The organism is Streptomyces sp. NPDC001634 (genome assembly GCF_040298185.1).
In the GTDB taxonomy this organism is placed as follows: Bacteria; Actinomycetota; Actinomycetes; order Streptomycetales; family Streptomycetaceae; genus Streptomyces.
Window position 1 is genome coordinate 1 of record NZ_JBEOZU010000044.1, and the last position, 47,358, is coordinate 47,358.

43 protein-coding genes are annotated in these 47,358 nt (G+C 71.2%); 22 read left to right on the forward strand and 21 right to left on the reverse strand.

The annotated features are described in order from the left end of the window. Nucleotides 1-745: 745 nt before the first annotated feature. Nucleotides 746-1,810 (reverse strand): SGNH/GDSL hydrolase family protein, encoded by a 1,065-nt coding sequence (locus tag ABT186_RS27005; RefSeq protein WP_351223443.1) that lies wholly within the window; start codon nucleotides 1,808-1,810, stop codon nucleotides 746-748. Between the two features lie 179 nt (nucleotides 1,811-1,989). On the opposite strand from ABT186_RS27005, the gene ABT186_RS27010 reads away from it, so the two are divergent. Beyond that, the gene (locus tag ABT186_RS27010; RefSeq protein WP_351223441.1) at nucleotides 1,990-3,381 is read left to right on the forward strand and encodes a cystathionine beta-synthase; all 1,392 of its coding nucleotides are present in this window, start codon (nucleotides 1,990-1,992) and stop codon (nucleotides 3,379-3,381) included. A gap of 377 nt (nucleotides 3,382-3,758) precedes the next feature. On the opposite strand, the gene ABT186_RS27015 is transcribed toward ABT186_RS27010, so the two are convergent. From ABT186_RS27015 to ABT186_RS27045, 7 genes are all read right to left on the reverse strand, one after another. Next, nucleotides 3,759-4,187 (reverse strand): hypothetical protein, encoded by a 429-nt coding sequence (locus ABT186_RS27015; protein ID WP_351223502.1) that lies wholly within the window; start codon nucleotides 4,185-4,187, stop codon nucleotides 3,759-3,761. A gap of 19 nt (nucleotides 4,188-4,206) precedes the next feature. Further along, nucleotides 4,207-5,817, reverse strand: coding sequence for a SulP family inorganic anion transporter (locus ABT186_RS27020; protein WP_351927249.1), 1,611 nt, complete (start codon nucleotides 5,815-5,817; stop codon nucleotides 4,207-4,209). Nucleotides 5,818-5,977: 160 nt separating this feature from the next. Next, nucleotides 5,978-6,661, reverse strand: coding sequence for a carbonic anhydrase (locus tag ABT186_RS27025; RefSeq protein ID WP_351223437.1), 684 nt, complete (start codon nucleotides 6,659-6,661; stop codon nucleotides 5,978-5,980). A 243-nt stretch (nucleotides 6,662-6,904) separates the two neighbouring features. Further along, nucleotides 6,905-7,837, reverse strand: a complete 933-nt coding sequence (locus tag ABT186_RS27030; RefSeq protein WP_351927251.1) for an ABC transporter substrate-binding protein — start codon at nucleotides 7,835-7,837, stop codon at nucleotides 6,905-6,907. An 11-nt stretch (nucleotides 7,838-7,848) separates the two neighbouring features. Continuing rightward, the gene (locus tag ABT186_RS27035; protein ID WP_351927253.1) at nucleotides 7,849-8,511 is read right to left on the reverse strand and encodes an ABC transporter permease; all 663 of its coding nucleotides are present in this window, start codon (nucleotides 8,509-8,511) and stop codon (nucleotides 7,849-7,851) included. A gap of 1 nt (nucleotide 8,512) precedes the next feature. Next, nucleotides 8,513-9,154: an ABC transporter permease gene (locus ABT186_RS27040; RefSeq protein ID WP_351927255.1), complete on the reverse strand. Its 642-nt coding sequence runs from the start codon at nucleotides 9,152-9,154 to the stop codon at nucleotides 8,513-8,515. Further along, the gene (locus ABT186_RS27045; RefSeq protein WP_351927257.1) at nucleotides 9,151-10,197 is read right to left on the reverse strand and encodes an ABC transporter ATP-binding protein; all 1,047 of its coding nucleotides are present in this window, start codon (nucleotides 10,195-10,197) and stop codon (nucleotides 9,151-9,153) included. Before ABT186_RS27045 ends, ABT186_RS27040 begins: the two co-directional genes overlap by 4 nt. Before the next feature lie 141 nt (nucleotides 10,198-10,338). On the opposite strand from ABT186_RS27045, the gene ABT186_RS27050 reads away from it, so the two are divergent. From ABT186_RS27050 to ABT186_RS27060, 3 genes are all read left to right on the forward strand, one after another. After that, on the forward strand, nucleotides 10,339-11,847 hold the full coding sequence (locus ABT186_RS27050; protein WP_351927259.1) for an aromatic amino acid ammonia-lyase: 1,509 nt from the start codon (nucleotides 10,339-10,341) through the stop codon (nucleotides 11,845-11,847). After that, nucleotides 11,844-12,686 carry a MurR/RpiR family transcriptional regulator gene (locus ABT186_RS27055; protein ID WP_351223425.1) on the forward strand — a complete coding sequence of 281 codons (843 nt, stop codon included), beginning with the start codon at nucleotides 11,844-11,846 and terminating at the stop codon, nucleotides 12,684-12,686. Before ABT186_RS27050 ends, ABT186_RS27055 begins: the two co-directional genes overlap by 4 nt. 108 nt (nucleotides 12,687-12,794) lie before the next feature. After that, entirely contained in the window at nucleotides 12,795-13,388 is a 594-nt protein-coding gene (locus ABT186_RS27060) for a hypothetical protein (RefSeq protein ID WP_351223423.1), read from the forward strand. A 25-nt stretch (nucleotides 13,389-13,413) separates the two neighbouring features. On the opposite strand, the gene ABT186_RS27065 is transcribed toward ABT186_RS27060, so the two are convergent. The 5 genes from ABT186_RS27065 to ABT186_RS27085 form a co-directional block, all read right to left on the reverse strand. After that, entirely contained in the window at nucleotides 13,414-13,788 is a 375-nt protein-coding gene (locus tag ABT186_RS27065) for a roadblock/LC7 domain-containing protein (protein WP_351223421.1), read from the reverse strand. Nucleotides 13,789-13,804: 16 nt separating this feature from the next. After that, nucleotides 13,805-14,317: a roadblock/LC7 domain-containing protein gene (locus ABT186_RS27070; protein WP_351223419.1), complete on the reverse strand. Its 513-nt coding sequence runs from the start codon at nucleotides 14,315-14,317 to the stop codon at nucleotides 13,805-13,807. Between the two features lie 40 nt (nucleotides 14,318-14,357). Beyond that, nucleotides 14,358-15,224: a transcriptional regulator gene (locus ABT186_RS27075; RefSeq protein WP_351927261.1), complete on the reverse strand. Its 867-nt coding sequence runs from the start codon at nucleotides 15,222-15,224 to the stop codon at nucleotides 14,358-14,360. Then, a complete protein-coding gene (locus ABT186_RS27080; RefSeq protein ID WP_351223415.1) occupies nucleotides 15,221-15,619 on the reverse strand; it encodes a hypothetical protein in 399 nt (132 codons plus the stop codon). The genes ABT186_RS27075 and ABT186_RS27080 overlap by 4 nt, the downstream gene beginning before the upstream one ends. A 233-nt stretch (nucleotides 15,620-15,852) precedes the next feature. Beyond that, nucleotides 15,853-17,238: a type III PLP-dependent enzyme domain-containing protein gene (locus ABT186_RS27085; RefSeq protein ID WP_351927300.1), complete on the reverse strand. Its 1,386-nt coding sequence runs from the start codon at nucleotides 17,236-17,238 to the stop codon at nucleotides 15,853-15,855. A gap of 179 nt (nucleotides 17,239-17,417) precedes the next feature. Here ABT186_RS27085 and hutU point away from each other — a divergent pair, with 179 nt between their 5' ends. From hutU to ABT186_RS27110, 5 genes are all read left to right on the forward strand, one after another. Further along, nucleotides 17,418-19,082: a urocanate hydratase gene (hutU, locus tag ABT186_RS27090; protein WP_351223413.1), complete on the forward strand. Its 1,665-nt coding sequence runs from the start codon at nucleotides 17,418-17,420 to the stop codon at nucleotides 19,080-19,082. Continuing rightward, nucleotides 19,079-20,302 (forward strand): allantoate amidohydrolase, encoded by a 1,224-nt coding sequence (locus ABT186_RS27095; protein ID WP_351927262.1) that lies wholly within the window; start codon nucleotides 19,079-19,081, stop codon nucleotides 20,300-20,302. Before hutU ends, ABT186_RS27095 begins: the two co-directional genes overlap by 4 nt. Then, nucleotides 20,293-21,633: a formimidoylglutamate deiminase gene (locus ABT186_RS27100; RefSeq protein ID WP_351223409.1), complete on the forward strand. Its 1,341-nt coding sequence runs from the start codon at nucleotides 20,293-20,295 to the stop codon at nucleotides 21,631-21,633. The genes ABT186_RS27095 and ABT186_RS27100 overlap by 10 nt, the downstream gene beginning before the upstream one ends. 35 nt (nucleotides 21,634-21,668) lie before the next feature. After that, on the forward strand, nucleotides 21,669-22,841 hold the full coding sequence (gene hutI / locus ABT186_RS27105) for an imidazolonepropionase (RefSeq protein WP_351223407.1): 1,173 nt from the start codon (nucleotides 21,669-21,671) through the stop codon (nucleotides 22,839-22,841). Nucleotides 22,842-22,989: 148 nt separating this feature from the next. Next, nucleotides 22,990-24,468 (forward strand): LamG domain-containing protein, encoded by a 1,479-nt coding sequence (locus ABT186_RS27110; protein WP_351927264.1) that lies wholly within the window; start codon nucleotides 22,990-22,992, stop codon nucleotides 24,466-24,468. Between the two features lie 24 nt (nucleotides 24,469-24,492). Here the strand turns inward: ABT186_RS27110 and ABT186_RS27115 are convergent, their stop codons facing one another. Further along, on the reverse strand, nucleotides 24,493-26,052 hold the full coding sequence (locus ABT186_RS27115; protein ID WP_351927266.1) for an RICIN domain-containing protein: 1,560 nt from the start codon (nucleotides 26,050-26,052) through the stop codon (nucleotides 24,493-24,495). Between the two features lie 305 nt (nucleotides 26,053-26,357). Then, nucleotides 26,358-27,263, reverse strand: a complete 906-nt coding sequence (locus ABT186_RS27120; RefSeq protein WP_351223401.1) for an RNA polymerase sigma factor SigF — start codon at nucleotides 27,261-27,263, stop codon at nucleotides 26,358-26,360. A gap of 249 nt (nucleotides 27,264-27,512) precedes the next feature. Here ABT186_RS27120 and ABT186_RS27125 point away from each other — a divergent pair, with 249 nt between their 5' ends. The 6 genes from ABT186_RS27125 (at nucleotide 27,513) to ABT186_RS27150 (ending at nucleotide 33,042) form a co-directional block, all read left to right on the forward strand. Beyond that, nucleotides 27,513-27,881 carry an STAS domain-containing protein gene (locus ABT186_RS27125; protein WP_351223399.1) on the forward strand — a complete coding sequence of 123 codons (369 nt, stop codon included), beginning with the start codon at nucleotides 27,513-27,515 and terminating at the stop codon, nucleotides 27,879-27,881. A gap of 258 nt (nucleotides 27,882-28,139) precedes the next feature. Continuing rightward, nucleotides 28,140-28,682 carry an ATP-binding protein gene (locus ABT186_RS27130; RefSeq protein ID WP_351223397.1) on the forward strand — a complete coding sequence of 181 codons (543 nt, stop codon included), beginning with the start codon at nucleotides 28,140-28,142 and terminating at the stop codon, nucleotides 28,680-28,682. Nucleotides 28,683-28,855: 173 nt separating this feature from the next. Then, nucleotides 28,856-29,539, forward strand: coding sequence for an LPXTG cell wall anchor domain-containing protein (locus ABT186_RS27135; RefSeq protein ID WP_351927268.1), 684 nt, complete (start codon nucleotides 28,856-28,858; stop codon nucleotides 29,537-29,539). 49 nt (nucleotides 29,540-29,588) lie between these two features. After that, the gene (locus ABT186_RS27140; RefSeq protein ID WP_351927270.1) at nucleotides 29,589-30,611 is read left to right on the forward strand and encodes a COG1470 family protein; all 1,023 of its coding nucleotides are present in this window, start codon (nucleotides 29,589-29,591) and stop codon (nucleotides 30,609-30,611) included. Beyond that, nucleotides 30,608-31,684 carry a hypothetical protein gene (locus ABT186_RS27145; protein WP_351927272.1) on the forward strand — a complete coding sequence of 359 codons (1,077 nt, stop codon included), beginning with the start codon at nucleotides 30,608-30,610 and terminating at the stop codon, nucleotides 31,682-31,684. The genes ABT186_RS27140 and ABT186_RS27145 overlap by 4 nt, the downstream gene beginning before the upstream one ends. A 98-nt stretch (nucleotides 31,685-31,782) precedes the next feature. After that, the gene (locus tag ABT186_RS27150; protein WP_351223389.1) at nucleotides 31,783-33,042 is read left to right on the forward strand and encodes a hypothetical protein; all 1,260 of its coding nucleotides are present in this window, start codon (nucleotides 31,783-31,785) and stop codon (nucleotides 33,040-33,042) included. Nucleotides 33,043-33,112: 70 nt separating this feature from the next. Here the strand turns inward: ABT186_RS27150 and ABT186_RS27155 are convergent, their stop codons facing one another. Beyond that, on the reverse strand, nucleotides 33,113-34,609 hold the full coding sequence (locus ABT186_RS27155) for an oligopeptide:H+ symporter (protein ID WP_351235541.1): 1,497 nt from the start codon (nucleotides 34,607-34,609) through the stop codon (nucleotides 33,113-33,115). A gap of 597 nt (nucleotides 34,610-35,206) precedes the next feature. Here ABT186_RS27155 and ABT186_RS27160 point away from each other — a divergent pair. Together ABT186_RS27160 and ABT186_RS27165 are read left to right on the forward strand one after the other, a co-directional pair. Next, on the forward strand, nucleotides 35,207-35,884 hold the full coding sequence (locus ABT186_RS27160) for a response regulator transcription factor (protein ID WP_351235539.1): 678 nt from the start codon (nucleotides 35,207-35,209) through the stop codon (nucleotides 35,882-35,884). A 236-nt stretch (nucleotides 35,885-36,120) separates the two neighbouring features. Then, entirely contained in the window at nucleotides 36,121-37,398 is a 1,278-nt protein-coding gene (locus tag ABT186_RS27165) for a sensor histidine kinase (RefSeq protein ID WP_351927274.1), read from the forward strand. A 454-nt stretch (nucleotides 37,399-37,852) separates the two neighbouring features. Here the strand turns inward: ABT186_RS27165 and ABT186_RS27170 are convergent, their stop codons facing one another. Next, nucleotides 37,853-38,395, reverse strand: a complete 543-nt coding sequence (locus tag ABT186_RS27170) for a GtrA family protein (protein ID WP_351235535.1) — start codon at nucleotides 38,393-38,395, stop codon at nucleotides 37,853-37,855. Between the two features lie 220 nt (nucleotides 38,396-38,615). On the opposite strand from ABT186_RS27170, the gene ABT186_RS27175 reads away from it, so the two are divergent. The 3 genes from ABT186_RS27175 to ABT186_RS27185 are packed head-to-tail and all read left to right on the forward strand — an operon-like array spanning nucleotide 38,616 to nucleotide 41,526. Beyond that, nucleotides 38,616-39,809, forward strand: coding sequence for a 5-(carboxyamino)imidazole ribonucleotide synthase (locus ABT186_RS27175; protein ID WP_351235533.1), 1,194 nt, complete (start codon nucleotides 38,616-38,618; stop codon nucleotides 39,807-39,809). Beyond that, nucleotides 39,806-40,336 (forward strand): 5-(carboxyamino)imidazole ribonucleotide mutase, encoded by a 531-nt coding sequence (gene purE, locus ABT186_RS27180; protein ID WP_351235531.1) that lies wholly within the window; start codon nucleotides 39,806-39,808, stop codon nucleotides 40,334-40,336. The genes ABT186_RS27175 and purE overlap by 4 nt, the downstream gene beginning before the upstream one ends. A gap of 5 nt (nucleotides 40,337-40,341) precedes the next feature. After that, nucleotides 40,342-41,526 (forward strand): dipeptidase, encoded by a 1,185-nt coding sequence (locus tag ABT186_RS27185; protein WP_351927276.1) that lies wholly within the window; start codon nucleotides 40,342-40,344, stop codon nucleotides 41,524-41,526. Nucleotides 41,527-41,569: 43 nt separating this feature from the next. Here the strand turns inward: ABT186_RS27185 and ABT186_RS27190 are convergent, their stop codons facing one another. Together ABT186_RS27190 and ABT186_RS27195 are read right to left on the reverse strand one after the other, a co-directional pair. Continuing rightward, entirely contained in the window at nucleotides 41,570-42,088 is a 519-nt protein-coding gene (locus ABT186_RS27190) for a CbrC family protein (RefSeq protein WP_351235527.1), read from the reverse strand. Between the two features lie 83 nt (nucleotides 42,089-42,171). After that, nucleotides 42,172-43,329 (reverse strand): acyl-CoA dehydrogenase, encoded by a 1,158-nt coding sequence (locus ABT186_RS27195; RefSeq protein ID WP_351927278.1) that lies wholly within the window; start codon nucleotides 43,327-43,329, stop codon nucleotides 42,172-42,174. 178 nt (nucleotides 43,330-43,507) lie between these two features. Between ABT186_RS27195 and ABT186_RS27200 the strand changes: the two genes are divergently transcribed. Beyond that, nucleotides 43,508-44,851 carry a UDP-glucose dehydrogenase family protein gene (locus ABT186_RS27200; RefSeq protein WP_351927280.1) on the forward strand — a complete coding sequence of 448 codons (1,344 nt, stop codon included), beginning with the start codon at nucleotides 43,508-43,510 and terminating at the stop codon, nucleotides 44,849-44,851. A 144-nt stretch (nucleotides 44,852-44,995) separates the two neighbouring features. On the opposite strand, the gene ABT186_RS27205 is transcribed toward ABT186_RS27200, so the two are convergent. Further along, nucleotides 44,996-45,496, reverse strand: a complete 501-nt coding sequence (locus tag ABT186_RS27205) for a CGNR zinc finger domain-containing protein (protein ID WP_351235521.1) — start codon at nucleotides 45,494-45,496, stop codon at nucleotides 44,996-44,998. Nucleotides 45,497-45,667: 171 nt separating this feature from the next. On the opposite strand from ABT186_RS27205, the gene ABT186_RS27210 reads away from it, so the two are divergent. Beyond that, nucleotides 45,668-46,027 (forward strand): VOC family protein, encoded by a 360-nt coding sequence (locus tag ABT186_RS27210; protein ID WP_351235520.1) that lies wholly within the window; start codon nucleotides 45,668-45,670, stop codon nucleotides 46,025-46,027. 46 nt (nucleotides 46,028-46,073) lie between these two features. On the opposite strand, the gene ABT186_RS27215 is transcribed toward ABT186_RS27210, so the two are convergent. Then, nucleotides 46,074-46,382, reverse strand: coding sequence for an antibiotic biosynthesis monooxygenase family protein (locus tag ABT186_RS27215; RefSeq protein WP_351235518.1), 309 nt, complete (start codon nucleotides 46,380-46,382; stop codon nucleotides 46,074-46,076). Nucleotides 46,383-47,358 lie beyond the last annotated feature (976 nt).

The following is a 47,358-nucleotide window of genomic DNA, read 5'->3' on the forward strand; positions in this document are numbered from 1 at the left end:
TACCGGGGGCTGTGCCCCCAGACCCACGGTTGGCCTGGGTGGCTTCGTCGTCAAGCGGTGGACGGGGTGGGTGGGGCTGATCGGGCTGGGAGGCTACCGGGGGCTGTGCCCCCAGACCCACGGTTGGCCTGGGTGGCTTCGTCGTCAAGCGGTGGACGGGTTGCGGGTGGGGCTGATCGGGCTGGGAGGCTACCGGGGGCTGTGCCCCCAGACCCACGGTTGGCCTGGGTGGCTTCGTCGTCAAGCGGTGGACGGGTTGCGGGTGGGGCTGATCGGGCTGGGAGGTTGTCGGGGGCTGTGCCCCAGGCCCACGGTTGGCCTGGGTGGCTTCGTCGTCAAGCGGTGGACGGGTTGGGTGGGGCTGATTGGGCTGGGGGCCACCGGGAGCTGTGCCCCGCCGGGGGCTGCGGTGGAGCCCCGAGAGGGGTGCAGGGGACGCAGTTCCCGCCAGGGTTGGGGTCGCCCCGGCTTGGGGTCCTCGGTCGGGGCGGGGACCGGGGGCGGAGTCCCGAGAGGGGTGTGGGGGACGTAGTCCTCGCCAGGATTGGGGTCGCCCCGGCTTGGGGTCCTCGGTCGGGGCGTGGACCGGGGGCGGAGCCCTGAGCGGGGTGTGGGGGACGTAGTCCTCGCCACGGTCGGGGCGGTCCCGCCTGTGGGGGCTGGGGACGCAGTCCGCGTCGTGGCCCTGCCCCCGGAGTGTGGGGGTGGAGCCCCGATGGGGCCGCGGGGCGAGGGAGACCCGGGATCAGGCCGTGGGCTCCGGGGCCGGGGTCGGTGTGGTGTCCGGGGTGGGGAGGCGACGGCGGCGCCTGCGCTTGAGGAGGGCCCATGGGCCCCGCGGGCCCGTCGGCATGGCGGCCGTGACCTCCGTGCCTGCCTCCGAGGCCGCCTCGGCCGCCGCACGGGCCACCGGCAGGAAGCCCTCGCGGCGGGACACGTCCGGACGCTCCTCCTCCGCCGGCCACAGGCCCAGCGCCGCGCACACCGTCGGCAGGACCGCCATCGCCGCCGTGGCGTAGCCCTCCGCCGAGGGGTGGTAGTTGTCGGGGCCGAACAGCTCGCGCGGGTTCGCCTCGAACTCCGGGCCGAGCAGGTCGCCCAGCGACACCGTACGGCCGCCCTGTTCGACGGCCCCGATCGTCTGGGCCGCGGCCAGCTGACGGGAGGCCCGGCGCGCCAGCCAGCGCAGCGGCTGCTGCACCGGCTCGATCGTGCCCAGGTCCGGGCATGTGCCCACCACGACCTCGGCCCCGGCCGTGCGCAGCCGTCGTACCGCCGCCGACAAGTGGCGTACCGAGCGCGTGGGCGGCATCCGGTGCGTCACGTCGTTCGCGCCGATCATGATCACGCAGATGTCGGGGACCCGGTCCTGGTCATCGAGGGCCAGGGCGACCTGGCGGTCCAGGTCGTCCGACTGCGCCCCCGGGAGCGCCACGATGCGCAGTTCCACCGGGCGTTCCGCCACCGCCGCCAGACCCGACGCCAGCAGTGCGCCCGGCGTCTGGCGTGATCGGTGCACCCCCTGCCCCGCGGCCGTGGAGTCGCCGAGCATCGTCAGCCTCAGCGGCGGATCGTCGAGGACGGCGTACCCCTTCCCGCTTCCGGCTGCGCCCGAGCTGGGGGACCCGTACAGGCCGTCCGGGCTCGGCGGGTGCGGGCTGTGCCCGTTGCCCACATGGCGCTTGGCCATCTGCACCTCGGCCAGCAGCACTCCGACGGCGGCCGCACCGACCAGGCCGATTCCGCCGCCGCCATATGCCGCGCCCGCCGCGATGCGCCGGGCCACCCTCGCCCTCGACATGCTCGACATGCGTCGCCGCCACCTCCTCGAAGCCGTACATCCAGTGCTTGCCCCGTACGCCCCGTCGCCCAATCTCAACAGGGCGTGAACAGCCGGGACGGCCCGCGTTTGCAGACCGCCCGGCCGCGGGACCGCTTACGCTGGCGGCACCATCACGACCACATCTTTTGCAGCAACCGGAGACAACGGTGCAATTCCACGACTCGATGATCAGCCTGGTCGGCAACACCCCGCTGGTGAGGCTCAACCGCGTGACCGCCGGCATTCAGGCGACCGTCCTCGCGAAGGTCGAGTACTTCAACCCCGGCGGTTCCGTGAAGGACCGCATCGCCCTGCGCATGATCGAGGCGGCCGAGCAGAGCGGCGAGCTCAAGCCCGGAGGCACGATCGTGGAGCCGACCAGCGGGAACACCGGGGTGGGCCTTGCGATCGTGGCCCAGCAGAAGGGCTACAAGTGCATTTTCGTGTGCCCCGACAAGGTCTCCACCGACAAGATCAATGTGCTGCGGGCCTACGGGGCCGAAGTCGTCGTGTGCCCGACGGCCGTGGCTCCCGAGCACCCGGACTCGTACTACAACGTGTCGGACCGGCTTGTGCGGGAAACCCCCGGTGCCTGGAAGCCCGACCAGTACTCCAACCCCAACAACCCTCTTTCGCACTATCACTCGACCGGCCCCGAGCTGTGGGAGCAGACGGAGGGGAAGATCACCCACTTCGTCGCCGGCGTCGGCACCGGCGGGACCATCTCCGGCACCGGCCGCTATCTGAAGGACGTCAGCGACGGGCGCGTCAAGGTCGTCGGCGCCGACCCCGAGGGGTCCGTGTACTCGGGCGGGTCCGGGCGGCCGTACCTCGTCGAGGGCGTCGGTGAGGACTTCTGGCCGACCGCGTACGACCGGACCGTCGCCGACGAGATCGTCGCCGTGTCCGACAAGGACTCCTTCCAGATGACCCGGCGGCTGGCCAGGGAAGAGGGGCTGCTGGTCGGCGGCTCGTGCGGCATGGCCGTCGTCGCCGCGCTGCGGGTCGCCGAGCGGCTCGGGCCGGACGACGTCGTGGTCGTGCTGCTGCCCGACAGCGGCCGTGGCTACCTCAGCAAGATCTTCAACGACGAGTGGATGGCCGACTACGGCTTCCTGGAGGACACCGGCCCGAGCGCCCGTGTCGCCGACGTGCTCAACGACAAGGAGGGCGGCTCCATCCCCTCCCTCGTCCACATGCACCCCGACGAGACGGTCGGTCAGGCCATCGAGGTGCTGCGCGAGTACGGCGTCTCCCAGATGCCGATCGTCAAGCCGGGCGCGGGCCACCCGGACGTGATGGCCGCCGAGGTCGTGGGGTCCGTCGTCGAGCGTGAGCTGCTGGACGCCCTGTTCACCAAGCGCGCCTCGCTCGACGACCCGCTGGAGAAGCACATGTCCGCGCCGCTTCCGCAGGTCGGCTCCGGCGAGCCGGTCGGGGACCTGATGTCCGTGCTGGGTACGGCCGACGCGGCGATCGTCCTCGTCGAGGGCAAGCCGACCGGTGTGGTCAGCCGGCAGGACCTGCTGGCCTTCCTGGCCAAGGGGGAAAAGCAGTAGCGAACGTCCGGTGAACCGGCCGTGTACCAGGGGAACCTACGGTGACGCACCGGGGCAGGGCTTCTCAGAAGTGGTACGAGCGTGTCACGTTCACGCAGCACCCGCTTAACACGGGTCCGGCACATTAGTGGATGTCGGCAGGGCGGGAGCGGCTCCCCGCCCCGGCCGGCAACCGAAACGGCGCCAAGGACCTCCGGAGCGGCTCCCGGACCTCCATGGACGCCATGGACGCGCAAGCCCGGCCCTGACCCGGCCCGCGTCCTTCGCGGGGACCGCCGTCGTCCCGCCCCCCGGTAACGGGGGTGCGGCGGTCCCCGCGCATTTTTTTTCGGGCGGCAGATCGGTCGGAGTGCCGCAGGCCGGAGGCCCGCGGGCGCTCAGTCCTCCCGGTCACCGTCCCGGGAGGTCCCGGGGCGGCGACCACCGAAGATGCCGGGGTTGATGCGCGCGGCCTGGGCCACATTGACGCCGACGATGCCGACCCAGGCGGCCACGAGGCCGGGCACGCCCCCGATACCGCCTGCGATCGCGGACAGCGGGACCGCCAGGACCAGCGATACGACGCCGAAACCGAAGCGCTCGCCCCACGAATCGGTGGCCCTCGGCGACCGTGAACCCCGCGCCACCACCATCTGCTGCTCGGCCATCTGCCGCCGCACCCGGCGGTCGATCGCGCCGTCGATACGCTGGTCGACCTTCTCCATGAAGGAATCGACCAGCGCCGACTCGTACTCCTCGCCCAGTTCCCTGCGGGCCTGCAGGGTGGCGTTGAGTTCCTTCTTGAGGTCGGCGTCGTGCGCGCCCATTCCGGTCATGCCCCTCAGGTTAGGGAGCCGGGACCCCCGCCGCACTGGGGATAGCCCCCCTGTTCCGGCTGGGGCCTGCCGGGAGTACGCCGAGGGACTCCAGCACCCTGCGGTGCCCCTGCCCGACTCCCGAGATGCGCACCTCGATGCCCCGGCCCGCCAGTTCGCCGACCGCGTCCTTCAGCGCCAGCGCGCCCGTCGCGTCGACCGCCGTCAGCCCCGACATACGCAGATCCACGGCCGAGACCCCCTGCACGTCCGCCAGGCCCCGGCGGAAGCGGTGCGCCGCCGCGAACAGCAGCGGCCCGTCGAAGCGGTACGTCACCGTGCCCGCGCCGCCGGGCAGTTCGTCCGAGGCGGCGGGGGTGAGCCGGGTGCCGCGTACCGCCGCGCGCAGGGCCAGGAGGACGGAGACGCCGAGGCCCAGCAGCACCGCCCGCACCAGGTCCAGCGCCAGGGTCGCGCACGCCGTGAGCAGGAGCACCAGTGCGTCGCCGTGCGTGGCCCGCGCCATCGCCCGTACCGCGTCCGTCTCGACCATTCGTACGGCCGTCGCGAGCAGGACGCCCGCGAGCGCCGTCAGCGGGATGCGGCCCACCAGCGGGGCGGCCACCGCCACGATCCCGGCGAGGATCACGGCGTGCGTCAGGGCGGCCAGACGGGAGGCGGCGCCCGTACGGACGTTGACGGCCGTCCGCGCGATCGCGCCCGTGGCCGGTACGCCTCCGAACAGCGGGGCCGCGAGATTGGCGATGCCCTGGCCGAACAGCTCCTTGCCGGGGTCGTGATGCTCGCCCGGGCGCATGCCGTCCGCGACGGAGGCGGACAGCAGGGACTCCAGCGCGGCGAGGGCGGCGACCGCGGCGGCGGGGGCGAGGAGGGACGGGATGCGGGAGACGTCCAGGAACGCCAGGGACGGCACCGGGAGGGAGGCGGGGAGCGTGCCGATGCGGGTGACGTGCAGATGCAGCACCTCGGCGGCGACGGTCGCGCCGGCCACGGCCACGAGCGAGAAGGGCACGCGGGGCTTCCACCGCGCCCCGGCGAGCATCAGCGCGGCGGCCCCGAGGGACAGGAACAGCGCGGGCCAGTGCGGAGTGTGCCCGAATTCCTCCGCCGCCCGTGCCGCCACGACCGCGACCTGCTCGCCGTGCGGCGTCGGCACACCGAGCGCCGCGGGCATCTGCTGCAGTGCGATGACGGACGCGATGCCGATGGTGAACCCGGCGATCACGGGCGCGGGTACGTAGGCCATCGCCGCCCCCGCCCGGGCGAAGGCGAGCGCCAGCAGCATGACACCGGCGATCAGGCCGACGGTGAGGACGCCGTCGGCGCCGTACCGGTGGACGATCGGCACGAGGACGACGGTCATCGCGCCCGTCGGTCCGCTGACCTGGCGTGCGGAGCCGCCGAAGAGCGCGGCGAGCGATCCGGCGACGATCGCGGTGGCGAGTCCCGCCGCGGCACCGAGCCCGGAGGTCACGCCGAAGCCGAGGGCGAGCGGGAGGGCCACGACGGCGACGGTGAGACCGCACAGCAGGTCGCGCCGCGGGGCCCGGGTCATGGTGCGGAGGTCGGAGAGGGAGGGCAGGACGGACAGGGCCCGGTGGAGGGCAGGGGAGTGCTTCATGGGACTTCTTCGTGTGCGGGAGTTCGTGTACGAGAGTTCGTGTACGAGAGTTGGTGAGAGTCACGTACGGGAGCCGCGTGCGGGAGCCGCTTGCAGGGATTCGTGTACGAGAGCCACGTGCGGGAGCTTCGTGTGCGGGAGTTCGTCTGTGAGCGGGTGTTCAGGGCAGCAGGGAGACCAGGCCCGTATCGAGGTCGAACCGCGCCGCCGCCACATGGGCCGGTCTGAAGGCCGGATCCGCGCGGATCGCGTCCCGTACCCAGACCGCGTGCGCCCGGACCGTGTGGTCCAGCCAGTCGCCGGGCAGGTCCTGGGTGCGGCGTGCGGCCGGGGCGATCTCGTCCACCAGCAGCCGCAGATGACCGGGCACCCGCTTCCCCGTGCGGAGGTGGTCGAGCGTCGCCGCCACCGCTCCGCACCGCCCGTGACCCAGCACGAGCACCAGCGGGACGCGCAACTCCTCGACGCCGTACTGGATGGATCCGAGGACCGCCTCGTCCAGCACCTGGCCGGCCGTCCTTATGCAGAGCAGGTCCCCGAGCCCCTGGTCGAAGACCAGCTCGGGCGGCACCCGGGAGTCGATGCAGCCGACGACGAATGCGAACGGGTGCTGACCGGCGACCAGTAGATGCCGCCGGGCGCGTTCCTCGTGCGGATGGAGGGGGCGGCCGCCGGCATAGCGCCTGTTGCCGGCGAGCAACTCGGCGAGGGCGTCCTGGCCGGTGACCGGCGGACGGAGACGGGTGATGGGGGCGGATACGGGGGCTGCCGCCGTTGCGGTGGGGGTGCCGGCCAGTGCGCCGACGGCCGTGGCCGTCAGAAAGGCCCTGCGGTTCGAGGCCATGACGCTTCCTCAGGAGTCGTACGGGTCCTCGGTCGAGGCGAGGAGAAGCGCCGCGCTCACCGGGAGCGTTGACCGCGACGCCTGTTCACCGTACGCACTTCTGTGGTGACACTACGTATCCGTTTAACGACCTTTGGTGGATTCGTCGTCAGATCATCGCCGCCTCGATACCGCGCCTTGATCGTCAACCGGCGTGTGCGCCGTGCGTTCCGGGGCGCGCGCCGTGGAGCGCCATCTGACCGGCTACTTCACCAGGCCGTGCTGCTTGGCGTACGCGCCGGCCACGTCCTCCGGGTCTTTCTTGTCGTTGTCGACCTGGCTGTTGAGCTGGGTGAGCTGGTCGGTGGTGAGGACGTTGCCGAGCCGGGCGAGGGCCTTGCGGACCGTGCTGTCGGCCTTGCGGTCGGCGATGAGGGGAACGATGTGCTGGCTGGGGATCAGGTTCAGGGGGTCGGTCAGCACCACCCAGTCGTTGGCCTTGATGTCGGTGTCGGTGGTGAAGAGGTTCGCCACGTCCACGTCGCCCTTCTTCAGGGCGCCCTTGACCAACGGGCCGTCGGAGTCCAGGGACTTGAACTCCTTGAACTCGATGCCGTACACGTCCTTCAGGCCGACCGCGCCGACCTGGCGCTTCTTCACCTCGGGCGCGGCGCCGATGACCAGCCTGCCGTTCTGCTTCTTCAGGTCGGCGAGGGAGGTCAGGCCGTACTTCTGCGCGGTCGCCCGGGTGACGACGAAGGCGTCGGAGTCGGCGGCCATGCCGTACGGCAGGACCTGGAGGCCGCTGGGCAGCGCCAGGGTGAGGGCGTTCTGCATGGCGCCCGGCTCCGCGGAGGTGTCCTTCGGGGCGAGGTAGTTGAGGAGGGCGCCCTGGTATTCGGGCAGGAGGTCGATGTCGCCGGCCTTGAGGGCGGGGATCACGATCTCCCGGGTGCCGAGGTTGGGACGGACCTTCACCTTCACGCCGGCCGCCTTCAGGACGGCCGCGTAGAGGTAGCCCAGCACCTGGTTCTCGGTGAAGTTGGCGGTGCCGATGGTGACGCCGCCCTTGCTGGAGCCGCCGCCACCGGAGCCGCTGCCCTGGCTGTCGAGGGAGGTGATGCCGCTCGCGCAGGCGGAGAGGGCGGGGACGGAGGCAGCCGCGAACAGGCCGCCGAGGACAGTACGACGATTCATGCGGGGGTTCCCTAGGCAGTGCGGTGGCGGAAGAGGAAGCGCTGGAGGCCGCTCAGGAGCAGATCGAGGGCTACGGCCAGCACGGCGACCAGTACCGCGCCGCCGAGCACCTGCACGAGGTCGCGCTGGGCGAGACCGTCGAAGACATAGCGGCCCAGGCCGCCGAAGGAGACGTACGCGGCGATCGTGGCCGTCGCGACCACCTGGATCAGCGCCAGGCGCAGGCCCGTCATGATCAGGGGGAGGGCGAGCGGCAGCTCCACCTGGAAGAGGACCTGGTGGCCGCGCATGCCCTGCCCGCGGGCAGCGTCCTTCACGTCCGGGTCGACGGCGGTCATGCCCGCGTAGGTGTTGGTGACGATCGCCGGGACCGCGAGGGCGACCAGGGCGACGTACACCGGCAGCATCGACAGGCCGCCGGCCAGGAAGACCAGGACCACCAGGCCGACGGTCGGCAGGGCGCGGCCGAAGGACGCGAGGTTGATCGCGATGAACGCGCCCTTGCCGGTGTGTCCGATCAGCAGGCCGAGGGGCAGACCGATGGCGGCCGCGATGAGGGTGGCGAGCAGCGAGTACTGGAGGTGTTCGGCGAGGCGGTGGGCGATGCCGTCGGAGCCGGACCACTGGGCGCCGCTGACGAGCCACTTGCCGAGGTTCTTGAAGAGTTCGTACATGTCAGGCTCGCCGCCTCGTCCATGGGGTGAGTGCGTACTGGACGGCGACCAGCAGCGCGTCCGCGATCAGCGCCAGCAGGATCGTGAGGGCCACTCCGGCGATCACGGGGGTCGGGAAGTTGCGCTGGAAGCCGTCGGTGAAGAGCTGGCCGAGGCCGCCGTCGCCGATGTAGGTCGCGACCGACACCAGCGAGATCGACATGACCGTCGCGATCCGGATGCCCGCCATGATCACGGGGAGCGCGAGGGGGAGTTCGACGGTGAGGAGGGCGCGCAGGGGGCGCGTGCCCATCGCCTTCGCGGCCTCCTTCGTCTTCGCGGGGACGGAGTCCAGGCCCTCGACCGTGTTCCGGAGCAGGACGACCAGCGTGTAGACCGTCAGGCCGATGACGGTGGTGGTGCGGGTCAGTCCGGAGACCGGGAGCAGAAGCACGAAGATCGCGATCGACGGGATGGTGAACAGGACGTTCGAGACGCCGAGGAGGAAGCCGCGCAGGGGGCGGATCCGGTGGGCGACCACGGCGAGGGGGAGCGAGATCAGCACCCCGAAGAAGACGGCGGTCAGGGCCGCCTGAAGGTGGGAGAGCGTGAGGGTGGTGAGGTCGCCGGTGTGGCCGGAGATCCAGGACCAGTCGATGGTCATGCGGCGGCGCTCTCTTCCGTGAGTGCCTCCACGTGTGCCCGGCCCGCGTGCTCGTGGATGTCGTCGCGGGAGGAGACACCGGTGAGGGCGCCGTCGGCATCGACGCGGGCGACGAGACCGGTGGGGGAGGCGACCGACTCGTTCAGCGCCGACAGCAGGGAGTCGGTGTCCTGCAGGGGACGTACGGGGAGTTCGGCGTCCTTCGAGGTCCAGTGCAGCGGCTTGCGGGCCGCGTCGAGGACGAGGGTCCAGGTGCCGCCCTCGGGAGCCGGGCCCTGCGGGACGTTCCCGAGGGGCGTCAGCGAGAGCAGCTTCAGGCCGCGCTCGGCGCCGAGGAAGTCCGCCACGAAGTCGTCGGCCGGGCGGGCGAGCAGCTCGGCGGGCGGGGCGCACTGCACCAGGTGGCCACCGGTGCGGAAGATCGCGATCCGGTCGCCGAGCCGGACGGCTTCGTCGATGTCGTGCGTGACGAAGACGATGGTCTTGTTCAACTCCTTCTGCAGACGCAGGAGTTCGTCCTGCAGCTGGGTGCGCACGACGGGGTCGACCGCGCCGAACGGCTCGTCCATGAGGAGCACCGGCGGGTCCGCGGCGAGCGCGCGGGCGACGCCCACACGCTGCTGCTGGCCGCCGGAGAGTTGGTGCGGATACCGCTTGCCGGCATCGGCGGCAAGCCCGACGGTCTCCAGGAGCTCGGCCGCGCGGGCCCGGGCCTTGCGGCGGCCCCAGCCGAGCAGGAGCGGCACGGTCGCGATGTTGTCGAGCACCGTGCGGTGCGGGAAGAGGCCCGACTGCTGGATGACGTAGCCGATGGAGCGGCGCAGCTCGGCGGCGTCCTGCTCCAGGACGTCCCGGCCGCCCACGCGGATGGTCCCGGAAGTCGGATCGACCATCCGGTTGATCATCCGCAGGGTGGTCGTCTTGCCGCAACCGGAGGATCCGACCAGGACGGTCACGCCGCCCTCCGGCATCTCCAGGGAGAGGTCGTGGACTGCTGTCGTGCCGTTCGGGAAGCGCTTGTGGACCGCATCGAACTGGATCATGAGATGTCCCTTGCCCGGCTGTATAACGTCATGCAGAGTTCTTGGTGTCTGAATAGGTTGTCAATGCTCCGGCGTTAATCCGCGGTAACGGATGACCGAGGGGCAAGATCCAATGTCCCGTTCGATGGGGGTTTGGGCTTTATGTCGTCTCGGATTGTGGACGCACCGGATCCTGTGCAGTCCGGCCTGGTGGTCCTCGACGGGTGTGGGCTCGGTGTCGACGACGTCGTACGCCTTGCCGACGGTGCCGCGCGGCCGGTTCCCGGGACCGATGCGATGAAGCGTGCCGAGGAGTCCTGGGACGCCGCCCGCCGTATCGCCGCGACCGGCCGCGTCTACGGCCGCTCCACGGGCGTGGGCGCCAACCGGAACGAGGACGTGCCCACCGAGGCCGCCGCCGGACACGGCCTGCGACTGCTGCGCAGCCACGCGGGAGCCATCGGCGAGGAGCTGTCGGCGCGGCAGGTCCGGGCGATGCTGGCGGTCCGGGCCAATCAGCTGCTGGCGGGAGGCGCAGGGCTCCGTCCCACCGTGATCACGGCCCTGTGCGAGGCCCTGGAGAGCGGGGCGTACCCGGTCGTCAACGAATTCGGGTCGGTCGGTACCGGGGACATCGCGGCGCTGGCGCAGGTCGGTCTCGCGCTCGCCGGTGAACACCCGTGGCGGGGGGCGGGAGCGCCCGCGTCCCAGCCCCTGGACAACAACGACGCGCTGGCGCTGATCAGCAGCAACGCCCTCACCCTCGGCCAGTCCGCGCTCGCGCTGCACGAACTGCGCGGGCTGATCGGCGCCACCCAGGTCGTCGCCGCTCTCTCACTGCTTGCGGTGGACGGCTCGCACGAGGCGTACGCCGCCCCCGTGCACGCCGCCCGGCCGCACCGCGGCTCCGCCGAGGTCGCCCGCCGTATGCGGGAACTGATCGGCGCCGCCGACCGTCCGACGCCGCCACTGGGCCGTATCCAGGATCCGTACGGCTTCCGCTGTCTGCCCCAGATCCACGGCCCCGCGCACGACGCGGCCGACGCGCTGGAGAACGTCCTCACCGTCGAGATCAACGCGGCCGCCGAGAACCCGCTCATCTCCCCCGAGGACATGGCCGCCTACCATCACGGCGGCTTCTACCTGGCCCAACTCGCCCTCGCCCTCGACCATTTCAGACTCGCGGTGATGCAGGTGGCACGCCTGTCCACCTCGCGCCTGTCGAGCCTCAACGAACCCGCCTACACCCGTCTGCGCCCCTTCCTCGCCGATGCCGAGCCCGCCTCCTCCGGCGTGATGATCCTTGAGTACGCCGCCGGGGCCGCCCTCGGTGATCTGCGGGCACTCTCCGTACCCGCGTCGCTCGGACACGCTGTACTCTCCCGGGGCGTCGAGGAGCAGGCCAGTTTCGCTTCGCTCGCCGCGCGTCAAACGCTGCGCGCCTGCGCTGCGTACCGTCTGGTGGCCGGCTGCGAACTGGTCGCCGCCGTACGGGCGCTGCGCCTGCGCGACGTGCGGCCCGATCCGGAGCTTCCGGTGGGCCGGGCGCTGGAACTCGCCGAGTCGGTGCTCGACGACGATCCGGCCGACCGGCCGCTCACGGGCGACGTGACCGCGGCGGCCCGGCTGCTCGACCGGTTCACGGACATCTGGAGGGGGAGCACGTCATGAACGTGACCGACAGCCCTGCCGCACGGCTGCAGGCGCTCTTCGAGGGGCACCGGCTCACGCCGACCCAGCGGCGCATCGCGCACAGCATGGTGCGGCGGGCCGCCGACGTGCCGTTCCTGTCGAGTGTGGAGCTGGCCGAACTCGCCGGGGTCAGCCAGCCGTCCGTCACCCGCTTCGCGGTGGCCCTCGGCTTCGACGGCTACCCTGCGCTGCGCAAGCACCTGCGCGAGGTCGCGCCCGCCGAACAGACGGCGGCCTCGGGTGCGTACAACGAGTACCAGCAGGCCGTCGAGGCCGAGATCGAGAATCTGAGGCACCTGGCGGAGTTGCTGGCCGATCCACGGCCCGTGCAGCAGGCGGGACGGCTCCTCGCCGCTTCACGCCCCCTGCCCGTGCTCGGCCTGCGGGCCGCCGCCTCCCAGGCGTACGGCTTCACCTACTTCGCGGCGAAGGTCCATCCGGACGTGCGGCTGCTCAACGAGGGCGGCACGATGATCCACGACCGTATCGACGCGGCCCTCCGGGCGGGCGCGAGCGCCCTGCTGTGCTTCGCGCTGCCCCGGCATCCGCGTGAGGTCGTGGACGCCCTCGCGTACGCCAAGGAGGCCGGCCTGACGGTCGTCACGGTCGCGGACTCGGCGTTCGCGCCGGTGGCGAAGGTCTCGGACCTGCTGCTGCCGGCCGCCGTCGGCACGGGGCTCGCCTTCGACACGGCCTGTGCGCCGATGCTGCTCGGCCGGGTCCTCCTCGAGGCGATGTGCGACGACCTGCCCGACGCCCAGGCCCGGCTGGAGGAGTTCGACACGCGGGCGGTGGCCCGGGGCCTGTTCGTCGAGTAGCACCGCTTGTTCTCGGCTCGCCGGGGGCCGCCTTTTCAGACTCGTCTCACATTCCCTCGTTAGCCTCCACGGACTGGGGCGCTTCACAGGAGTGACGGGAGGCAGAACGTGGCGCGCGGAGGACATGGAGGACAGGGTCTGGCCCGGGTGGCCGTCGTCATACGGGCCGGGGCCGCACCGCTGTGGTGGCTCGGGGTGTTCGCGGCGGGTATCGGCGTGCTCGTACCGGGAGTGACCGGACGCCGGATCGGTGTCATGGCCGGGGCCGCGCTGTTCGTCGTCGCGACCGCCGTCGTCGCGTCTGCGCGTCGCAAGCGGTACACCGCCCTCGCCCGCGGCGCCGCCCGGGCCGGCAAGTACGACGTGCTCCAGGACCGCGCGGTCACCCTGCGCACCTGGCGGCGCGGGCACCGTTGGTGGCTGCTCGCCGCCTTCGTCGCCGCGCTCGCCGGCTCCTTCGCGGTGCCCGCCGCCGGTGGCATGCTGCTCGCCGGGACCGGCGCCGGACTGCGGCTGAAGGCCGCCTGGCTCGGCCGCCGCGAACGCGCCGACGACGCCCTGCTGTGGGTGCGCGTCGACTGGCTCGGCCGCCGTGGCGGCGCGCCCGCGGGCAAGCCGGTCAGGGGTTACCGCACCACCGGCATCGCGGCCGGTGACGCGGCCCCGGGCGGGGCGCGCCGCCGTACCGCCGAGCTCGTGTAGCGCGGGGAGCGGGCGCCCCGGAGGGTCAGACCTCCAGATCCTCCTCGATCTTCTTCAGCTGGTGGCGGGCCATCGCCAGGTTGGCGCGCTTGGAGTCAAGAACGAGATAGAGGAAGAGGCCGTTGCCGCCGCGGCCGGTGATCAGCCGGATCAGGTGGTACTGGTCGGTCAGCGTGATCAGGATGTCCTCGATCTGCCCCTTGAGCCCGAGGTGTTCCATGGTCCGCAGCTTGGCCCGTACGACATCGGTGTTGCCCGCGGCCGCGACGGTGAGGTCGAAGCTCTTGCTGCCGCCCATCGTGCCGAGCGCCATGCCGCTGGTGTAGTCGACGAGGGCGGCTCCGGTCGCGCCCTCGACGGAGGCGAGCGCCTCTTTCAGCGCGGTTTCGGTGTTGGCCATTTCGGGGTGTGTCCTTTCAACTTTCGGTGGTGGTGGTGCGCGCGTTCGCGGCCGGACGAGGGCTCGCGGGGGTGCGCGCGGTGCGCGTCCGTGTGGGCACGGACCTGGTGGCGGTCTTCGGGGTGGTGCGGGACTGCGGCGGTGGCTCGGCCCGGGCGTAGGCCGCGTCCACCAGCTCGCCGATACGGGTGCTCGCGCGGCGGCCCTCCAGGTGCAGCCGGCCGACGTTGACGCGGTCCTGGGCGAGCAGCGTCAGGACGGCGCTGCGGCCCGCCGCGTAGGTGGCCACGTAGCCGTGGACGCCGCGGACCAGCAGTTCGCGGAAGTCGCCCTGGCCCGTCGCGTCCGTCATCCGTACGGCGACGCCCAGCGCGGCGGCGGTGAGGGCGGCGACGCCCTCCGCCTCGACGCCGGGGGTGTCCTGGGCGAGGACGAGTCCGTCGACGCTGGCGGCGAGGGCACCGGTCAGCTGGGGGATGCGGGCTCTCAGGCGGCGGAGTTCGTCGAGGACCTCGTCCTCCGCGTCCATCAGGGGTCTCCTCTCGGCAGGACGTTGCCGTTCGAGCCGGTCAAAGGGCCTCCAGCGCATCCCTCAGCCTCTTCAGCAACGTGATGTGGGGGTCGACGAAAGGCGGCAACTGGTCGATGGGGGCCGGTGTCTCGACGCCGGATACGGGCACGGGCACGGGTACGGGTACGGGTACCGGAGCAGGTGCGGGTGCGGCCGTACGGGCCGATACGACGCCCGCCGCCGCCAGGCGCCGTACGTCCACCAGCGTGTGGAACGCCGGGCGGCCCAGCGCTCGTGAGATGTCCGCTGCCGTGCGTACTCCGTCCACTCGGTCGAGCACCGCACCCTGGCGGGGCGTGACCGTGGATCCGGTCGGGCGGTCCGCGCGCACGAGCGGGCCTTCGTCCGTGGCCGGGTCGGGCCAGATGCTGTGGAGCAACTCGCGGCGGCGCACCGTCTCGCGTTCCACGGCGGACACCGGTACCGGGTGCACGGGGCCCAGCCAGTGGGCCTCCCCGTACCGGAAGCGGGCGGGTGCGCTGCTCGGGCCGAGGACGAAGTACGCCGCGTCGTACAGCGCCCCCAGATGACACAGCTCCAGCGCGCCCTCGCCGATCCGGCCGCTGTCGACCAGGAACCGTCCCACCAGCCTGCGCGCCCCCGCCTGCGCGACCGCCTCCCGCCAGCCGTCCTCGTCGAGGGCGCCGCGCGCGGTGAGCAGGACGTCGAGGCCCGGGGTCGCCGGGCTCTCGGCGTACACCACCTGGCCGTCGGACAGGTAGAGCACGCCTCCCTCGCGCATCAGCACGCCCGTGGCCCGTTCCTCGGCGAGCCGGCTGAGCATGGGGGAGAGACCGCCGCTCGGGATCTGTGTCCGCTGCCGTACGGGCAGCGGGGGCGGCGGAGGTGTCCTGACCGTCGTCATCCGAGCACCAGCCGTCCGGCCATCTCACCGAGCCGGATGCGGGCGAGGGCGAGGTTGCCCTCCGTGCGGGCCAGCCACAGGTGCAGAAAGACACTGCTGTCGAAGGTCGTCGGGACGAACCGCAGCAGGTGGTAGCTGTCCCGGTTGGCGATGATCAGGTCCTCGACCGGGCACACGTCGTCGGACCAGTCGGCGTCGTCCTCCGGGGCGAACGCACGGTGTTCGGCGGCCAGCCGGGCCAGTTCGGCCGCCTCCGCCGCGGTCGTCTCGTGGTCACCGCCGGGTGAGTCCCCGACCGTGCCCAGCGCGAGCCCGCTGGTCCAGTCGACCACCGCGGCGCCCCTGGCACCGGGCAGTCGCATGGCTTCCAGCAGGCACTCGTCGATTCCGGGCACCGTGGCTCCCCTCCCGCCTCGGGTACGGCTGAGTGACGCCGACGCTACGCAACGTGTGCGCGAGGGGTGAGGGATCCGGCATTTTCCGGTGGAACATGCGCCGGACCGCTAGGGTGGGTCAACTTGCCCTGTTTACCAGGGCGTTGGGGGCGGATGAGACGTCTCCCGGCTGACCTGTGGGTATGCGGGCAGCGTGCATCCGAGGGGGCGCCCGGGAGGGGCGCGCGGTTTCCTCAGAGCTCCGTCAGCGCGTCTGGGCGCCCCCCGCCCGACTCCGCCACGATCTCCTCGACGGTCTGCGGCTCGCGCACGACCGCGAACCGGATCCCGCCGTCCGCGCCCGGGGCGTAGCCGTACACCCCCGGGCGGGCCAGGGAGTTGTACGCGTAGTGGTGTGCGAAGTAGTACGCCCCGGTGTCCAGCGCCGCCGCGTAGTCGCCCTGCTCCAGGAGCGGCAGCGCCCGCCCCTCGGCCAGCAGGTCGCCCGCGAAGCACGCCGGTCCCGCCACGTCCTGCACCACCTGGGGCCCCTCCTTGGGGCGCCCCTTCGCGTCGTACGCGCCGATCCTCAGCGGCCACGACGCCGGCGCGTACACCGTGCGCACCGCGACCTGCACCCCCGCGTGGGTGACCGCCACGGCCCGGCCGCCGGCGCTCTTCGTGTACTCGACGCGCGCGACCACCGTCCCGTGCTTGGCCAGCAGCGATCGCCCGAACTCCGTGACCAGCCCGTACCGCCCGTCGAACAGCCCCGGTACCGCCTCCGCGAGGAGCCGTGCGTACTGCGCATACGTCGGCGTCGTGATGTCGGAGCCGAAGTTCACATGCAGCCCGCCGCCGATGTCGATCGTGTCGATCTGCCGGCGTCCGGCGTGCCGGTTGATCTCCTCGGCCAGCGCGTAGGTCTCCGCGACACCCCGTGCCATCAGCGACAGCGGCACGCCCTGTGAACCGGAGTGCGCGTGCAGCCGCGTCAGCCACGGCCGCTCGGCAAAGGCGCGCACCACCCACTCGCGCGCCCCCTCGTCCTGCAACGCCACCCCGAACTTGGAGGTCGCCGTCGCCGTCGACAGCGCCTCGATCGCACCGCCCCCGATCTGCGGATTCACCCGGATCCCCAGGGGGGAGTCCGTCCGGGTCGTACCCACCAGGCCATCGAGCCGCGCCAGCTCCTGAGGACTGTCCGCATTGACCGCGATACCCAGCGCCAGCGCCTCGCGCAGTTCCGCCGCCGTCTTGGCGGGCGAGTCCAGCACGGTCCGCTCCGGCGCCACTCCGGCCGCTCTGGCCAGCGCCAGCTCCCCCGGGCTCGCCACCTCCGCGCCGATGCCCGCCTCGCCCAGCAGCCGCAGCACCGGTACCAGTGGTGTCGCCTTCACCGCGAAGGCGTGCAGGACCGGCGTCCCCGGCGCCACCACCGCGTCGAAGGCCGCCCGCAGTGCTGCCGCCGAGTCCCGGATACCCACGACGTCCAGCAGGCCGACGATGGGGGCGTCCGGCCCCAGGAGCCCCTGCTCGACGGCGCCGCGTACGGCCTCGTCCCGGCGCGCCGCCCGCTCGGCGGCCTCGGCGTGCGCGTCCCCGCCCGCGCGTCCCGCCCCGCTGTCCCTCACGTTCATCCCGTCCCCCGTTCCCGCGTCCCTGTCTGCGGTCATACCTCCAGCCAAACATCCCCGGCGCCGCGCCGCTGGCGCAAGAACGTATTGACTAGCTCTATTCAGATCGTCAGGATGTGAATAACAACTGCAACAGTCCCGCGCGCCCCCGGCCGCGTGCGGCCGTCGATCAGGAGGCAACCATGTCAGGACCACGCCCCGTCCGAGCGCCGCGCGGCGCGGAACTGAGCGCCCTGGGATGGCAGCAGGAGGCCGCCCTGCGGATGCTGCAGAACAACCTCGACCCCGAGGTCGCCGAGCACCCCGACAAGCTCGTCGTCTACGGCGGCACCGGCAAGGCTGCGCGCGACTGGCGCTCCTTCGACGCGATGGTCCGCACGCTGAAGACCCTCAAGCAGGACGAGACGATGCTCGTCCAGTCCGGCCGTCCCGTCGGCGTGATGCAGACCCACGAGTGGGCACCGCGCGTTCTGATCGCCAACTCCAACCTCGTAGGCGACTGGGCCAACTGGGAGGAGTTCCGCCGCCTGGAGGCCCTCGGGCTGACCATGTACGGGCAGATGACCGCCGGTTCGTGGATCTACATCGGTACCCAGGGCATCCTCCAGGGCACGTACGAGACGTTCGCCGCCGTCGCCGCGAAGAAGTTCGGCGGCACGCTCGCCGGGACCATCACCCTGACCGCCGGGCTCGGCGGCATGGGCGGCGCCCAGCCGCTCGCCGTCACCATGAACGACGGCGTCGCGATCTGTATCGACTGCGACCCGCGCGCCATCGAGCGCCGTATCGAGCACCGGTACCTGGACGTGAAGGCCGACTCCCTGGAGCACGCCCTCCAGCTTGCCGTCGAGGCCCGTGACGCCCGCCGTCCGCTGTCGATCGGCGTCCTCGGCAACGCCGCCGAACTCGTCCCGCAGCTGTTCGCCATGAGCGCCCCCATCGACATCGTCACCGACCAGACCTCGGCCCACGACCCGCTGTCCTACCTGCCGACCGGCGTCGCCTTCGAGGACATGGCCTCCTACGCCGCCAAGGACCCGGCCGGCTTCACCACGCGCGCCCGCGAATCGATGGCCAGGCACGTCGAGGCGATGGTCGGCTTCATGGACGCCGGTGCCGAGGTGTTCGACTACGGCAACTCGATCCGCGGCGAGGCGCAACTGGCCGGCTACGACCGTGCGTTCGCCTTCCCCGGCTTCGTACCCGCCTACATCCGGCCGCTGTTCTGCGAGGGCAAGGGCCCCTTCCGCTGGGCGGCGCTGTCCGGGGACCCGGCCGACATCGCGAAGACCGACCGGGCGATCCTCGACCTGTTCCCCGAGAACGAGTCCCTCGCGCGCTGGATCAAGATGGCCGGTGAGCGTGTCCACTTCCAGGGCCTGCCCGCCCGCATCTGCTGGCTCGGTTACGGCGAGCGGGACAAGGCCGGCGAGCGGTTCAACGACATGGTGGCGAGCGGCGAGCTGGCCGCTCCGCTGGCCATCGGCCGCGACCACCTCGACTGCGGGTCCGTCGCCTCGCCGTACCGCGAGACCGAGGCGATGCTCGACGGCTCGGACGCGATCGCGGACTGGCCGCTGCTCAATGCCATGGTCAACGTGGCCTCGGGTGCGTCCTGGGTGTCCATCCACCATGGCGGCGGCGTCGGTATGGGCCGCTCCATCCACGCGGGCCAGGTGACGGTGGCCGACGGCACCAAGCTGGGCGGGGAGAAGATCCGCCGGGTGCTCACCAACGACCCGGGCATGGGCGTCATCCGGCACGTGGACGCCGGGTACGACATCGCGGAGTCCGTGGCCGAGGAGCGCGGTGTGCGGGTCCCGATGCGTGAAGGTGACGACGCGTGACCTTCCACAGCATGTGGGCGGAGCTGCTGCCGATCGGCCGTAGCTCCGCCTCCGGCGGCTACCGCCGCTTCGCCTGGACCGCCGCGGATGCCGAGTGCCGGGCCTGGTTCGAGGAGCAGGCCCGGGCGCGGGGGCTGGCCTACGAGGTCGACCGCAACGGCAACCAGTGGGCCTGGCTCGGGGATCCCGCCGAGGGGGACGCCGTCGTCACCGGGTCGCATCTCGACTCCGTCCCCGACGGCGGGGCCTTCGACGGCCCCCTCGGGGTCGTCTCCTCCTTCGCCGCTCTCGACGAACTGCGGGCGCGGGGCGTCGAGTTCGGCAAGCCCTTCGCCATCGTCAACTTCGGTGACGAGGAAGGTGCCAGGTTCGGGCTCGCCTGTGTCGGGTCGCGGCTGACCGCCGGGCAGCTGACCGTGGAGCAGGCGCACCGGCTGACCGACGGCGACGGCGTCACCCTGCCGCAGGCCATGGAGGCGGCCGGGTACGACCCCGACGCCATCGGGCCCGATCCGGAGCGGCTCGGCCGCATCGGCGCGTTCGTCGAACTTCATGTCGAGCAGGGGCGGGCCCTCGACCTGAGCGGTGACCGCGTGGGTGTGGCCAGCGCCATCTGGCCGCACGGGCGGTGGCGGTTCGACTTCCGGGGCGAGGCCAACCACGCGGGGACGACCCGGCTGGTCGACCGGCGCGACCCCATGCTGTCGTACGCCCGGACCGTCCTCGCCGCCCGCCGCGAGGCCGAACTCGCCGGAGCCGTCGCCACCTTCGGCAAGATCGCCGTCGAGCCCAACGGCGTCAACGCCATCCCCTCCCTGGTCAGCGGCTGGCTCGACTCCCGCGCCGCCGACCAGGAGAGTCTCGACGCCGTCGTCGGCGGGATCGAGAAGGCGGCCCGGGAGTACGCGGACGCGCACGGCGTCGACCTCGACGTGGTGCGTGAGTCCTTCACGCCCGTCGTCGAGTTCGACCACGCCCTGCGTGACGAACTGGCCCGTATCCTCGGCAGGGACCAGGACCCCGGACTGACCGTGCCCGTTCTGGGTACCGGTGCCGGACACGACGCCGGAATCCTCTCGGGGATCATTCCGACGGCCATGCTGTTCGTGCGCAACCCCACGGGCGTCTCGCACTCCCCGGCCGAGCACGCCGCCGAGGACGACTGCCTGGCCGGGGTGAGCGCACTCGCCGACGTACTGGAAGGGCTGGTGTGCAGGTGACGCAGACGTACTGGCTGGAGCACGCCTGGCTCGACCCGGCCGTCGAGCCGGGCGTCGCCCTCGACGTTGCCGACGGCCGCATCACCGCCGTGCGCACCGGAGTCGCCACCCCGCCCCCCGGCGCCGAGATCCTCCGGGGACTCACCCTCCCCGGCCTGGCCAACGCCCATTCGCACGCCTTCCACCGCGCCCTGCGCGGCACGGTCCAGGTCGGCTCCGGCACCTTCTGGACCTGGCGCGAGATCATGTACTCGTTCGCCGACCGGCTGACCCCCGAGACGTACCGCACGCTCGCCCGTGCCGTGTACGCGGAGATGGCGCTGGCCGGCGTCACCGCGGTCGGCGAGTTCCACTATGTGCACCACGCGCCGGGCGGCACCCCCTACGCCGACCCCAACGCCATGGGCGAGGCCCTCATCGACGCCGCCGCCGAGGCCGGCATCCGCATCACCCTCCTCGACACCGCCTATCTCTCCTCCGGCTTCGGGCAGCCGCCCAACGCCCACCAGCTCCGCTTCTCCGACGGCACGGCGGAGGCCTGGGCCGATCGCTGTTCAGTTCTCAAGGAACGGGATCACGCACGGATCGGTGCGGCCATCCACTCCGTACGGGCCGTGCCCGCGGGGCAGTTGGCGACGGTGGTGCGCTGGGCCGAGGAGCGGCGGGCCCCGCTCCACGTCCACCTCTCCGAGCAGACGGCGGAGAACGACGCCTGTCAGGAGGCCCACGGCTGCACCCCGACCCGCCTCCTCGCCGACCACGGCGTCCTCGGGCCGCGCACCACCGGTGTCCACAACACGCACCTCACGGACGAGGACATCCGCCTGATCGGCTCCACCTCCACCGGCACCTGTATGTGCCCGACCACCGAGCGGGACCTCGCCGACGGCATCGGCCCGGCCAAGGCCCTGCAGGCGGCCGGCTCCCCGCTCTCCCTCGGCTCCGACAGCCACGCCGTCATCGACCTCCTGGAGGAGGCGCGCGCGATGGAGCTGAACGAGCGGCTGCGCACCCGCACGCGCGGCCACTGGACGGCTGCGGCCCTGCTGCGGGCGGCCTCCGCCGACGGGCACGCGGCACTCGGCTGGGAGGGCGCGGGCGCCCTGGAGCCCGGCGCGCTCGCCGACTTCACGACGATCGCGCTCGACTCGGTCAGGACCGCGGGACCGCTGCCGCGGCTGGGCGCCGAGACGGCCGTATTCGCCGCGACGGCAGCGGACGTACGGCACACCGTCGTGGGCGGCCGGCACGTCGTACGCGACGGGGCGCACACACGCGTGCCGGATGTGCCACAAGCGCTGGCAGACGCCGTCGAAGCCCTGCGCGCCTGACGCCCACCTCCAGCCCGGCCACCCACGAGGAACCCATGAGCAGCACGGTCATCACCAACATCGCCAGCCTGGTCACCAACGATCCCTCCCTCGGTGACTCCTCCCCACTCGGTCTGATCCAGGACGCGGCCGTCGTCGTCGACGGTGACCGCGTCGCGTGGATCGGTGAGTCAAGCAAAGCACCCGCCACTGACAATCGGGTCGACGCAGGCGGCCGGGCCGTGATCCCGGGCTTCGTGGACTCCCACTCGCACCTCGTCTTCGCGGGCGACCGCACACAGGAGTTCAACGCCCGAATGTCGGGCCGCAGCTACTCGGCGGGCGGCATCCGTACGACGGTGGCGGCCACGCGGGCCGCGACGGACGCGGAGCTGGAGGCCAACCTCACCCGCTACCTCGCCGAGGCCCTGCGCCAGGGCACCACCACCTTCGAGACGAAGTCCGGCTACGGCCTCACCGTGAAGGACGAGGCGCGCGCCCTGCGCATCGCCTCCGCGCACACGGACGAGGTCACCTACCTCGGCGCCCACATCGTGTCGCCCGACTATGCCGACGACCCGGCCGCGTACGTGGCCCTGGTCACCGGCGAGATGCTCGACGCCTGCGCGCCGTACGCCCGCTGGATCGACGTCTTCTGCGAGAAGGGCGCCTTCGACGGCGACCAGGCCCGCGCGATCCTGACCGCGGGCAGGGCGAAGGGCCTGCACCCGCGCATCCACGCGAACCAGCTGTCCTTCGGCCCGGGCGTGCAGCTCGCGGTCGAGCTCGACGCGGCGAGTGCCGACCACTGCACGCATCTGACGGACGCCGACGTGGACGCGCTCGCCAACAGCCGTACGGTCGCCACGCTGCTGCCCGGCGCCGAGTTCTCGACCCGCGCCCAGTGGCCCGACGCCCGCCGTCTGCTGGACGCGGGCGTCACCGTCGCCCTGTCCACGGACTGCAACCCCGGCTCCTCCTTCACGTCCTCGGTCCCCTTCTGCATCGCGCTGGCGGTGCGGGACATGGGCATGACCCCCGACGAGGCGGTCTGGTCGGCCACGGCGGGAGGAGCCCGGGCGCTGCGCCGCACCGACATCGGCCGCCTCACCCCGGGCGCGTATGCGGACCTGGCGATCCTGGACGCCCCGAGCCATGTCCACCTGGCGTACCGGCCGGGCGTGCCTCTGGTCGGCGAGGTGTGGCGGCGGGGCGTACGTACGGTCTGATCCGTGGGGCCCGTATGCACGCGTGTCGTACTCGTGCGCGCGTGCGCCGCACCCGCCCTGCAGCGCTCAAGTGTTCGACCGATCCTGGCTAGACTCCCCTGAACATCGACATCGGTCCGCCGAGGACCGACCGTGCAAGGGGGAAGAAATGGTCAGCAGACGGGGGCTGTTGAGCGGGGCCGCGATCGTGGGCGCCGGTGCGCTGGCGGGTGTGGTGCGGGGCGCGGGTGTCGCGGCGGCGGACGCACCGCTGAACACGCCGTTCACGCCCGTTTCGGTGCCGCATCTGGCGGAGGCCGAGCGGATGGTGCAGTACCAGCGCCTGCTGGCTGCCGGTTATCTGACGGATGGTCTGGTGGGGTACTGGCCGCTGGACGGCAAGGGTGCCGACAGGTCCGGCCGCGAACGGCCGGTCACCCTCGGCGCGGGCGCGACCTGGACGACCCTGCGGGCCGGCGGCGAACTGAGCTTCGACGGCACCTCGGGGGCGTACGCGGCCACGGGCTCCGTCCTGGACACCACGGCTCCGTTCACGGTCTCGGCGTGGGTACGGCTCTCGGACGACGCCACCGGTCCGGCCGACCCGGCCACCATGTACACCGCGGTGAGCCAGGACGGCTCGATGGCCAGCCGCTTTCTGCTCCAGTACGACGACACGGCCCGGACGTGGGCGTTCAAGGTGCGCAGCCAGGACCAGAGCACCAAGGTGTCCGCCTTCGCCAAGAACCCCGCCGCGCTCGGTGTCTGGACGCACCTGACGGGCGTGTGGGACGGCACGCACATCCACCTCTATGTGAACGGCATGCTGGAGGGCAGTGCGGACACCACGCTGTCCTGGGCCGCGACAGAGGGCTTCAACATCGGCCGGGCCAAGTGGAACGGCGCGCCGGCGAACCGGTTCAAGGGCTCGGTGGACGACGTACGGGCCTACGACCGAGCCCTGACCGCCGAGGAGGTCGCCGTCGTCAGCGGCCGGACGGCGCGGCAGAACAACGTCTACCTGATCGGCTCCCCGGCGCAGGTGGTGTGGGGCACGCCCGGCGACCTGACGAGCTGGATCGCGCGCGCCCGTTGCTCATCGTTTCTCACGTGGGTGCTGAAGCACACCTACGGGTGGGCGACGGACGACTACTTCACCCAGTACTTCCAGGACCGGATTCCGGAGGCCGCCGACTACCGGAAGGCGTTCACCGACGGCACGGCCGGTCCGCGCTTCAGGAGGATCCGCAAGGTCGCCGACCTGCAGCCGGGCGATGTGATCGCGGTGGACTACAACGGCACCGACGACGCGAACACCGGCCACATCGTGATGGTCAGGGAGGTCAAGGGGGTCTTCTCCGGGTCGCTGAACTTCAGCGGGGAGACGCAGTACGCCGTCGAGGTCGTCGACTGCACCTCCGACCCGCACGGCGTGTACGGGCTGTCGAACTATGCCCTGTACCCCGACACCCGCATGGTCGGCGTCGTGAACGGCGAGAACCTCCAGGGCGTCGGCATCGGCCACATGATGTTCTACGCCGCCGACGACACGGGCGAGTTCTCCCGGTACCGATGGAGCGTCAACTCCGGTTCGGCGAAGACGTACACCGTCACGGACCGTCCGATCGCGGCCGCGCGGGTCGTATGACGGCGGGGGCCGGGGCTCGTGCCGTCATACGGACTGCCCCGCCTTCCACCGCTGGTCGTCTCTCCCCTGGTCCGGCACCAGGGACACCCTGTCGCCCCAGTCCGGCGTCACTGCGTTGTCGGGGGCGATCTCGGGTCGGATCACCCCCTGGGAGTCGACCGTGAAGCGCAGGTTCTGGCCGTTGGAGCCGTAGACCGAGGAGCACTCCCAGATGCCGACGCCCCGGTCGGTGGAGCCGCGGCTGTCCAGACAGAAGTCGGGGTCGGCGTACGACTGGAGGACCTCCCGTGAGGTGTCCACCCGCCACTGCTGCGTCGGGGACGACGTGCAGGGCGCCATGATGACGTCCGTGCCCAGGTCCATGACCCCGTCGCGGATGTCCAGGCACAGGCCGGAGTCGACGTTCACCACCTGGGCGTACGTGCCGTTCGGGGCATGTGCCGCAGGCGGCTTAGGCTTCGGCTTCGGCCTGGGCGTCGGGGATGCCGGGTGCGTGCTCTTCGAGGCCTTCGGAGTCGGCGTCGGGCTCGGTGACTTCGTCGTCGGCGTCGGGGAGGGGGACGGCGTCAGCGAGACCGTCTGCGTCACCGTCACGGCGGGCAGCGGCGTCGACGGGCGTACGTTGCTCGCGGCCCGTTCTGGCTCCGAACCACCCGAGGTGAGCAGGTAGACCAGCAGTGGCGCCAGCGCTACGCCGACGGCCGTCGCGGCCAGCGTGAAGCGCCGCGACGGCCACCAGCCCGCGAGCCCGCTCACGCCGGACATGAGCTGCTCGTCCGCGCCGCCCATGACGTACGCCGTACCGCCCCACGGCAGCAGGCCCTCCGCCAGTGCCGTGCGCGGGGCGTCGCGCAGCTGGGACAGCTCCTCGTACGCGGTGGCGCACTGCACGCAGTGCACCATGTGGGCGTGCAGATCGGCGCTGTAGCGCGGGTTGCCGGGGCGCACCGACTCCTCGATCAGCCGCCGGAAGTCCTGGCATCGCGGATTGCCGGAGGCGGCGAGCCGGGTCTTCAGAAGGGACTGGCGCAGCGCCTGGAACGCCGGTTCGATGCCGTAGTCCACGTCCTGCGGGGTCAGCCCCAGCAGACCGGCCGTCCGCTCCGCCGGCTCCTGCTCGACGACGCCGTACCAGACCAGCCCCTGGATGCGGACCGGAAGTGCCCGGAACGCGGCGAGCATCGGCGGGCGGCCGCCCTCGGATCCGGCCTCGCGCAGCTGGGTGCGCAGCCCCGCATCGAGGCGGGAGGCGCGCTCGTCCGCCGCCCAGGAGGCGCTCACGCGGCCCGCCAGCAGCAGGAGTTGATGGCGCCAGGGGCCGCGCGGTTCATTGCCGCGGGCGGTGTCGCGGGCCGCGAGCGCGAACGCCTGCGCGGTCAGCTGCCGGGCCGCGTTCTCCTCGACCGTGCACAGCCGGGCATAGGCGAGGACCGCGGGGCGGTGGCGCATACGCAGCTCGCGCAGGGCGGGATACGCGGTCGCGGTGTCGTTGCGCAGCAGATCGGTCAGCCGGGCGTCGGACACCGTACTGTGCATGCCGCCGCCGGCCTCGACCTCGTCGTCGTCCTGCTCAGCCCCGGCCATCCCCGTGCCTCCTCGCACCCCTGGACCTGTCGGCGGGCACGCCTGAGACTGAGACGTACTGGCCGGTATGGGGTGACCATAGTGATGGAAGGGGTCCCGTGGGAAAAGGGGTTCCCGCGGGTAACCCTGGTCCGGGCCGTGAGTGGTTCGGGAAGCGGCTGTGAAGACCCAGATGACCCTCAAGAAGTCGAAGAACCCGGGAGGTTGGGGCCGTGGTACACAACTCGCCCGGTGCCCGGCCGAGTTGTGCGGCGCGGGCACCGGGCGAGCGGCGACCGATTTCTGGAATGTCCGGCCCCTGGCCGTCACTCCTCGACCGTGAGCCCCTTCCGTAGGCGCACCAGTGTCCGTGACAGCAGTCGCGACACATGCATCTGCGAGATGCCGAGCTCGTCCCCTATCTCCGACTGCGTCATGTTCGCCACGAAGCGCAGCGACAGGATCTTCCGGTCGCGCGGCGGGAGTTCGGCGATCAGCGGCTTCAACGACTCGACGTACTCGATGCCTTCAAGCCCGTGGTCCTCGTACCCGATCCGGTCCGCGAGCGCGCCCTCGGAGTCGTCCTCCTCCGGCTGGGCGTCGAGGGAGCTCGCCGTATAGGCGTTCGACGCCGCCATGCCCTCGACGACCTCGTCGTTCGAGAGGCCCAGACGTTCCGCCAGCTCCGCCACCGTCGGGGCGCGGTCGAGCTTCTGGGCGAGTTCGTCGCCGGCCTTCGCCAGGTCGAGACGGAGTTCCTGCAGCCGACGCGGAACGCGCACCGACCACGACGTGTCGCGGAAGAAGCGCTTGATCTCGCCGACGATCGTCGGCATCGCGAAGGTGGGGAACTCGACGCCTCTGCTGATCTCGAAGCGGTCGATCGCCTTGATCAGGCCGATCGTGCCGACCTGGATGATGTCCTCCATCGGCTCGCTGCGCGAGCGGAAGCGGGCGGCGGCGAACTTCACCAGGGCCAGATTCAGTTCGACGAGGGTGTTGCGGACGTACGCGTATTCGTGCGTTCCCTCCTCGAGCGACTCCAGTCGTTCGAAGAGCGTCTTGGACAGGGCCCGTGCGTCCACCGGCCCCACCTCGTCATAAGGGGGGATCTCCGGAAGCCCGGCCAGACCATCGTCGGCCAGGCCGTCTGCGGGGTCGTGGTCCGGTCGTTCCAGAGAGGGTGCCGACGTCGCCCTCTGGGTCTGCGATGCGTCGAGCCGGGGTGACATGATGTCCTCCATCGTTCTCGGCATATGGCCGCCGATGCCAATACGTGCACTGCGGTGTGCGGCGCCTCCAAAGCCGGCCGTGTCGAATGGCTGTCCCTACTAGCCCTACCCGCTTTCGATGACCGATGGCAAGTGCGTTCTGTTGTGAAATGTCCGAATTAGTGGGGTTGTTCGGGTGCCGGGGAGTGTGAGGAAGGCGTAGTGTTCGAGGGCGTCCATCAACAGCCACGACGTCGGGAGAGAGACGGCATGGACCGCGGGACGGTCGGCAGCGCACAGTCGGGCCGGCTTCTGGTCGAGGTGCGGCAAGAGGGCACGAGTGCCGTCGTGACCCCGGCGGGTGAGCTGGATCACCACACCGCCGATCTGCTGCGTGAACCACTCGAGGACTGCCTCGAGAAGGGGTTCTCACGTCTGGTCGTCGACTGTTCGCAGCTGGAGTTCTGCGACTCCACCGGGCTGAACGTACTGCTCGGCGCCCGGCTCAAGGCCGATGCTGCGGGTGGCGGGGTCCATCTGGCGGGCATGCAGCCGGTGGTGGCCCGGGTCTTCGAGATCACCGGGGCGGACGCCGTCTTCACCGTCCACGAGACGCTCGGCGCCGCCCTGGCCGAGTGAGGAGGCGGCCGGCGGGCCCCGACTCCAGATGCCCTGTGTGACCAGTGCGTTACGCGCGTCACAGGTTCCCGGCCGAATCCATGGGTGTTCCGGCGGCCCGGTCGGGCAGGAGACATGCTGAATATGTCGGCAGCCAGGACGAAAGCCGCAAGAAGAGGGCCCCACGCGAACGGCACGAGCAACAACCGACGGAAACGCCGTCAATCTCCGTACTGACTCCTGAATCGTGAACTGGTGAATCGGTGAGGTGAAGCGCTGATGAGCACCACCCGGCCCTACTCGCCGGGCGACCGCGGCCCCGAGCCCAGCGGCGCTTCCGGAACGCCCGTGCAGGGGCAGCCCGTCGAGGGCGCTTCCTCCGGCGTGCCCGGCGAGGAGGCGCCCACCTCCGTGCGGCAGGTCCGCACACTGAGTTTTGACGGCGAGAGCGGAGTCGTCCCGCTCGCCCGCGACTTCGCCCGCCAGGCGCTGTACGCATGGGGCTGGCTGCCCGCCGCCACCGCCGACCAGCGGGCCGCCGCCGAGGATGTGCTGCTCGTCGTCTCCGAGCTCGTCACCAACGCGTGTCTGCACGCCGAGGGTCCGGAGGAGCTGCGGATCGCGTGCGACACCAAGGTGCTGCGCATCGAGGTCTCCGACAAGGGTTCCGGCCAGCCCGCCCCGCGCACCCCGCACCGCGCCGGACGACCCGGCGGCCACGGGATGTTCATCGTGCAGCGACTCTGCCTGGACTGGGGCGTCGTACGCACCCCCGGGGTCGCGGGCAAGACGGTGTGGGCGGAGCTCGGCGCGCCAGCGTAACGCGCCCGTGTAACTCCCGACTTCGGTTACCCGCGGTTCGAACCATTTTTCGTACGTCACCACTTGCGCGCCGGATCGCCACAGATCCGGCGCGCATTGTGTCTTCCCTCCACAGGACGCCGGGCGTACCTTGACGGCCGAAATCTGATATGCCGTCAGGAATCGAGGGGACCGTGTCGTACCACAAGCGAACCGCCGCGCTCGCGTCCGCCGCGGCCCTGGCCGGCTCGGCGGTGTTGATGACCGCCCCCGCAGCCCGGGCCGACGTCGTCGACGTCAACTACCGGTGCCAGACGCCGATCGGCGTCAAGAGTGCCGTGTCGCCCATCGACATCAAGGGTGTCAGGAGCGGCAGCGGGTACAGGATCACCATGTCCTGGCAGAAGGGCGTCTCGTCCAGCCCGGTGGAACTGGGCAAGGGTGCGATGAACCCGAGTGCCACCATCAAGCTGGGCGGCGCCGACAGCGGCACCGTGTCGGTGACGGGCCCCGCCAACCAGACGGCGATCCCTGCCAACACCCCCATCAAGATCAACGACCTGAGCGGCACCTACACACCGCAGAAGACCGGCAAGGTCACCTTCACGGCGGGCGTGTTGACCATCAAGGCGCTCGGTACGACGACCACGTGCACCCCGACCAACAGCCCCGGACCGTCACTGAGCCTCGACGTCACGGCCGCGGGCGGCGGATCGTCCGGCTCCACGCAGAGCGGCACGGACTCCGGCGGTCAGCTTCCGAAGACCGGCCCCGAGGACTCGGTCGTCGCCCTGGGCACCCTCGGCGGGACGGTCCTGCTCGCGGGCGCAGCCGGGGTGCTGTGGCTGACACGCCGTCACCAGACCGTACGCCGCTGAGGCGCACTCCCGAGCCGCCGGGACGCCATTGCCACGCAGGGAGCCGCCGATGCCGTACGCCCGCCACGCCCTCTGTCTCACCGTCGTCGCCCTGAGCCTGCTGGCTGCCGCGCCCGCCGCGGCAGGCGATGACGGGTGGACCGTCGCGCCCGCGACGGGAGGCGCGGGCGGGCGGCCGTACGTCTACGCGGAGGGCGAGCCCGGGACGGTGCTGCAGGACGCGGTGTCGGTGCTCAACCCGGGCGGGCAGCCGCTGACCGTCCGGCTGAGCGGCGCCGACGCGGACAACACCGCCGACGGCGGCTTCACCGTACGGAAGAAGTCGGTGGACACCGGCGCGTGGATCGGTTTCGCGCACACGAGCGGCGGGATGGGGGTCTCCCCTGCTCATGGGGGTCCCCCCGCTCGAGCGAAGTCGAGCGTGGGGGAGAAGCCGAGAGCTTGGGGGAGGGCCGCGGTCCGCACGGTCTCGGTGACGGTGCCCGCCCGCACCCGCGCCGACGTGCCGTTCACCGTGACCGTGCCCGCGGGCGCCGCGCCCGGCGACCACCCCGGCGCGATCGTGGCGAGCGCGGGCGGCCGCTCGTCGGCCGTCCGCGTCCAGCTCCGGGTCTCCGGGCCCATGCTGTCGGCGCTGACCGTGGAGCACGTGGCGGTTCGCGGCGGACGGATCTCCTACGAGCTGGTCAACCGCGGTACCACCGTGCTGACCCCGAGGCTCGCGGTGCGCGCCGACGGGTTGTTCGACCGGGTCCTCGACCGTGCCCCGCGCACCCTGCCCCTCGAACTGCTGCCGGGCCGCCGGGTCAGGCTCACCGAGCCCTGGCCGCAGCACCCGGCGCTCGACGCGGTGGACGTGCGGCTCACGGTCACGGCGGCAGGCGGTGCGCAGGGTTCCGGGTCCGCGTCGGTGCGGTTCGTCCCCTGGGGAGCGGTGGCGGGCACCGGCGCCGGGCTGCTGGCCGCGGTGGGCGCCGGTGTGGTCGTACGACGCCGCAGGCGCCCACCGCCGGACGGCCGGGCGCAGGACCGGCCGCCCAGGGAAGTCGAGTTGACGGGAGCGGTGACGTGAAGGGGCGTATCTCGGCGCTGGTGGCGGTGCTCGCTCTCGTCCTGGCGCCCTTGGCCGGGCCGGCCTGGGGCGCCGGCCAACCCACCGTCAAGCTGTCCGCGTCCCAGGCGGGGACGGGCGGCTCGATCACCGTGACCGGCAGCGGCTGGCCGTCGAAGACGCTGCTGATGATCCTGATCTGCGGGCAGTCCGTGCCGTCCCGGGGCGTGATCGGCGGCACCAACTCCTGCGCCAACGCGGACGGACGGGCCGTCACGACGGACGGGCAGGGGCAGTTCAGCCGCAAGCTGCCGGTGGCCGAGCCGCCCGTGCCGTGCCCCTGCGTGGTGCATGTCGCCACCGTCACCGGGGCGAAGGCGGACGCCGACGCGATCTTCCAGGTCGCCGGGCACGCCGTGGAACCGCTGCCCGCCGAGTCCGCCGCCGGACGCCTCTCGGTGCTGACGGACACCCGCCTGGACGGGGCGAGCGGGCTGCTGACCTGGTTCGGGGCTCCGCCGTCCCGGACGCTGGTGTTCACCGTCGGCAGCGTCGGCGCGTCGCCGGTCAAGAACCCCGTATTCCGGGTCGGCACCTCCCACGGGGTGTTCGCCCCGCAGTGGGACGAGCAGCAGTGGCACGGCACGATCGCGCCCGGCAGGAAGGCGCAGATCAAGCTGCCGGTGGAGCTGTCGGCGGGCGCCCACGGCGACTACACGGTCTCGCTGGAGTACGGCGGGAAGGTCCTCGCCGAACAGCCGTGGGGCGTCGACAGGCCCTGGGGCGTGACCCTCTTCTGGGTCCTGGTCTGCGTGGTCGTCCCGGGCGCCGTCTTCCGCGCCGGTTTGGCCGTCGTGGACCGGGTACGGCCGCGCCGGCCGGCCGCGCGGGCGGTACCCCGCCGGAGCCTGCGGCTCCCGGAACTCACTCTGCGACTGCCGAAGTTCGGCGCTCCCTCGCCCGCTGCCGAAAACCGCACCACCACGACCCTGCCGTGGTTCACCCCGGACACCGATCCGGGGACCGCGGTGAACGGTCGGCTCTCCGCACCGCAAGAGAACAGTCCGACGACCCCGACGAAGGGAAACACGTGAGCACGCAACGGAGAGTTTCTGCGGCAGGGGGCGGAAGCAAGGGGGAGAGAACGGCCGGGGGCGGAGGCAGGAGGGCGGGCGCGGCCGGGGTGGCGCTGATGCTGGGTGGTGCGGGCCTCCTGCTCGGCGTGGCCGCGGCACCGGCCCAGGCGGCCGAGGTGTCGTTCGCGACCCACTGCGTGCCGCCCGCCGGCATCGACCCGGTCGACGGGACCACGAAGGTCGAGATCACCGCCCCGGCCACGGCGAAGGTGGGCGACACGGTCGATGTCGTGTGGAAGTTCGTGCAGGCCGCGTCGAAGAACCCCGACATCATCGACCTTCCCGCCGACTCGGTCGAGCCGTCCGGCATCCTCAAGGCGGCCGGTGCGCAGACCGCGGACATCGCCATGCAGGGGGCACGCAAGAACCCGGCGATCCCCAAGGGCGGCGCCATGGTGCTGTCCGACATGAAGGGCACGCTGAAGCTGACGACGCCGGGTGAGGTGACGCTGACGCCGGACGCGTACACCGTCAACGCCATGTCCACGGACACCAAGTGCACGCCGACGGAGTCGGTGCAGAAGGCGGCGACGATCGAGGTGGCGGCGGGGAACGGGAGCACGTCGAGTACGTCGGCGTCACCGACCGGCACTGCCTCGGCCTCGCAGTCTGCCTCGCAGTCGGCGACCCCGTCTCAGACGTCGAGCGAGTCCGCCTCGGCTTCGGCGAGCGCGAGCGACGGCACGGGCAGTGGCCAGACCGACTTCACCGGCAAGGAGGTCCAGGTGCCCTACACCTGCAAGACGCCCATCGGCGACAAGAGCGCGACCTCGCCCGTGCAGATCAACGCCAAGAAGAACGGCGGAAGCTTCGACCTCACCGTGCAGTTCAAGAAGTCGGTGATGAACAGTCCGGCGGACATCCCGAAGGGCTCGGTGAAACCGTCGATGGAGGTCGTGCTGGGCGGCGCCGACAAGGGCACCGTCCATGTCGAGGGCCCCACGAACGCGAGCGACATCAAGTCGGGCGACCCGATCGAGATCCCGGACCTGACGGGCACGTACAAGCCGGGCGCGAGCGGGCAGTCGACGCTGTCGCCGGGCGTGCTGACCATCAAGGCCCTGGGGACGACCACGACGTGCACGCCGACGAAGACCGCGGTGTCGCTGACCCTGGACACCTCGCAACAGCCGGGCGGGGCGTCCGGCGGCTCGTCGACATCGGGAGGCACCTCGGGATCGGGAGGCACCTCGGGCGGGCTGGCCCAGACCGGCGCGGACGACCACGGCGCCCTGAAGGCCCTGGGCCTCGTGGCCGGGACGGCGATCCTGCTGGGCGGGGCGGTGTTCACGTTCCTGCCGCGGCGCGTCCGCTGACCCCCCGGGAACGGCGGAGGGCCGCCGCACCCACGCGGGTGCGGCGGCCCTCCGGAAGCCGGGACCGACGTCAGTGCACGTCGCCCATGAGCTCCTTGACCTTCTTGCGGTACATCCACACCGCGAGACCGGCGACCACGGCGAGCGCGGCCTCCAGGGCCACGATGCCCGTCTTGTTGAGGTCGACGCCCGCGATGGAGAGCAGACCGGTCGTGGCGTCACCGGCGGTGACGGCCAGGAACCAGACACCCATCATCTGGGAGGCGTACTTCGCCGGCGCCATCTTCGTGGTGACGGACAGGCCCACCGGGGACAGGGTCAGCTCACCGACGGTCTGCACGAAGTAGATCGCGACCAGCCACATCGCCGCGGCCTTGTGGCCGCCGTCGGCGATCGAAAGCGGGGCGAGGAACAGGAAGAAGGACGCACCGATCAGGACGAGACCCGAGGCGAACTTCACCGCCGTGCTCGGCTCCTTGCCACGCCGGTTCAGGGCGAGCCACACCCAGGCGAAGACCGGGGCCAGCGCCATGATCATGACCGGGTTGACCGACTGGTACCAGGAGACCGGGAACTTCCAGCCGAAGATCGTGTTCTCGGCCGACGAGTCGGCGAAGATCGACAGGGTCGAGCCACCCTGGTCGTAGATCATCCAGAACACGGCCGCGGCCACGAAGAACCAGATGTACGCCGTCATCCGGGACTGCTCGGGGCGGTCCAGGTCCTTGTCCCGCTTGATCCGGGCGATGACCATGACCGGAATGATCAGGCCGGCGAGGGTGATCGGGACCAGCAGCCAGTTCAGCGTGTAGACACCGGAGAAGCCGACGATCGCGTAGAAGACGACCGCGACGGCCGCCCACAGAGCCGACTTCTGCAGCGTGGAGGTCTTCTCCGCGGGGCTCAGCGGGGTCGGGACCACCTTGGAGCGCTCGCTCAGGTGGCGGCCGCCGAGCAGGTACTGGCCGAGGCCGAGCGCCATGCCGACCGCGGCGAGCGCGAAGCCCAGGTGCCAGTTGACGTTCTCACCGACCGTGCCGATGACCAGCGGCGCGGCGAAGGCGCCCAGGTTGATGCCGATGTAGAAGAGCGTGAAGCCACCGTCGCGGCGCGCGTCGTCCGGGCCCTCGTAGAGATGGCCGACCATGGTCGAGATGTTGGCCTTCAGCAGACCCGAGCCGATCGCGACGAGACCGAGACCTGCGTAGAAGGTGCCGGAGGACGGCAGGGCCAGCGTGAGGTGGCCCAGCATGATGACGAAGCCCGCCACGGCGACCGTCTTGCGGGGGCCGAGGACACGGTCGGCGAACCAGCCGCCCGGCAGGGCGAGCAGGTACACCAGCGACACGTACACCGAGTAGATCGCGGTCGCGGTGGCCGCGCTCAGGTGCAGGCCGCCCGGTGCGACCAGGTACAGCGGGAGAAGGGCCTTCATGCCGTAGTAGGAGAACCGCTCCCACATCTCGGTCATGAAGAGAGTGGCCAGTCCGCGGGGGTGGCCGAAGAAGGTCTTCTCGGAACCGGGGGTGCCCGGGCGGACCGAGTCCTTCGTCAGGCTGGACGCCATGGTCGTTCCTTGTAGGTCGGGGCGAGCGCGTGGGGGTCCCCTGCTCGAACGAAGCGAAGAGAGCTTCGGGGAGTCGCACGCCCGGTGGGGCGGCCGGTTGGGGTCCCCCCTGCTCGAAGAGCTCGGGGGAGGGATCGGTCGTCCACCCCCACGCCCACGGGGTGTCCGCTCCGGGTCACGGAGCGGCGGACGGCGACCACCGGGATCCACGCCTCTACGCGCGTCGACGCGCCAGAGGCCCGGCCACAGGTCATTCCTTTCAAGGCTGGCGGGAACCAGCCCGCACACAAAAGAGACCTTCAGCGTCAAGTGCCCGCCAAAGGTCCCCGGTGGTGCTAGAGGCGTTCTGGTCACCATACGGCATGACAGCACCGGATATGGAAGGACTTGAGACACGGATCACAGGTGATTCCGGAACTATGGACACCTATTCGAAGGCGTTCACCCGGATGGCGCCCCACAGCCGCAGGCGCGACTCCGTTCCGTGACGGACCGTCGCGCCTGATCATCATCGCAGCCCAAGGTAAGAATTCTCGCCAGTCGATCACACCTGCGATCACACCTTTGCTCTTGTCATAGGCGGACTACCATCACCCCATGACCCGTGTACTGCTCGCCGAGGACGACGCTTCCATCTCGGAGCCGCTGGCCCGTGCCCTGCGCCGGGAGGGTTACGAGGTCGAAGTGCGCGAGGACGGACCCACCGCGCTCGACGCCGGAATGCAGGGCGGCGTCGACCTGGTCGTCCTGGACCTCGGGCTGCCCGGCATGGACGGCCTGGAGGTGGCCCGCCGACTGCGCTCCGAGGGCCACACCGTCCCGATCCTCATCCTGACCGCGCGCGCCGACGAGGTGGACACCGTCGTCGGCCTCGACGCGGGCGCCGACGACTACGTCACCAAGCCCTTCCGGCTCGCCGAGCTGCTCGCCCGCGTCCGGGCGCTGCTGCGCCGCGGCGCCACCGAGCCCTCGCAGCCGCCCGCCACGCACGGGGTGCGCATCGACGTCGAGTCTCACCGGGCGTGGATGGGCGACGAGGAGCTGCAGCTCACCGCCAAGGAGTTCGACCTGCTGCGGGTCCTTGTGCGGGACGCGGGCCGGGTCGTCACGCGCGACCAGCTGATGCGCGAGGTCTGGGACACGACGTGGTGGTCGTCCACCAAGACGCTGGACATGCACATCTCCTGGCTCCGCAAGAAGCTGGGCGACGACGCGGCGAATCCGCGGTACATCGCGACGGTGCGGGGAGTGGGTTTCCGCTTCGAGAAGAGCTAGGCGCTGCCGCTGGGCTCCGCCGGGATTTCGGGTGCTCGGGGTGACTACGCGCGTTGCGCCTTGCCCGCTGACGCGCCGTGTGCGTCTGCGGGCAGTGTGTGGCTGGTCGCCGCCCACGCGGCGGAGCCGTATGACGTCACAGCCCCGCGCCCCTGAAGGGGCGCTGCCCCACCTCTGGGGTGCCGATGGGCCCGGGGGCACACTGGTCGTCGTAAAGCCACCGCCCGGAGGGCCCCGTGCGTCGTCGTCTCATCCAGTCCACCCTCGCCGTCGTCCTCGTGGTGATCGCTGTCTTCGGCGTCTCCCTGGTGATCGTCGAGACCCGGACGATCAGCAACAGCGCCCAGGAGCGCGTCGACTCGGAGGCGCTCCGGCTCGCCAGCATCGTGGACAGCCGGCTCCTCGGCGACGAGAAGGTCACCGCCGCGGTCTTCAAGGACCAGGTCACCGGCGACCGGTACGCGGTGATCGACATCCCAGGCCAGACCCCCATCAAGGTCGGCGCCAAGGCGACCGGCGACGTCATCCACTCCACGGCCAAGGGCGAAGAGGGCGAGACGGTCCGCGTCGAGGAGCCCCGCTCCGCGGTCACCCGCGAAGTCGGCCGTACGCTGCTGATCATCGCCCTGGTCGCCCTGCTCGCGATCATCGCCGCTGTCCTGCTCGCCGTACGCCAGGCCAACCGCCTCGCCTCGCCGCTCACCGACCTCGCCGAGACCGCTGAGCGCCTCGGCTCCGGGGACCCGCGCCCGCGGCACAAGCGGTACGGCGTCCCCGAGCTGGACCGGGTCGCCGATGTCCTCGACTCCTCCGCCGAGCGGATCGCGCGCATGCTGACGGCCGAGCGGCGCCTGGCCGCGGACGCCTCCCACCAGCTGCGTACGCCCCTCACCGCGCTCTCCATGCGCCTGGAGGAGATCACCCTCACCGATGACCCGGACACGGTGAAGGAGGAGGCGACAATCGCGCTGACGCAGGTGGAGCGGCTCACGGACGTGGTGGAGCGGCTGCTGACGAACGCCCGCGACCCGCGCACCGGCTCCGCGGTCTCCTTCGACCTCGACGAGGTCATCCAGCAGCAGCTCGCCGAATGGCGCCCCGCCTACCGCAGCGCGGGCCGCGCGATCGTCAGCTCCGGCAAACGGCATCTGCGGGCCGTGGGCACCCCGGGCGCGGTCGCCCAGGTGCTGGCGGCCCTGATCGAGAACTCCCTCATGCACGGCGGCGGCACAGTCGCCCTGCGCACCCGTGTCACGGGCAACCAGGCGGTCGTGGAGGTCACGGACGAGGGCCCGGGCGTGCCGCCCGAGCTGGGCTCCCGCATCTTCGAGCGCACGATCAGCGGCCGCAACTCCACGGGCATCGGTCTGGCGGTCGCCCGTGACCTGGCGGAGGCCGACGGCGGCCGCCTGGAAATGCTCCAGGCGAAGCCCCCGGTCTTCGGCCTGTTCCTGTCCCGCACGCCCCTGAAGATGCCGCCGACGGGGGAGGAGCCGGAGCGGACGGTCAGGTAGGACGAGGGCGCGGGAGGGGCGGCGGCCCGGGTTCGGCGGGCTCGCGGGGCAAGCAGCAGAGGCGGGCACCGTGGCGTGCAGCAACCGGAAGCAGCGCGTCGGATATGGCCGGATCCCGTCGGGGCGGCATCCGGTGGGGGGGATCCGGTGGAGGCGGGATGTGGTGGGGCCCGGAGTCCGGGGCCGACCGCCGGGCGAGGCGCACTCGACAGGGCCGCCGGACCAGCTTGGAGGAGGGCGCCGGGCGGACTCCGCTCGCGCGGCGCAGCCAGTCGGGGCCGGCCATCGGTCAAGACGTACTCGCTGGAGACGACTGGAGAAGAGCGGCTCGGTAAGGCGAGCAGCCGGGCCAGGGGCGAGAGCGGCCCCACGGTCAGGTGAAGCCAAGCCCGGCGTCCGCCGTACGACAAACGCGCAAACCCGGAGTTCGCGGGTTTGCGCGTCGTTGCACGGCTCAGCGGTTGACGCGCTGCCTGCGCCCCCGCTCCTTCTCCGCCTGCTTCAGGATCGACTCCGCGCCCGCCACGGCCTCCCCGGCCGGCATCGCCTTGAAGACCCACGAGCGGTACGACCAGAAGCGGAACAGGGTCCCGAGGCCGATGCCGAGGAACTTGAAGATGTTGCTCTGCAGCGGGCTGTCCCAGCCGAAGCCGTACGTCGCCACGTACAGCACACCGTTCTCGATCACGAGTCCCGCCGCGCTGAACAGCAGGAACAGCGTCATCTCCCTGGTGCTGCCGCTCTTGTCGCGGTCCCGGTACGTGAAGTAGCGGAACCCGATGTAGTTGAAGACGATCGCGACGACGGTGGCGATGAGGCTGGCGCGGACCACCTGGAGACCGGTGACGTTCCGTACCAGGTTGAACACAAGGAGATTGACCAGCAGACCGGCCCCGCCGACCGCGCCGAACTTGGCGATCTCGCGTGCGAGCTGGTCGAACTGCCTGCGCACCGCGCCGTGGGGCTTGTCCTTCAGGCCTGTGGAACCACTGCCCATCGTCTCGCCAGCCCCCGTCGGGTCGCTCGTATCTGTCTGTGTCGTTCGGTCGAATCGGCCGACCGGCAGGGCGTGCCGGGCCGTTCCGTCAACCCCGCCATGCTAACCACCGGCCGTGAGCGGCGCCCGTGGACAGGTCATGAGGACGACAAGAAAGCGCCTACAGGAGCCCCAAAGGGACGGAAACCGGCCCCCGTGGCGCGGCCGATACCCTAGGTGCGTGACGTTCCCGGTAGTCGGCATGGTCGGCGGAGGCCAGCTCGCTCGTATGACCCACGAGGCAGGCATCCCGCTCGGCATCAGGTTCAAGCTCCTCAGTGACACCCCCCAGGACTCCGCGGCGCAGGTCGTGAGCGACGTCGTCATCGGCGACTACCGCGACCTGGACACGCTGCGCGCGTTCGCACGGGGGTGTGACGTGATCACGTTCGATCACGAACATGTGCCCACAGAGCACCTGCGGGCCCTCGAGGCTGACGGCATCCCCGTCCGCCCGGGTCCGGACGCGCTCGTGCACGCCCAGGACAAGGGTGTGATGCGCGCGAAGCTCGACGCGATCGGCGTGCCGTGCCCGCGCCACCGGATCGTGAGCGACCCGCAGGACGTCGCCGCCTTCGCCGCCGAGCTCGAAGGGGGCGGGCACGAAGTGCCCTCCGCCAAGGACGGTGGTGGGAGACGGGCGGGCGGATTCCCTGTCGTCCTGAAGACCGTCCGCGGCGGCTACGACGGCAAGGGCGTGTGGGTCGTACGGTCCGTCGAGGAGGCCGCCGAGCCGTTCCGCGCCGGCGTCCCGGTCCTTGCCGAGGAGAAGGTCGACTTCGTACGGGAGCTGGCCGCCAACGTCGTACGGTCGCCGCACGGTCAGGCGGTCGCCTATCCCGTCGTCGAGTCCCAGCAGGTGGGCGGGGTCTGTGACACGGTGATCGCACCCGCCCCCGACCTCGACGAGGCCCTCGCGCTCCAGGCCGAGGAGATGGCCCTGCGCATTGCCAAGGAGCTTGGCGTCGTCGGCCACCTCGCCGTCGAGCTGTTCCAGACCCGCGACGGCCGCATACTCGTCAACGAGCTGGCGATGCGCCCGCACAACTCGGGCCACTGGACCCAGGACGGCGCGATCACGTCGCAGTTCGCCAACCACGTACGGGCCGTCCTCGACCTCCCGCTCGGCGACCCGCGCCCCCGCGCCCCATGGACGGTCATGGTGAACGTCCTCGGCGGCGACTACCCGGACATGTACTCCGCGTACCTGCACTGCATGGCCCGCGACCCCAAGCTCAAGATCCACATGTACGGCAAGGACGTGAAGCCCGGCCGCAAGGTCGGCCACGTCAACACCTACGGCGACGACCTCGACGACGTGCTGGAGCGCGCCCGTCACGCTGCCGGCTACCTGAGAGGCACCATCACCGAATGAGCCCTGTTGTAGGCATCGTCATGGGATCGGACTCCGACTGGCCCGTCATGGAGGCCGCCGTCCAGGCCCTCGACGAGTTCGAGATCGAGTACGAGGTCGACGTCGTCTCCGCGCACCGTATGCCGCGCGAGATGATCACGTACGGCGAGCAGGCCGCGGACCGCGGTCTGAAGGTGATCATCGCGGGCGCGGGCGGTGCCGCCCACCTGCCCGGCATGCTGGCGTCCGTCACCCCGCTGCCGGTCATCGGCGTCCCGGTCCCGCTGAAGTACCTGGACGGCATGGACTCTCTGCTGTCGATCGTGCAGATGCCGGCCGGTGTGCCGGTTGCCACGGTCTCCGTCGGCGGTGCCCGCAACGCAGGTCTGCTCGCGGCCCGCATCCTGGCCGCGCACGACGAGGAACTCCTCGGCAGGATGAAGGAGTTCCAGCAGGACCTCAACCACCAGGCCACCGAGAAGGGCAAGCGTCTGCGTGCCAAGGTGGAGGGAATGGCGGGCGGCTTCGGCTTCGGCTCGGGGAAGTGACGCCGATGACCTCGCCGTCCCTGGAGGCAGCCCGGGAACTGCTGCGCGAGTTTCCGGTCGTCGACGGGCACAACGACCTGCCCTGGGCACTGCGCGAGCAGGTCCGCTACGACCTCGACGCCCGCGACATCGCCACCCACCAGAACGCCCATCTCCACACCGACATCCCCCGCCTGCGCGAGGGCGGGGTCGGCGCACAGTTCTGGTCGGTGTACGTGCGCAGCGACCTCCCGGGCGCGGTGCCCTCGACGCTGGAACAGATCGACTGCGTACGGCAGTTGATCTCCCGTCACCCGGCCGATCTGCAACGCGCACTGACCGCCGCCGACATGGAGGCGGCGCGCGCGGACGGCCGCATAGCCTCTCTCATGGGCGCCGAGGGCGGTCACTCGATCGCCAATTCCCTCGGCACGCTGCGGGGGTTGTACGAGCTGGGCGTGCGCTACATGACCCTCACCCACAACGACAACGTGGCATGGGCGGACTCGGCGACGGACGAGCCCGGGGTCGGCGGCCTGTCGGACTTCGGCCGTGAGGTCGTACGCGAGATGAACCGGCTCGGCATGCTCGTCGACCTCTCGCACGTGGCGGCGACGACGATGCGCCATGCGCTGGACACGACGGACGCCCCGGTGATCTTCTCCCACTCGTCCTCGCGTGCGGTGTGCGACCACCCGCGCAACATCCCCGACGACGTCCTCGAACGCCTTCCCGCCAACGGCGGCGTGGCGATGGTGACGTTCGTGCCGAAGTTCGTCCTGCAGGCCGCGGTCGACTGGACGGCCGCGGCGGACGAGAACATGCGCGCGCACGGCTTCCACCACCTCGACACGACCTCGGAGGCGATGAAGGTCCACCGGGCCTTCGAGGAGGCCAACCCGCGCCCGGTCGCCACGGTCGCGACGGTCGCCGACCATCTGGACCACATGCGCGAGGTGGCGGGCATCGACCACCTCGGCATCGGCGGCGACTACGACGGCACGGCCTTCACCCCGGACGGCCTGAACGACGTCTCCGGTTACCCGAACCTGATCGCGGAGCTGCTCGACCGCGGCTGGTCGAAGGCCGACCTGGCCAAGCTCACCTGGCAGAACGCGGTACGGGTGCTGGGCGCGGCCGAGGATGTGGCCCGTGACCTCCAGACGCGGCGGGGCCCGTCGAACGCGACGCTGGAACAGCTGGACGGCTGAAGCGAAGGGGGGCGCCGGCACCGGCCGGCGCCCCCTCGGCCGCTCAGGTGAAGTCCGCGTACGCCAGGTGCTTCGCACAGCCGCGGCAGCGGAACAGATACGCCGTGGGCTGGCCGTCGGCGTCCAGCGAAGCGAAGAAGGTGTCGCCCAGGGTCTCCCGGAGGCTCTCCCCGGCGTCCGGATACTCCGCCAGCTCCTTGGTGCCCGCCCGGCCCAGATACGTCGCCGCGTCCCCGCAGTGGGTCAGCCAGCGCTCCTGCTGCCAGCCCGAGAAGCCCGGCGTGCGCTGCTCGACGATGCGGACCACCGCCGTCGGTGCGTCCCCCGTCACCTCGGTGAACTGCGCCTCGAAGCGCTCCGCCGCACTGCCGTCCGCGATGCACCACGGGCACAGCTCCGCGCGGACGTCCGCGACCGCGTACACGGGGCCCACGTACACGTATCCGCGCCGCAGCCCGCAGCACAGACACTCCGTGTCCGCGGCGACCACCGAACCGGTGGCCAGGGGGTCCGGGTGGTACGGAAAGGACGGCAGCTCCGCCGTCGTCGCCGGATCGCTCATGCCCCTACCCTGCCGCATGAACGAAAGGGGCACCCCGCAGGGTGCCCCGGAAACTCCCGCGCGTTGCGGCAACAGGCCGCGCGCTACGGCAGGTTGCGCGCCATCACGATCCGCTGGACCTGATTCGTGCCTTCATAAATCTGGGTGATCTTCGCGTCGCGCATCATGCGCTCCACCGGGTAGTCGCGCGTGTAGCCGTATCCGCCCAGCAGCTGGACGGCGTCCGTGGTGACCTCCATCGCCACGTCCGAGGCGAAGCACTTGGCGGCGGCGCCCTGGAAGGTGAGGTCCTTGTCGCCGCGCTCGGACTTGGCGGCGGCCGCGTACGTCAGCTGGCGGGCGGCCTCGATCTTCATGGCCATGTCGGCGAGCATGAACTGGATGCCCTGGAAGTCGGCGATCGGCTTGCCGAACTGCTTGCGCTCCTGGACGTAGTTCTTGGCGTAGTCGAGGGCGCCCTGGGCGACACCGAGGGCCTGGGCGGCGATGGTGATGCGGGTGTGGTCCAGCGTCTTCATCGCGGTCGCGAAGCCGGTGCCCTCCTCGCCGATCATGCGGTCCGCCGGGATGCGGACGTTGTCGAGGTAGACCTCGCGGGTGGGGGAACCCTTGATGCCGAGCTTCTTCTCCGGGGCACCGAAGGAGACGCCCGGGTCGGACTTCTCGACGACGAAGGCCGATATGCCCTTGGAGCGCTTGTCGGGGTCGGTCACCGCCATGACCGTGTAGTACTCGGAGACGCCCGCGTTCGTGATCCAGCGCTTCACGCCGTTGAGGACCCAGTGGTCGCCGTCGCGGACCGCGCGCGTCTTCATACCGGCCGCGTCGGAGCCCGCCTCCGGCTCGGAGAGGCAGTACGAGAACATCGCGTCGCCCTTGGCCAGCGGCGCCAGGTACTTCTTCTTCAGGTCCTCGGAGCCGGAGAGGATCACCGGCAGGGAGCCGAGCTTGTTCACGGCCGGGATCAGCGAGGAGGACACACAGGCGCGCGCCACCTCCTCGATCACGATGACCGTGGCGAGCGCGTCGGCGCCCGCACCGCCGTACTCCTCGGGTACGTGCACCGCGTGCAGGTCGTTCGCGACGAGGGCCTCCAGCGCCTCCTGCGGGAAGCGGGCCTCCTCGTCCACCGCCGCGGCGTACGGCGCGATCTTCGCCTCGGCCAGCGAGCGGATGGCGTCACGGAGCATGTCGTGCTCCTCGGACGGGCGGTACAGGTCGAAGTCAGCCGTTCCGGCCAAGGTCTCTCACGCTCCAAAAACGCTGCGATGCCGACGCTAATTACCGTTAAGTAACCCAAATTTTAGGGGTACGCCCACGCGAGTGATACGTGAGCTTGGCGACAGCGGGAAAGTTGCCCGCCGAGGCGCCCGACTATGCTCAGGCACCGATTCACCGCGATACCCCTCTGGAGCACCCATGAGCCTCAAGATCACCGTGATCGGTACCGGCTATCTCGGCGCGACGCACGCGGCGGCCATGGCCGAACTGGGGTTTGAGGTCCTCGGGCTCGATGTCGTTTCCGAGAAGATCGAGATGCTCCAGCGCGGCGAGGTCCCGATGTACGAGCCGGGTCTCGAGGAGTTGCTGCGCAAGCACGTCGCGGGCATCGAGGGGTCGAGCGGACGTCTGCGCTTCACCATGGACTGGGCCGAGCTGGCCGATTTCGGCGACATCCACTTCGTCTGTGTGAACACTCCGCAGAAGCACGGCGAGTACGCCTGTGACATGTCGTACGTCGACGCCGCGATCGCCTCTCTCGCGCCGCACCTGAAGGCCCCCGCCCTCGTCGTCGGCAAGTCGACCGTGCCGGTCGGCTCCGCGGACCGTCTGGCCGCCTACCTCGCCGAGCACGCGCCCGCCGGCCAGGACGCCGAGCTGGCCTGGAACCCGGAGTTCCTGCGTGAGGGCTTCGCCGTCAAGGACACGCTGCACCCCGACCGGATCGTGGTCGGCGTGCGCAGCGAGCGCGCCGAGAAGCTGCTGCGCGAGGTGTACGCGACCCCGGTCGCGGAGGGCACGCCCTTCGTCGTCACCGACTTCCCGACCGCCGAGCTGGTGAAGGCCTCGGCGAACTCCTTCCTGGCCACCAAGATCTCCTTCATCAACGCGATGGCGGAGGTGTGCGAGGCCGCGGGCGGCGACGTGGTCAAGCTGGCAGAGGCCATCGGGTACGACGACCGGATCGGCAAGAAGTTCCTGCGGGCCGGAATCGGCTTCGGCGGCGGCTGTCTGCCGAAGGACATCCGGGCCTTCATGGCACGCGCGGGCGAGCTGGGCGCCGACCAGGCGCTGACGTTCCTGCGCGAGATCGACTCCATCAACATGCGCCGCCGCGGCCAGATGGTGGAGATGGCGCGCGAGGCGCTGGGCGGCAGTTCGTTCCTCGGCAAGCGGGTCGCGGTGCTCGGCGCGACGTTCAAGCCCGACTCCGACGACGTACGGGACTCGCCCGCGCTGAACGTCGCCGGGCAGATACATCTCCAGGGCGGTCAGGTCACGGTCTACGACCCCAAGGGCATGGACAACGCCCGGCGGATCTTCCCGACGCTCGGGTACGCCGACTCGGCGCTGGAAGCGGTGCGCGGCGCCGACGTCGTACTCCACCTCACGGAGTGGCGGGAGTTCCGCGAGCTGGACCCGGCGGAGCTGGGCGCGGCGGTCACCTCCCGCGTCCTTCTCGACGGCCGCAACGCCCTCGACCCGGAGCTGTGGCGCCGGGCGGGGTGGACGTACCGGGCGATGGGTCGCCCCACCGCGTAATTGCGCAATCCGTCCGAACGGACGGGTGTGACGGGGTGACGCCGGTCCGGCCGAGGCTCAGTCGGCCGGACCGGCGTCTTGTTGCATTCTGCACCACCGCGGTGACGCGTGAGCGACGAGTGCCCAACTACCCCCGCGGTATCCCTATTTGGCCCGGTATCGCCGCATCTTCGCGCGGGCCCCGCACACCGACATCGAGCACCAGCGGCCCTTCCCGGCGGGACTGCGGTCGTAGTACGCCCAATGGCACTCGGGCAGTTCGCAGGCCTTGAGGCGCAGCCAGGTGCCCGCGGTGAGGGCCTCCGCGACGGCCGCCGCCACCCGGGAGAGCAGGGATCCCCGGTCGGCGGGGGTGAGGACAGCCGAGCCGTCCCGTGCGTCGACGGCCACGTACAGCGGCGCCCGTGCCAGCAGCTCGCCCAGGGGTGTCACCTCGCGGTGCGGTGGATGGCCCGCGTGTGCCAGGCAGACCGCGCGCAGGGACTCCCGCAGCTCTCGTACGTCCGCCAGGTCCCCTTCCGCGATGCCGAACTCGGCGCGTCCCTCGGCCGTGCCCAGGCGGTCCGCGCCCGATTCCAGGTCCACGGTGTTGACCAGGGCCTCCACCAGGGCGAGAGCACCCGGGGCCGGGGCCCTCTCACTCATGTCTGCGACCTCATGCCCGTGACGTTACCTCTCGGAATTCCTCTTGCGACGTTACCTCCAATGCGGGATCATGCGGTAACGGTTACCGGTTGACTGCTTCTACAGGTAACCCGCTTTCTAGAGGTAACGCAGCCTTCAAGTTCTGCAGCTCCAAGTTCCAAGGAGGAAGTCATGGCTCTCGCCAAGCTGGGCGTCGTCGTCCTGGACTGTCCCGATCCGCGCGCGCTCGCCGGTTTCTATGCGGAGGTGCTCGGCGGCACGGTGGAGGGTGACGGCGAGTGGGTCGATCTGAAGGTGCCCGGCGGCCAGTCACTGGCGTTCCAGACCGCGCCCGGTCATGTACCGCCGAAGTGGCCGGCCCCCGACGACTCGCAGCAGTTCCACCTGGACCTCGTGGTCCAGGACCTGGACACGGCCGAGAAGGACGTCCTGGCGCTCGGCGCGCAGCCGCTGGACGCGGCGGACCGCTCGCGTACCTGGCGGGTGTACGCGGACCCGGCCGGGCACCCGTTCTGTCTCTGCGCCTGCTGAGACGCCGTGACCATCGCGGCGCCTGCTGCGGCGCCGTGATCATCGCTCAGACGGCGACCGCCAGCTCGTAGCCGGCGGTTCGCACGTCTGTGCACAGGGCCCGGCAGTTCTCGAAGAGGACCTCGAACTCGGGGTGGTTCCGCCATCCTTTGAGGGACTCCAGGTCGCGCCACCACGAAAACGAGATGAAGTGGTTCGGCTCGTGCCGTTGCCGGATGAGCCGGGCCGAGAGAAAGCCGTCATTGGCCTCCTTGGTCCAGGTCAGGAACTCCGTCCACCGCTCCAGGAACTCCTCGGCCTTGCCGTCGGCCACATGCCAGTCTCCCGAGGCCCAGTAACGGCTGTCCTCCGCCATGGCGCTCACCTCATTCCGCGGCACCTGAATTCCGTGGTCCCTGCGCCTCAGCGTAGGGCGAGCTCGGGTGGGCTGCCGCATGGAGCGGGGCGCCCAAAAAGGGGCGCACCCAAAAAGGGGCGCGCCCAAAAAAGGGGCGCACCCAATCAGATGGGTTGATTCATCCGATGCACTGATCATCGGTGCGTCCCGGTCGGTCCTGACGAGGAGTCAGGTGGCTCCCGGGCCAAGCTGCCCCTCGGGCTCGGGGGAGTCCCCGAGCCGGTGGACACGAGGAGTAGGCAGCGCGCTCGCGTCGCTTGCGCCGGTCCGCGCCCTGCGTGGGCCGGCATACGGGCGTGTCGGTCCGCGCGGGCGGCGGGGGTGACGACTGCAGGGAGAGACCGCCGGGCCGGAAGGCCGTCCAGCAGTCACTGAGTCACGGCGACGACTGCAGGAGGGGGCCGACCGGGCCGACGGGTGCCACGGGTGCCACCGGCGCCACGGGTGCGACGGGTGCCACCGGCGCCACGGGTGCGACGGGTGCCATCGGGGCCACGGGTGCGACGGGTCCGAGGGGCGACCTGGGTGCCACGGGCGCGACTGGCACCACGGGTGCCACGGGTGCCACGGGTGCCATCGGGGCCACGGGTGCCACGGGTGCCACGGGTGCGACCGGGAGCCACCTCGATGTCGGTGCGAGCGTCGCCGCGGGTCCGCAGGACATTCCGAACAACACCGACACCAAGATCGCTTTCTCCATCGTCAACTACGACACGGATGCGATGTTCGATGCGACAGACTCGTCGCTGGTGGTTCACACCCCGGGCCGCTACCTGCTCAAGGCCAGGATGCGAGCTGCTCGTGCCGTAACGGCTGTAGCGGAAATGGAGCGGGGGGGGGGGCCGGCCCCGGGGGGCCCCCCCCCCCCGGGGGGGGGGGCCGGGAGGCCAGCACCCCCCCCCCCGGGGGGGGTGATAAGGGGGCCCCAACCAAA

What these genes read in the sequence shown, in the direction of transcription:
- ABT186_RS27005 (WP_351223443.1), bottom strand. Translation starts at nt 1,810, where the DNA reads ATGTCGAGCATGTCGAGGGCGAGGGTGGCCCGGCGCATCGCGGCGGGC.
- ABT186_RS27015 (WP_351223502.1), bottom strand. Translation starts at nt 4,187, where the DNA reads ATGGGCGCGCACGACGCCGACCTCAAGAAGGAACTCAACGCCACCCTG.
- ABT186_RS27020 (WP_351927249.1), bottom strand. Translation starts at nt 5,817, where the DNA reads ATGAAGCACTCCCCTGCCCTCCACCGGGCCCTGTCCGTCCTGCCCTCC.
- ABT186_RS27025 (WP_351223437.1), bottom strand. Translation starts at nt 6,661, where the DNA reads ATGGCCTCGAACCGCAGGGCCTTTCTGACGGCCACGGCCGTCGGCGCA.
- ABT186_RS27030 (WP_351927251.1), bottom strand. Translation starts at nt 7,837, where the DNA reads ATGAATCGTCGTACTGTCCTCGGCGGCCTGTTCGCGGCTGCCTCCGTC.
- ABT186_RS27035 (WP_351927253.1), bottom strand. Translation starts at nt 8,511, where the DNA reads ATGTACGAACTCTTCAAGAACCTCGGCAAGTGGCTCGTCAGCGGCGCC.
- ABT186_RS27040 (WP_351927255.1), bottom strand. Translation starts at nt 9,154, where the DNA reads ATGACCATCGACTGGTCCTGGATCTCCGGCCACACCGGCGACCTCACC.
- ABT186_RS27045 (WP_351927257.1), bottom strand. Translation starts at nt 10,197, where the DNA reads ATGATCCAGTTCGATGCGGTCCACAAGCGCTTCCCGAACGGCACGACA.
- ABT186_RS27050 (WP_351927259.1), top strand. Translation starts at nt 10,339, where the DNA reads ATGTCGTCTCGGATTGTGGACGCACCGGATCCTGTGCAGTCCGGCCTG.
- ABT186_RS27055 (WP_351223425.1), top strand. Translation starts at nt 11,844, where the DNA reads ATGAACGTGACCGACAGCCCTGCCGCACGGCTGCAGGCGCTCTTCGAG.
- ABT186_RS27065 (WP_351223421.1), bottom strand. Translation starts at nt 13,788, where the DNA reads ATGGCCAACACCGAAACCGCGCTGAAAGAGGCGCTCGCCTCCGTCGAG.
- ABT186_RS27070 (WP_351223419.1), bottom strand. Translation starts at nt 14,317, where the DNA reads ATGGACGCGGAGGACGAGGTCCTCGACGAACTCCGCCGCCTGAGAGCC.
- ABT186_RS27075 (WP_351927261.1), bottom strand. Translation starts at nt 15,224, where the DNA reads ATGACGACGGTCAGGACACCTCCGCCGCCCCCGCTGCCCGTACGGCAG.
- ABT186_RS27085 (WP_351927300.1), bottom strand. Translation starts at nt 17,238, where the DNA reads ATGAACGTGAGGGACAGCGGGGCGGGACGCGCGGGCGGGGACGCGCAC.
- hutU (WP_351223413.1), top strand. Translation starts at nt 17,418, where the DNA reads ATGTCAGGACCACGCCCCGTCCGAGCGCCGCGCGGCGCGGAACTGAGC.
- hutI (WP_351223407.1), top strand. Translation starts at nt 21,669, where the DNA reads ATGAGCAGCACGGTCATCACCAACATCGCCAGCCTGGTCACCAACGAT.
- ABT186_RS27110 (WP_351927264.1), top strand. Translation starts at nt 22,990, where the DNA reads ATGGTCAGCAGACGGGGGCTGTTGAGCGGGGCCGCGATCGTGGGCGCC.
- ABT186_RS27115 (WP_351927266.1), bottom strand. Translation starts at nt 26,052, where the DNA reads ATGGCCGGGGCTGAGCAGGACGACGACGAGGTCGAGGCCGGCGGCGGC.
- ABT186_RS27120 (WP_351223401.1), bottom strand. Translation starts at nt 27,263, where the DNA reads ATGTCACCCCGGCTCGACGCATCGCAGACCCAGAGGGCGACGTCGGCA.
- ABT186_RS27125 (WP_351223399.1), top strand. Translation starts at nt 27,513, where the DNA reads ATGGACCGCGGGACGGTCGGCAGCGCACAGTCGGGCCGGCTTCTGGTC.
- ABT186_RS27130 (WP_351223397.1), top strand. Translation starts at nt 28,140, where the DNA reads ATGAGCACCACCCGGCCCTACTCGCCGGGCGACCGCGGCCCCGAGCCC.
- ABT186_RS27140 (WP_351927270.1), top strand. Translation starts at nt 29,589, where the DNA reads ATGCCGTACGCCCGCCACGCCCTCTGTCTCACCGTCGTCGCCCTGAGC.
- ABT186_RS27150 (WP_351223389.1), top strand. Translation starts at nt 31,783, where the DNA reads ATGCTGGGTGGTGCGGGCCTCCTGCTCGGCGTGGCCGCGGCACCGGCC.
- ABT186_RS27155 (WP_351235541.1), bottom strand. Translation starts at nt 34,609, where the DNA reads ATGGCGTCCAGCCTGACGAAGGACTCGGTCCGCCCGGGCACCCCCGGT.
- ABT186_RS27160 (WP_351235539.1), top strand. Translation starts at nt 35,207, where the DNA reads ATGACCCGTGTACTGCTCGCCGAGGACGACGCTTCCATCTCGGAGCCG.
- ABT186_RS27170 (WP_351235535.1), bottom strand. Translation starts at nt 38,395, where the DNA reads ATGGGCAGTGGTTCCACAGGCCTGAAGGACAAGCCCCACGGCGCGGTG.
- purE (WP_351235531.1), top strand. Translation starts at nt 39,806, where the DNA reads ATGAGCCCTGTTGTAGGCATCGTCATGGGATCGGACTCCGACTGGCCC.
- ABT186_RS27185 (WP_351927276.1), top strand. Translation starts at nt 40,342, where the DNA reads ATGACCTCGCCGTCCCTGGAGGCAGCCCGGGAACTGCTGCGCGAGTTT.
- ABT186_RS27190 (WP_351235527.1), bottom strand. Translation starts at nt 42,088, where the DNA reads ATGAGCGATCCGGCGACGACGGCGGAGCTGCCGTCCTTTCCGTACCAC.
- ABT186_RS27200 (WP_351927280.1), top strand. Translation starts at nt 43,508, where the DNA reads ATGAGCCTCAAGATCACCGTGATCGGTACCGGCTATCTCGGCGCGACG.
- ABT186_RS27205 (WP_351235521.1), bottom strand. Translation starts at nt 45,496, where the DNA reads ATGAGTGAGAGGGCCCCGGCCCCGGGTGCTCTCGCCCTGGTGGAGGCC.
- ABT186_RS27210 (WP_351235520.1), top strand. Translation starts at nt 45,668, where the DNA reads ATGGCTCTCGCCAAGCTGGGCGTCGTCGTCCTGGACTGTCCCGATCCG.
- ABT186_RS27215 (WP_351235518.1), bottom strand. Translation starts at nt 46,382, where the DNA reads ATGGCGGAGGACAGCCGTTACTGGGCCTCGGGAGACTGGCATGTGGCC.